Raw genomic sequence first — 55,457 nt, forward strand, 5'->3', positions numbered from 1 at the left:
GCCTTGGTGAGCCGTTACCTCACCAACTAGCTAATGCGCCGCGGGTCCATCTGTAAGTGGTAGCCGAAGCCACCTTTTATGTCTGAACCATGCGGTTCAAACAACCATCCGGTATTAGCCCCGGTTTCCCGGAGTTATCCCAGTCTCACAGGCAGGTTACCCACGTGTTACTCACCCGTCCGCCGCTAACATCAGGGAGCAAGCTCCCATCTGCCCGCTCGACTTGCATGTATTAGGCACGCCGCCAGCGTTCGTCCTGAGCCAGGATCAAACTCTCCGATAAAGTGTTTGACTGACTACGCACATCGCTGTACGATTTATTTAAAACTTTGAATTAACAGGTACGTTTTGTCTTGTTTAGTTTTCAAAGATCATTTTGTCTTTCGTTCAAGCGACTTTATTATTATATCTTATCAACCTCTTGAAGTCAACAACTTTTTTTGAATTTCCTTTTTCGTCAGCGCCTTGTTTAGCGGCAACGAATAATAATATACCACCTCACAAATAATAGTGCAATAGTTTTTTAAAAGAAAATCAAAAAAGTTTTACGAGCGGCTTGTTTCTAAAAAAGCGCCGTACTGCGATAAGCAGAAACGGCGCCTTCCCTTTTATTAGCGTTGTCTCATTTGAGGGAATAATAAAACGTCTCTGATAGACGGAGCATTTGTTAACAGCATGACAAGGCGGTCGATACCGATACCCAATCCCCCGGTCGGCGGCATGCCGTATTCAAGAGCTTCAACGAAGTCTTCATCCATCATATGCGCTTCATCGTTTCCTTCTTCTCTTTCTTTTAATTGCGCTTCAAAGCGTTCCCTCTGGTCAATAGGGTCATTCAGCTCCGTAAACGCATTAGCGTGCTCACGGCCGACGATAAACAGCTCAAAACGGTCTGTAAAGCGAGGATCCTCCGGATTTTTCTTAGCAAGAGGAGAAATCTCTACAGGGTGGCCGTAAATAAATGTAGGCTGAATGAGTGTTTCTTCAATTTTTTGTTCGAAGAATTCATTGATGATATGACCCACCGTCATTGAGTTTGTGATCTCGATACCATGCTCTTTTGCATGACCGCGCGCTTCTTCAACAGTCATCTCATTCCAGAAATCTACGCCTGTCGCTTCTTTGACCGCATCTACCATGTGGAGTCGTTTCCACTCAGGTTTCAGATCAATCTGCTCTTCGCCGTACTGGATTGTGGTGCTTCCAAGCACTTCCTGCGCAATATGTGCTACGAGGTTTTCCGTAAGACTCATAATATCTTTATAATCGGCGTACGCTTCATACAGCTCGATCATCGTGAATTCAGGGTTATGGCGTGTAGAAACACCTTCGTTACGGAACACGCGGCCGATTTCGTAGACTTTTTCCAATCCGCCGACAATCAGGCGTTTCAGATGCAGTTCAATCGCAATACGCATATAAAGAGGCATGTCTAGCGCGTTATGGTGCGTGATGAACGGGCGTGCAGACGCTCCTCCCGGTATGCTGTGCATCGTAGGTGTTTCAACTTCTAAGTATCCATGGTCATCTAAGTATCTTCTCATCGCTTGGATGATTTTGCTGCGTGTGATAAACGTTTGTTTGCTGTCAGGGTTTACGATGAGATCGAGATAGCGCTGGCGGTAACGCTGTTCAACATCTTTTAACCCATGATATTTATCAGGAAGAGGACGCAGTGCTTTTGTCAGCAGTTCAAAAGATGTCGCTTTGACAGAAAGCTCGCCTACGTTTGTTTTGAAAACTTTCCCGGTGATGCCGATAACGTCTCCGAGGTCTGAAGATTTAAAGATTTCATATTGTTCTTCGCCGACACTGTCTTTTCTTACGTAAATTTGAATTTGACCTTCTAAGTCCTGCAGATGCGCAAAGCCGGCTTTCCCTTTTCCGCGCTTTGTCATCATACGGCCTGCAATGGTCACTTCGATCGCTTTTTCTTCCAGTTCTTCTTTAGAAAGCTCCTGGTAGGCTTCAATGATTTGTTGAGATTGATGCGTTCTCTCGAAACGTTCGCCGAAAGGGTCAATGCCGTTTTCTCTCAGCTGGTTCATTTTATCTCGTCTGACTTGCAGCTGGTCGTTCAATTCCTCATGATTTTGCTCTTCTTGACTCATTGGTATCACTCCGTTACATTTTGATTTCACGAAAAAGCAGAAAAACTGCCAGCGGTAAGCTGGCAGTGAGCAGCAATAGAGGGTGTATATTAACCTACTTTTGCATCTTGAAGCTCTTTTGCCTCTGCTTCGGCGGTAAATGCATCTAAAAGCTGCACAAATTCTTCACGCGTCTCACATTGGTTAATTTCATTGCGTACATTCGCATTGCCTCTGACACCTTTCAGATACCAGGCAGCGTGTTTTCTCATTTCTCTGACTGCCACATTTTCGCCTTTTAACTTAATCAGGCGGTCTAAGTGCAGTTTGCATACCGACATTTTTTCACGGACTTTCGGCTCGTCTTTTAACTCACCGGTTTCAAGGTACTGCACCGTACGGTAAATCATCCACGGGTTGCCGAGTGCGGCCCGGCCGATCATGACGCCGTCAACTCCTGTTTCCTCAAGCATGCGTTTCGCGTCCTGAGGCGTTTTGACATCACCGTTTCCGATGACGGGAATGGAGACGGATTGCTTCACTTCTTTAATGATATCCCAGTTCGCAGTGCCTTCATACATTTGCACTCTTGTGCGGCCGTGAAGGGCAACGGCTTTTCCGCCGGCACGTTCAACGGCTTGGGCGTTTTTCACCGCATAAATGTGATCTTCATCCCAACCCATTCTCATCTTCACTGTAACCGGCTTATCAACAGCATCTACTACTGCGGATACCATTTCATAAATCTTATCAGGATCGAGAAGCCATTTGGCGCCCGCATCACATTTTGTAATCTTTGGTACGGGACATCCCATGTTAATATCAATAATATCAGCAGTCGTGTTTTGATCTACAAACTTCGCCGCTTCCACAAGGGTTTCCTTTTTTCCTCCAAAAATCTGAAGGCTGAGCGGTTTTTCACGTTCATCAATGTAAAGCATCCCCATTGTTCTTGCGTTGTTGTAAAGGATCGCTTTGTCACTGACCATTTCAGCGCATACCAATCCGGCTCCGAATTCCTTTACAGTCAATCTGAACGCTGAGTTGCAGACACCGGCCATAGGGGCAAGCACAACCCGGTTTTTCAATTGAATATCACCGATTTTAAACATTTTTCCCCTCCTTTCATTTGTCTATTTTTCAGGCGGGGCCAATTCGTCCGCACTTATATTTAAAACATCTGCCGCATCTTGAATGATGGCATCTGACGGCAATCGGTTTCCCCGTTCAATTTCACCGACAATAGAAACTGATATACCTAATGCTTTTGCAAATCCTTCTTGAGTATAACCTTTCAGCTTTCTGAATGCACGAATTCGCCTACCCCAGATTTCTGCTTCCATACTCTTACACCTTCTTGGTTTGTTTCAGCGCTTATCGTGATATGATCCGCCTGCGGACATATTTCTTTTAACGGCGCAAGGACAAATAAGCGCTCATACATTCTCGGATGCGGAACAATCAGCCGCTCTGTTTCAATATTTTCACGATTATACAGCAAAATGTCAAGGTCTGCCGTCCGCGGTCCCCAGCGAATCTCTCTCGTTCTGCCTAATTCAGCTTCAATGCTCTGCGTTACATCTAGAAGTTCAAAAGGAGATAACGACGTTTTCACTTCAACCGCCATATTGAGAAACTGATCCTGATCCTCATAACCGACGGGATCTGTTTCATATATAGAGGATACCTTTGACACCGTCACGCCATCATGCCGGGTGAGCATGGCCACTGCCTGACGCAAATAATGTTCACGGTCGCCCATATTGGAGCCGAGGCCGATATATGCCGTATTGTTCATGATTTCTTTCTCGTCATTTCTATGGCTACTGATTTATAATGGCCGGGAATCGGCGGGTCAGGCTTAACAACCTTTACCGTACATTGCTGCACCGGCTCAAATTTCTCAAGGACGGTGTCTGCGATCCGTTCCGCAAGGGTCTCGACCAAATTAACGGGCTCGCCCTCAACGATGCCGCGGCAGACACTGTACAATTCCGCATAGTTAATGGTATAAGAAAGGTCATCCGTTTTTCCCGCTTTGCTCAAATCCAGTTCGGCAGTCAGGTCTACTTTGAAGCGCTGGCCGAGTTTGTTTTCTTCCTCGAACACGCCGTGATATCCGTAAAACTCCATACCTTCCACATATACTTTATCCATAATGCGCGCCTCCTTTGTTCAGCATAGCATCCATCATCTTAGTCATTCTTGCGATCTCTTTGACATCGTGCACCCTCACAATGTCGCAGCCTTTTTGGACGCCAAGGCATACTGTTGCTCCCGTTCCCTCGGCACGTTCTTCAGGGGGAAGGTCAAGCACACGGCCGATGAACCTTTTTCTCGATGTCGCCAGGAGCAGCGGATACCCTAACCCGCTGAACACCTCCAGCTTGTTCATGACAGCCAGATTGTCCTCATAGTTTTTCGCAAAGCCGATCCCCGGATCCAGAATCATGTTTTCATCTGTGACGCCGGCTTCTGCGGCAATTTTTACGCTTTCCATCAAGTCTGCAAGCATATCAGGAATAAGATCGTTATAGTTTCTTTCCATACGATTATGCATTAAGATAATCGGAACTCCGTGTGCGGCGGCTACTGACGCCATGTCAGGGTCACCTTTCGCCCCCCAGATGTCATTAAGGATAGAGGCTCCTGCTTTGACCGCTTCGTCTGCCACGGACGCTTTGTACGTATCGATTGAAAGAGGAATGTCCAGCTCGCTTGTAATCCGTTCTATGACGGGGATGACTCGTGACATTTCCTCATCAGCCGAAACGAGTGATGCGCCGGGCCTTGTCGATTCGCCGCCGATATCTATGATATGCGCCCCTTCTTCAGCCATCTTCGCCGCATGCAGAAGCGCCCTTTCCGTACTGTCGTATTTGCCGCCGTCAGAGAAGGAGTCTGGCGTTACATTTAATATCCCCATAACGAGCGTCTTCTCTTTATAGGACAGAGCGCCTTTTTTTGTATGAATCAGTTTAGGCTGTTCAATTGTTTGCTGCGCCATTTTGTTCCTCCTCCTGTACATTCATTTTGTTTATTTCCTGCTGATACTGCTTACGGAGCAATTGCACCGTTTTTCCGCTCATTCCGGGCAGCGGCACTTCCTCTATTTTAGAAAACGGGATGATTTCAAGCACGGAGTTTGTCAACCATGCTTCATCCGCTTCAAGCATTGATTGAAAACGGAATCGGCCTTCGGTGACTTTTGTCCCCTGCCGTTTCAATTCATCAATGACAAACTGTCTTGTTACACCGTCGAGAATTCCCGTATCCAAAGATGGCGTAAAGACCTTGTCTCCTTTTCGCCAAAACACGTTGGAGACAATGCCTTCCGCGACATCTCCTTCTCCGGTCAGGAAAATCCCTTCAAGATTGGGATCATTCCCGATCTCCCGTTTAGCGTACATGTTGTTTAAATAGTGATGGGATTTTAACCGGAAAGATCCTTCAGGCGTATTTCTCCGGACAGAGAGAAGCCTGCCTTCTTTTTGAATAGGCAGAGTTTCCGGATTGAGCCGGTTGACGAAACAAAGAACGGTCGGCTTTTCATAAGTCTGCGCGGCAAATCCCTTATCGCTGACGCCTGCCGAGATGTTAAGCCGGACACGCGCGCTGCCGTCCTTTATGTCACTGAGAAGCAACAGTCTCCGAAGCATATCAAGCAGCTCCTGTTTGTTCACCTCATATGCAATCTGCAGATCCCGAAGCGCCCTGTTGAGTCTGGCGACATGCGCATCCGGCAGAAACGGCCGGCCGCTGTAAAGCCTGAACGTTTCGAACGCGCCGATCCCGTACAGATAACCATGGTCAAAAGGAGAAAGCGCCGCTTCTTTCTCCTCTATATATTGACCATTCAAATATATAATCACACCGACACTTCCTTTTTGCGGTGTGTCTCTATAAAGTTTCTGAGCATCTCTTTGCCGAAGGAGGTCATGATGGATTCCGGATGGAACTGAACACCTTCAACAGGCAGCTCATTATGGCGGATTGCCATAATTTCTCCTTCTTTGGTTTGAGCGGATACCGTAAAACAATCCGGCAGCGTGTCCGCTTTGACAATAAGTGAATGGTACCGGGTGGCGACCAGCGGATTTTGCAGGCCGTTAAAAATCGTCTGTCCGTCATGCATAACTTCTGACGTTTTGCCGTGCATGAGCCGCTCTGCTCTGACGACATCGCCGCCGAATACTTGCGCAATCGACTGATGCCCGAGACATACGCCGAAAATAGGAATACTGCCGGCAAAATGTTTGATGGCTTCGAGGCTGATCCCCGCTTCATCAGGACTGCACGGCCCGGGAGAAATCATTAAGAAGTCCGGACCCAGCTCTTCAATCTGCTCAATCGTAATCTCGTCATTCCGTCTGACGATCAGTTCCTCCCCGAGCTCACCCAAATATTGAACCAAGTTGTACGTAAATGAATCATAATTGTCAATCATTAAAATCATCTCTGCTCACCTCGTCTGATTTTTTGTCTCTTCTTCGCTCAGCTCTAACGCCTTTTTCATCGCAAAAGCTTTTTTGAACGATTCCTTGTATTCATGCTTCGGAACCGAATCAATAACCACTCCTGCTCCGGACTGCATAAAAGCATGTCCGCCGGCTGCATAGATCGTCCGGATCACAATGTTAAACTGCAAATCTCCGTTGAATCCGAACCAGCCTATAGATCCAGTATAAAGCCCCCGTCTTGTCGGCTCAAGCTCTTCTATAATTTCCATCGTTCTCACTTTGGGCGCTCCCGTGATGGTGCCCCCCGGGAACACCGCATGAATAATGTCTGTCGCGTCATATCCGTCCTGCAGCTCTCCCTGTACGTTTGACACGATATGCATGACGTGGGAATATTTTTCGATCGCCATAAACTCGTTAACCCGCACGGAGCCGTAGCGCGATACGCGCCCGAGGTCATTACGCTCAAGATCAACAAGCATGACGTGTTCCGCACGTTCTTTTTCGTTGTGAATTAATTCATCAGCCAAAGCCTTGTCTTCAGCATCGTCTTTTCCTCTTGAACGCGTACCCGCGATCGGTCTCGTTTCAAGCTTCTTCCCCTTCTTTGTCACCAATAGCTCCGGCGACCCGCATATCACTTGAAACCCCGGTGTCTCGAGATAGGCCATGTAAGGAGACGGATTGACGTTTCTCAAGTGTTTATACACCTCATACGGATGAACGGATAAAGACTGAGACTGCCTGATGGACAAATTAACCTGGAACACATCGCCGCTCGCGATATATTGTTTAATTTGTTCTACAGCCTGTGAAAATCCTTCCTCAGTGAACGGAGCGGCGTACGATCCGTCCCCATTCCGATTCAGCGGTGAAAAAGGCTCGTCCGCCGTTTGGAGGGAACACCACATGTCCTCTAAGCCGGACAGCTTTTCTTTTGCAAGATCCGCTTCTTCCGCTTCAGTATGGGTAATGAGCCATAACGCCTCTTCCTCATGGTCATAAACGGCCACATCATCAAAAACAAGAAAGTAAATATCGGGTGTTTCCAGATCATCTAACGACAGCATCTTAAAATTCTCAATATATCGGGCATAGTCGTAACTGATAAAACCAATCGCACCGCCCTGAAAGTCCGGAAACTCAACGTTTGTTTCCGTTCCGAGCGTTCCAAACCATTCATGAAAGGCCCGCAGCGGGTCACCTTCTTTAAACAGTGTTTCTCCCTCATGCTTGATCGTTGTAATTCCGTCTTTCCCTCTGACGGACGCAATCGGATCTAGACCGGCTATACTGAATCTTCCCCCTCTCGCGCTTTCGAGCAGAACATGCCGTTTTCTCGATTTCGAAAGGTTTTCATATCGCTGTAAAAATGCTTGTTTCGTAAAAGGTATTTTTCTTCCTGCCGGTCTGCGTTGTGCCATCATATCAATCCTCTGCTTCGTTTTACTGTAGTTTTATTTTAAAGCAATCACACTGGTGAAAAAAGTGAATTTCACTTCCAACCATAAAATTCGAAACGTTTTTTGGATTTTCGATACTTCAGGCACAAAAAAACTCCCGGATATAGCCGGGAGCCGTGTGTATGTCTCTATTCAAACTGATAAAGCGGTGTGCTTAAGTAACGTTCTCCGTTACTAGGGATGATCGCAAGCACTTTCTTGCCTTTCCCGAGTTTTTTCGCGATTTCCAGTGCCGCGTAAATGGCCGCTCCGGAAGAAATACCGCCGAGAATCCCTTCTTCTTTTGCCGTTTTACGGGCATATTCAAATGCATCCTCGTTTTTGACGGGAATGATTTGATCATAGATGTCCGTATTCAATGTTTCAGGGACAAATCCCGCTCCGATACCCTGAATTTTATGCGGACCCGGTTTTCCGCCGGAAAGAACTGGAGAATCCGCCGGCTCTACCGCATAGATTTTGATGGATGGATATGCTTCTTTCAGCACTTCGCCCGCTCCCGTGATGGTTCCGCCGGTACCGATTCCGGCCACGAACGCATCAAGCTGGTCGTCACCAAACTGTTCTACGATTTCTTTCCCCGTCGTTTGGCGGTGAATTTCCGGGTTTGCCGCATTGTTGAATTGCTGAGGCACAAAGTATCCGTGTTCCTCCGCAAGTTCTTCCGCCTTTTTAATGGCGCCCTTCATTCCTTCTGCGCCGGGAGTCAGCACAAGCTCCGCTCCGTATGCGCGCAGCAGATTGCGTCGTTCCATACTCATTGTATCAGGCATAACAAGAATGGCTCTGAGACCTTTAGCCGCTGCCACCATCGCAAGACCGATCCCTGTATTTCCGCTTGTCGGTTCAATGATTGTGTCGCCGGCTTTTAATTTTCCTTCTTTTTCAGCCGCTTCAATCATCGCCGCTCCGATACGGTCTTTTACGCTGCTGCCCGGATTCATGTATTCAAGCTTCAGATATACATCTGCACTGTTTTCATCCGTCAGGCGATTCAATTTCACAATAGGAGTATTTCCGATTAGTTCAGTAATAGAATTTGCAATACGCACCATGTTGGCCACCTCAATTTCCGACTAAATTTATTGGTATTATAAATATAAGTTATCAATTTCAAAATTTTTTGTCAATCATTTAGTTCTTTTTTCCCCGTAGAACCAAGAGACCCCCGCCTCTTTCCACAGCGTTTTGACTGTCGCCTTGTCACCTAATTGATCCATCGCGATCTGGCGTCTGATTTGACTCTTCACTTCATTGTATGAGAAAGTTCTCGCTTTAAGCTTTTCTTTCAGCTGAATGACGGCATATCCTGAAGAAACTTTAATCGGTTCAGCGGACCATTCATCTTCTTTGAGATTTTTAGCTTCTGTGATATATGCCTGCGGGATATTTTCCTGGTTTTCTGTCACAAAGCCGAGGTCTCCGCCGTACTGAGACGTGTATCTGTCCGTGGAACGCTCAGCGGCGACGGCTTCAAAGCTGGAACCGCCTTTCAAATCAGCAAGCACCCTGTCCGCCTCTTCCTTGTTTTTGACGACAATGTGCCTGATTCTGTAGGAATCATCGAAATGGTACAGTTCTTTATTTTTATTATAAAATGATTGCATTTCCTTATCCGATATATCGATGTCCTTCGTCAGCAGTTCTTCAAGAAGAATGTTGTAGCGGATCTGGTCTCTCCATTCTTTTTCGGTAATATGGCTGTCTTCATAAAATGAATTATTCACCGCTTTGATTAAAAGAAATTCCCGCTCCAATTCGCTGTTTGAAACTGTGAGTTTATTCTTTTTCGCAAGTTCTTCCACTACTTGTGCATTAATCATGTCTTCCAGAGTTGATTTTCCGTACTCGTCCTCCATCTTTTTCATCCAGTCCTGCCGTGTGATATGTTTATCACCGATTGTCGCGATGGATTCTTCAGATGACCCTGTGGCTTGGGATTTTGTTAACTTATACGCCACTGTCACACTGCATACCAACAGCGCCGCTACAATAATCGTCAAAAGTGTTCTCGATTTCAAAATCTACCCCATCCCTTTTATAAAATAGAACAACCCGCTAAAGAGCTAGCGGGTTGTTTCGTCACGAAGCTCTTCCAGTTCTTCTTTTGTAAATAAATATTTCTCATTACAAAAATGGCAAACCGCTTCGGCTTTTCCGTCTTCTTCTATCATATCTTGTATTTCTTTTTTGCCTAGTCCTAAAATGGCCGTTTCGAATCGATCTTTTGAACAAGAACAGTGAAATTTGACCGGCATTGTTTCGAGAACGTCCGGTTTTTGACCCAGAACTTCTTCTAAGATTTCTTCCGGTGTCAGGCCTTTTTGAATCAATTTTGAAATCGGTTCGATTTGAGATAATTGCTTTTCAATTGTTGAAATGGTTTCTTCATCAGTCCCCGGAAGAAGCTGAATGATGAATCCGCCCGCAGCGAGAATCGTGTTATCAGGATTCACTAGAACACCTACGCCGACAGATGAAGGAACTTGTTCAGAAGAAACAAGGTAATACGTGAAGTCATCACCGAGTTCACCCGAGACAATCTCTACTTGTCCCGTAAAATAATCACGCAAGCCCAAATCTTTTACGACACTGAGTGTTCCGTCAGTTCCGACCGCCCGTCTGACATCCAGTTTCCCTTGTTCATTGAGGTCAAAATGAACATGCGGGTTTGATACGTATGCTCTTACCTCACCCTTTGCGTTCGCATCTGCGACAATGGCTCCGATCGGGCCGCCGCCTTCTATTTTGACTGTCAGCTTATCTTCACCCTTAAGCATCGCTCCGAGCATCAGAGACGCTGTCATCGTCCGGCCGATTGCGGCTGATGCCGTCGGCCACGTGTCATGCCTTCTTTGCGCTTCATTTACCATATCTGTCGTTCTGGCTGCATAAGCCCGCACTTTACCATCATATGCAATTGCTTTAATTAAATAATCCATCGTTTACCTCCTATACGTGACCCACACGATTTCGCTCATAAATGATTTCCAGCCCTTTTAAAGTAAGAAACGGGTCAACAATATCAATACAGTCTGATTCATTTGCGATTAATGACGCAAGCCCGCCTGTCGCAATGACTTTCGGTTCTTGTTTGGCCTGCCATTTCATCCGCTTTACAATGCCTTCAACTTGTCCGACATAGCCGAAAAGGATGCCGGACTGCATGGCGCTTACCGTGTTTTTGCCGATGATATTGTCCGGTCGGGCGATTTCAATTCTCGGAAGCTTGGCCGCGCGTGAGTACAGCGCTTCCGTTGAAATTGTAATGCCGGGAGCAATTGCGCCGCCCATATATTGTTTGTTTTCATCAATGTAGCAATACGTCGTCGCCGTTCCGAAATCAACAACAATTAAGGGGCCGCCATACTGATGAATCGCCGCAACGGCATTGACGATTCTGTCAGCTCCCACTTCTTTCGGATTGTCATATTTTATATTTAAACCTGTTTTCATTCCCGGGCCGACAACCTGCGGCTCGATGTGAAAGTATTTTGTGCACATTCTTTCTAAAGAGAACATAATCGGCGGCACTACGGATGAGATGATAATCCCTTCAATCTGTTCAAACATCAGTCCGGAATGTTCAAATAAGGAGCGGAGCAGCATGCCGAATTCGTCTTCTGTTTTGTGCCTGCTCGTTTCTATGCGCCAATGATATTCTAGTTCCCCATCATGATATACACCAATCACGGTGTTGGTGTTCCCCACATCTATAACCAGTAACAACCTCTATCACCACTTTTGAATAGTTTCTAATCATAACATTTTCAACATTCTACAATACCATACACGATCTGCGGCTCTTTTGTAAACAAAACGAAACCAGTAAAAAAACCGCCGGTATACGCCGGCGGTTTTCATATCAGAAAGCGAACTATTCTTTCGGCTCGTCTTTCTTTTCGTCTTCTGTTTTAGACAGGATGTTTACTTTCACATCGTCTTTTTGAAGATGGTCATCTGAGAAATTGCGCTCAGGGAGTTTTCCGTGATCCACGAGATGCTTGATTTGTTCCGCATCTAATGTTTCCACATCAAGCAATGTCTGAGCAATCAATTCAAGCTTATCACGATTTTCAGTCAGGATGGTTTTCGCACGCTCATAACATTCTTTAATGATGCGCTGAATTTCCTGATCGATTTCGTAAGCGATCTGATCACTGTAGTTTTGCTCGTTGTTGAAATCCCGGCCCAGGAATACTTGACCGCCTTGAGATTGACCGAACTGAAGCGGTCCGAGTTTTTCTGACATACCGAACTCTGTCACCATTCTTCTGGCAATGTTCGTTGCCCGCTGGAAGTCATTGTGAGCCCCCGTGCTGACTTCGCCGAAGATAATTTCCTCGGCAACACGTCCGCCCAGAAGACCGACAATTTTATCGAGAAGTTCAGGTTTTGTCTGGAAGTAACGGTCTTCTCTCGGAAGCATGACCGCGTATCCGCCCGCCTGCCCCCTCGGAACGATCGTTACTTTATGAACCATATCGGCTTCATCCAGCACAAGTCCGATAACGGTGTGACCGCCCTCGTGGTACGCCACGATATTGCGTTCTTTTTTCGAGATGACGCGGCTCTTCTTCGCAGGACCCGCAATGACACGGTCCGTTGCTTCATCAATGTCGCGCATATCAATTTTCTTCTTGTTTTGACGGGCAGCAACGAGTGCCGCTTCGTTAAGAAGGTTTTCTAAATCTGCGCCTGAGAAACCGGGTGTTCTTGAAGCGATTGCTTTTAAGTTCACCGTCTCATCAAGCGGTTTGTTTCTCGCATGCACCTGCAATACGGCTTCACGGCCGATGACATCCGGACGGTCTACCGTAATCTGACGGTCAAAACGTCCCGGACGGAGCAATGCAGGGTCAAGAATGTCCGCACGGTTTGTCGCAGCGATAATAATGATTCCTTCATTTGCACTGAAACCGTCCATCTCAACAAGCAGCTGGTTCAGCGTCTGTTCGCGTTCATCATGCCCGCCGCCAAGACCGGCGCCGCGCTGACGTCCTACCGCGTCGATCTCATCAATAAAGATCAGGCAAGGCGCATTCTTTTTCGCATTTTCGAATAAATCACGCACACGGGAAGCACCGACACCGACAAACATTTCAACGAAGTCAGATCCGCTGATGCTGAAGAAAGGAACGCCCGCTTCACCGGCTGAGGCTCTCGCAAGCAATGTCTTACCGGTTCCCGGAGGTCCGACCAGCAGCACGCCTTTAGGAATTCTGGCGCCAAGCTCGGCGAATTTGCGGGGATCTTTCAGAAACTCAACAACCTCAACGAGCTCCTGCTTCTCCTCATCCGCGCCGGCTACATCTTTAAACTTCACGCGTTTCTTTTCTTCCGTATACAGCTTCGCTTTGCTCTTCCCGAAGTTCATGACACGGCTTCCGCCGCCCTGAGCCTGATTGAGCAGGAAGAAAAACAGAATAAAGATGATGACAAACGGAATGATCGTCGTTAAGAACGTCACCCACCCGCTTGTTTCCTGTGCGGGATCAACTTTTACGTCCGTCTTTTTAATTGCGTCAAATATCTGGTCTGCTCCTTTTCCTTCAGGAACATGTGTTAAAAAGTACTGGTCTTTGTCGTATTTTTTCAGCTGTCCTTTTACCTCATAAACACCTCTGACAGGCTGAACCGATACGCTATCAACTTTCCCTTCATCGAGGTTCTTGATAAACGTACTGTACGACATATTTTCTGTTTTCGGGTTTGAGGTCTGGAAGTAACTCACAACCCCGATTACTACTAATAAAATAAGTAAATAAAAAATGGTATTACGGAAGACCCGATTCATTCCTTACCTCCTCCCACAGTAAGCACAACTATGTTCAATAGTACCATAGAAAATCATTCCAATACAACCGATAACCATCTCGGAAGCAGGCAGCCGATCAGCTTTCATAAATCGCCGGTTTTAATACTCCGATGTAAGGCAGATTGCGATAGCGCTCGGCATAATCAAGTCCGTAACCCACAACAAACGCGTCAGGAACTTCAAAGCCTACGAAGTCTGCTTTAATGTCCGCTTTTCTTCCGCTTGGTTTATCCAACAGGGTAACAATCTTAATTGATTTCGCTTTACGATATCGGAAGAGTTCTACGAGATAGCTCAAGGTTAACCCACTGTCGATAATATCTTCAATGATTAAGATGTCCCGGCCTTCTACAGATGTATCCAAATCTTTGATGATTTTGACTTCTCCGGAAGAAACCGTGGAATTTCCGTAGCTTGATACATCCATGAAGTCCATTTCCAAATATGTATCAATATGCTTTATAAGATCAGCCATAAAAGGGAGCGCTCCCTTTAACACACCGATTGCCAACGGAAACGTGTCGCTGTACTCGCTTGTTAATTGTTCTCCAAGCTGTTTTACTTTCTGCTGGATCTCATCTTCTGAGATCAGCACTTTTTCGATATCCTGTTTCATGTTAATGCTTGCCCCCTACACTTTTCATGCTGTCTATATTGTAATACAATGCGGTCACTGTTTGAAATCACAAGATCGTCAAAGATGGATTTTTTCAAGCCAGGCAGCCAGATAATTTCACCGCTCGCATCCGTTACAATCGGCCATTCGTCCCGATCCCGCAGAGGCAGTTTATGATCAATAAATATATCTTTTACCTTTTTCGAGCCATTCATCCCTTTAAGTTTAATCCGGTCGCCGATTTTTCTCGTCCGGATTGTTAAAGGAAATTGCACCTTATTTCTGCTTGTCATAAAAACAGCATTCCCATTTTTGATATGAGGGTCAGCCTGATCGGCCACCTCTATCATAAAGCCGTTGGGGAGAACAGCAGTCTCGCCTTCCGCTCCTTGCAGCTGCAGCTCAAAGGGAACCTTTTCACATTGCCATTGTTCAAATGTAAACAAACATGTCTGATATGATTTGACCACCTTCAGCCCTTTCGGAAAATCAAGCACTCCCGAGGCGCTTCCATTTTCCGCCCATTCAAGAAACTGCTGTATGTGTCGGGCGGAAAACGACGATGGAACGTTTTCATAAAGATAGTTTAATATTAGTTGAACTCCTCTTCTTTGTAAAGATATCGGAAGGGCAAGCAATTGAGAGGAATCGACTTCAACCGATGTGTCAGACTTGCTTGTAATAACCTTATTCATTCGTTCTTTCGTTAATGACTGCAAGTATTGTTCGTCTTCTGTCAGTGCTTCACTCACCTTTTGAAACATTTTATGAACGTCAGGTGATTCTTGTTTTAAAAAAGGAAGCACGGTCTTTCTGAATCTGTTTCTTGTATAATCGTCTTTTGCATTGCTCTCATCCGTTCTGTAGCTGAGCCCTTCTTGACGGCAGTATTCTAGGATTTCATCCTTTGCCGCATAGAGGAAAGGCCTGATCAGCCAGCCGGATGCAAATTCGCGGACGGGCTGCATTCCCGCGAGCCCTGCCCCGAGCGTACCTTTCGCAAGCCTCATGAGCATTGTCTCAACCTGGTCATCGCCGTGATGAGCCAGCGCCAAAAACTTCGCTTGGTGTTTTGCCATCAGATCTTCGAAAAACTGATATCTGCAATCACGCGCGGCAGCCTGCTTGTTCAGCTTATTCTTCTTTGCGTATGCAGAAACATCAATCTGTACCGTTTCGCAGAGGATGTGTTCCGCTTCGCAATATGACTGCACAAACTTCATATCTTCTTCAGATTCAGGACCCCTGAACTGATGGTCGACATGCGCCGCTATGATAACGGAAGAATGCCCGAAGTGCTTATTCAGCATACTGAGAAGCGCCATTGAATCAGGGCCTCCGGAGACCCCGGCAATAATCGTTTCTCCCTCCGCCTGAAGATGATATGTTTTGAAAAAATCTTCCACGCTTTTCACAATGTCCCCCTCACAATGAGCAGGTTTTTTAAAGATATACATATCCTATCACTTTCATTCCCTCCAAGCAAAGAAGAAGCATGAGCGCAGGCGTCCGGCCGGCATTAGATGAGAAAAAAGACGATGTAAGCGAAATAAAGGGCGAGAACGCTGATTAAAATAAGTGTTGTTTCAAACAAACCATTGTGCTTTGCGGGTTTTTGTTTAGGTTTATACCGCGTTTGAGATACAGTGCCCTGCCGCGGTTTTGATTGCGGCGGCTTAGGCTTGGCGGCGGCTTTCCTTTTACTCCCGGCGCTCTGCCCCGCCGTCAGGATGTCATGCTTCATGGCTTCCGCAGACGGATATTGGCCGTTTAAAGCAGAAAACAGAACCTTCTTATACTTATTCAGAAACGGGTGGCCTTCAATGATAGAACGAAGCTGTTCTTTCGGCTGTCCTGACTTTTTGCACTCTTTCTTCTGGACACAGTGGATCATGATCATTGCGACAGCAAACAGGTCGTAGGATGGTTCTGCTTTTCTTGTTCCATACCCCCAATAGCCCCTGTCGTAAAACTCCGTATACTCTTTAATCGCCCGGCCTTGTTTTGTCGTTCCCCCTACATCAATGCAGCGAATGGCAGCCGGAGGTCCGGTTACAATGAGATTGTCCGGTTTGAGGTCGCCAAAAACCCACCCTTGCTGATGAAGGACTGACAGGCTGGAAAGAAGCTGCACCATCAGCACCGGAATCCACTCCGCTCCCTTACTGCTGATATATTGCGGAAGAAGCGGCCCTTCTATGTACTCCATCACGTAAAAAGAGACATTTTTATTCAGCTGCGGAATAAACGCATCGTCCGCATCAAAAAAAGAAGGCCCCATCGTTTGCGACCGGGCCTTTGAAAAGGATTTTAAGACATTCACTTCAGAGGTAACAGACATGCTGTCGCTGCTTATTTTCAAAGCAACCTGTCCGCCTGATGCTTCTGCCAGATATACAATACCGTTAGCCCCTTTTCCAAGCTGTTTGAGCAATCTGTAGGATTTGCCGTTCCATTTGCCCTGAATTGCCGTCCCCGGTGCCAAACTACATGCCAAACTCGTTAAAGCGTCGTTCATCATCTGCCAACATGCTCCTTCTTGAGCGGATTCTCTCAAACTGCTGCGTCGCTTCCCTGATAGCGGGGCCCGTAGGGGTGATACCGCCGGTCGACAGCTTCGCAAAGAGCGCGGAAAGGGATTCAAGCTTCGGCGTCCAATTCAGCACAAGCTCAACTTCCTGGCTTTTCCCGGGAAATATACACATGGCAAATTCATTTTGTCCGGCCCGGGAATTTAAACTGATGGAAAGATCAATCAGCGCTTCTTTCACCGTCGGCAGTTTCGGCGCCATACTCGCACTCGTATCAACCAGCACAAGCACCTGCAGATGAACTGTTTCTCCGAGTTCATCAACCACTTCCATCACTTCGCCGCGTTTTTCCGGAGAAAGCTCTTCCATTTCAACGTTTTCCCCTAAGATTTGTTTAAGCTCATGATTGACGACACCTTGCAGCGTCTGGGTCATTGCTTTTTTCGTCACCATTTGAACCGTCTGAGACAATTGTGACGCATATACAACTTGATGGACGCCGCCACCGGCCATGGCGATGCCTTCAACTTCCTTCATTGCCTCTTGGTCAATCGCGTTTTCTTCCATAATCCCTATAACATTCACCGTAATCCCCTGCTCCTTGGCGAAAGCCGCCATTGCAATCGGGTCTTCACCATGATTGGAGCAGCCATCTGTAATCAGCAGAACTTGATTTAAATGTCCCTTATTCACATACATTCCTCCCGGTGATACGATTAGTCCCATCTTCGCCAGAAGGAAAGTGATTTATACGAAAGGATTAAGAAATCTCCTTTTTATTTTGGAATACCGCCGGCACCGGTATGGAAGCCCATTTCGGCGTGTTGTGATCAATCCGGACAACAACCACCGTCATATCGTCTTCGATTTGGCCGGAACGCGTTCTGATGACCTCTTCCATTAATATATCAGCGATTTCCTGCGGATCTTCGGTTTTCAGCCCTTTCATTTTCCGTTTCATCCACAGGTCGTGGTTTTCAACGTGCTTCGGTCCTTCAAAAATACCGTCACTCATCATGACGAGCAGATCTCCCGCTTTTAACTGTTCACTTACAACCTCCACATCAAATTCATTGATGATACCGATCGGCAGATTGCTGGCCTGCACTTTCATGACTTGATCTCCCCGCTTGATAAAACTCGGCGTTGAACCGACCTTCAAGAATTTGCAGCTTGCATCCTGAAGATCAATGATAGAAAGATCGAGAGTTGAGTAGATTTCGTCTGTCGTCCGTAAAGACAGAATACTGTTGATCGTTTTGATCGCTATTTTTTCATCAATACCTGATTCGAGAATTTTTTCGAGCAGCTTAATCGTTTCGTTGCTCTCATAATGGGCCCTCGCCCCATTGCCCATGCCGTCACTGATCGCGGCCGCATACTTTCTCGCCCCCAGTTCCATCATGCTGTAGCTGTCGCCGGAGACAAGGCCGCCGCCTTTTGCCGCATGAGCCGCGCCTGTCGATACCCGGTACGATTTGGTCGAACCGAACGCAACATGGCTGTAGCCATTCGGATGAGCCGAGTGCTGTTCGCTTTTGACAAGTATCTGCTCCTCAAGAATGTCAGACAGCATCGGGGCGATAATTTTCTCACTCTCGCCGTGTCCTCCGCTGAACGGGATTGTCATTTCGATATCAATATTGCCCTGCTCCAAGCTGTATATCTCGACATGCTGAATCTCGATTCCGAAATGCTGAAGCGCCTCTATCATTTGTTCTTCCTGAATAAAATGCTGCTCCCTCTCCCGTTTTATTTCCCGAGAAAAGTCCGCCATGACCTCAGAAACCCCCAACAGCTGCTCGGCAACAAGCCTCCTGCTGTCCTGAACTTTTCTCTTCAGTGTCAGATGGGCGTGATGGTGGGCAAGTTCGTCCTCAATCAGCTCTTCCACCTGTCTGGATTTGGAACAGTGCTGTTGAAACTCTTTTTTCAATCTGCGGTTTGAGGCATACTGCTTTTCTTCTGTTTCATGCATAACTTGTTTCATTAAGTCATATGTTTTATCAAAGTTTTGAACCCAGCATTTGCTTTTTTTATAGCAGGATTGGCAGGAATGCTCGGTGATTTTGCTTAAAAAGAGATCCACTTCCCCTTCTTCCGCCTGCTCATCGGAAGACGTCTGATGAAAGGTGGCGAAGCTCTCCGACAAGGCATGAAACACATTGGAGAACTGGTCTACTTTCTGGGCGGTGACATCTCTGATTTTCCTCGCGTACTGCTGCTGCTCCTGACTGTGCTCAGCAGTGCCCGGTATGTATCGCGCCACCTTTTTCGTAATCGATTGGGGCGTAATCAAAAACAAAACAACGGCAATCAAAGATTCATAAAGAGTGGTCATTAATCCGGCAGACCCTTCTCCATATAATGAAATCAGCAGTGAGCCGATCACCAATCCGACTGCGGCGCCGGCTTTCTTTCCTTCTTTCAGCAGCCCGCCAAGAAGCCCGGAAAACGCAAGCAGACTCATTTGATAGAGATTCCCGATATTCGCAAGCCCGAGGATCAGTCCGGTCACAACACCGACCGTACAGCCGATGCTTGCCCCGCCGACAAAGGAAAAACTCAGCACGACATAGCGGGCCAGGATATGCTCAGCCTGCATTCCCTGAAATGAAACACCGGCAAGCCCGGTTAAAACAGATGCGATCAAGATCATAAAACAGATGATTTCTTCTATTTTTAACGATTGCTTCACTTTTTTGATCGTGAAAATCGGCAGGCTTTGCAAAAAGATCAGCGTCAAAATAAAGGCCAGGCCCGCCTCGACAACAGCCATCACATAATCATAGGTGGTAAAAGCGCCGCTTTCAAAATAAACAAATCCGATTCTCGCGGCAGCCATAGAGAAAAACACCACGATCGGCAGCATCTTCACCCGGTCCTGCACGATATATGTACCGATTTTTGAAAATAGAGTGAAGACGGCCAAAGCTGTGAGAATCAATAAAGAGTGTTTCGGCGAAATGGTTAAAGCGCCCGCAAGCAAAGACAGACAAGCATAGAAGGCTTTATCTCTTCTGATCAAAAGCATCGCTCCGAAAAACGGCAGTGCAAACGGAAGAACCTCAGATAATATGAAAGCCCGTCCAAGTAAAAAACCGATCACGACATAAATGAAACCCTTATAGAAAAAAAGTGAATGCGCTTGATGGACTGTAAGCTTTGCCGCCTTTTCAAAAAACGATTGCAGTTTTTCCAGAGCTTGTCCCGCCATCGGCCCGTTCACTCTTCTTTCCGCTTTTTCCATTGCTCTCATCCCCCACCTGTTTTATTCGTTGCTTGTCATTATAAATGAAAGCCCAGATAGGATTTTGTCAAAAGAAGGTAACAATTCCAAAGAACTCTTCGACGCTTTCTCCCTTGTTCCCCTTTCCTTTCGTATTTCCTCCGACATTTCTCAAAAAGTTGTCTAAATATGAAAAAATCGGCTTCTGCAACAGAAGCCGATTCGCTTGATGACCCGTACGGGATTCGAACCCGTGTTACCGCCGTGAAAGGGCGGTGTCTTAACCGCTTGACCAACGGGCCAGATATATATGGTAGCGGCGGAGGGGATCGAACCCCCGACCTCACGGGTATGAACCGTACGCTCTAGCCAGCTGAGCTACACCGCCATATAGGTGCTTATAAGCACAAGTTATATAATACAAAGGTTTCTTCATTCCGTCAACAGAAACTTCAAAGTTTTAATTTTCTGACTATAAAGGCGCATACAAAAAAAGCACCCGCTGGGATAGACGGATGCTCCATGTATTTATAGAAAGCAGCAAGTTATCCTCTTCTTGCTCCGCGCCCTCCACGTTTTGATTCCGTGTTTCGTTTTAAAGATGATAAGCGGTCTTCGCTATCTTTAAGAAACTTGTTCATTTTCTGTTCAAAAGATTCTTTCGGACGGAAATCATTTCTAGGTCTGGCTTGCGGACGGTCTTTAGCTTTTTTAATTGATAAACCAATTTTCCCGTCTTTTTCAACGTTGATGACTTTCACTTCAACTTGATCGCCGACTTTTAAATGCTCGTTAATGTCTTTTACATAATTATCGGCTACCTCACTGATATGAACGAGACCGGTTGAGCCTCCAGGCAATTCAACAAATGCTCCGAAATTTGTAATACCTGTTATTTTCCCTTGCAACTTGCTGCCAACTTCAATCGACATAAAAAAAGTGCTCCTCCTTAGGCTTATAAAAAGATCGTTTGTTTAATTATACCTAAATAAAAATTTAAGTGTCAACAAGGCTACTTGCTCTTCTTTTCTACATTAAAGAGAATCTCACCATTTCCTGACATAAACAAGTCTCTTCTGGCAAGCTCTGTGACGTAATCCTCATCCTTTAATTTGGAAATTTCATCTTTTAAATCAGCCTGTTTCGCATTCAATTCTTTTACTTGTTTTTCCAGCTGAGCCTTTTTTTCTTCGTTTGCGCTAAGGGAAGAGGTCTGTGACCACAGAGAACCCGCTAAGACAATAGCCGTCAACAACACAAGGGCGCCGAATACGATCAACCGTCTGAAAAGCCCTTTCCGCCTTCTTTTCATAAGCTGGGATTGCCGTTCAACCTGCTCTTTATAGTCGTTTTGAATTTCAGTTATTGTACGTTCCCTAGATAGATTCAAACCAGACGGTCCTCCTTTCACCTTTTCAAAATACGTATCATGGTCGATCTGATTGTTATGATTAGTTTCTTGCTCTTTTGTAAAAATCCTGCACTTTTTTGAAAATATCGTTTGAAAGTAAGACGCCACTTTTCAGGAAGAAGTTTCAATAATTGTTTCAACAGGAAAAACAGCGGATACAGCAAAAACGCTACGATCTTAAAAAGACACTTCGCAAAAAAGGCACTCACCCGATAGGAGTATAAAGAAATAACCGTGATCAGCCCGATGAGCAGCTTAAAGAGCAGAAGCACCGGACGGAACAGCACGTGCTGAATGAGCTTTTTTGCGAATTGGTAAAGAGACACCGCAAGATGAATGGCAAATTTCAGTATTTTTATATACATTCGTTTAAACAGGCTTTGGTACGTCGCAATACCCAGTAAGACAGCCAAGAAAATGTATACCCTGAGTTCTCCTTCATTCACGTTGAGCAGCACATAGAAAAACAGCAGACCTTGTACAATCCAAAAGAGAATGTCATGAATGAATAACAGCCATCTGGCCGTTTTGGCGCGGCTGACAAACAGCCTGTATGTATCAAGCGACGCTCCGAGCCAGGCGCCCATACCGGTCATTGCCAGCATCGTATAAAATTGGGTCGTCAGCGTCATTTAAACAACTTGCTAAAAAACCCTTTAGCTTTATCCCCTTGCTGCTCGTCTAAATATACAAGGTCAAACACCCTGCCTTTTATAGATACAATCCCTTTTTCCACATCAAGGTTTTTCATCTGCAGGTTCTCGCCTCTGACGGAAAGCATTCCCATAACCGTTTCCAGCAAAAACTCTTCGTTATCAAAACTTTCCACATGCTTGACGCCCGAAATGTCTAAATGCTTTCTCCCTTTCATCGTTACATCATGCTGTTCCGGAACAGAAGAAGAACCTTTTTGCTCATAATATGAATTCATCTATTCAGCCCCCATATCCTCGATACTTTTAGCATTATTACTGCATTGTATGAGGCGGGAGCCTTGTTTAGAACAAGCCTATTCGCCGAGTTTTTCTTCTTTGACGATTGTATACATGCCCGCGGCTTCTTCTTTTTTCGTTGTTTCTTTCAATTCATTTACCTTCACGGTGACAAGCTTCTGCCCGAAGCGGACCTTCAGTTCATCACCGGCTTTTACGTCTGAGCTGGCTTTCGCCTGATTCCCGTTAACGGTGATTCTCCCTTGATCGGCGACCTCTTTCGCCAATGTGCGGCGTTTAATTAATCTGGATACTTTTAAAAACTTATCAAGTCTCATATCAGAATCTCCTCTCCATTTCTTTTGCTTCATCCCACAATTTGTCCATTTCCTCAAGTGACATTGCGGTCAATTCAAGCCCCTTTGCTGCCGCTTCTTTCTCAATATAAGCAAAGCGTCTGCGGAATTTGTCATTTGTCATGGCGAGCGCTTCCTCAGGCTCAATTTTATAGTATCGGCCGATATTGACCAATGCAAATAAAACATCGCCGAATTCAGCTTTTAAGCTGATTTCATCTGCTGATTCGGCGGAAGCCTCTGCAGAAAATTCCTTCAGCTCTTCATTTACTTTATCCCATATATCCTGAACGTCATCCCAGTCAAAGCCGGTTTTTGCGGCTTTTTTCTGAAGCTTGGCGGCTTTCGCAAGAGAAGGCAGGGTTTTCGGCACGGCATCCAGCAATGAAGAAGATGTTGTTTGCTTTTCCGCCTTTTTGATTTCTTCCCAGTTGGCGACGACATCATGTTCATCCTGAACCTTAACATCCTTAAACACATGCGGGTGCCGTCTGACCATCTTCGCACTGATGTCTCTGATGACATCATCAATTGAGAAATACCCCTCGTCTTCTCCGATCTGGGCGTGCAGCATAACCTGAAGCATGACGTCCCCGAGTTCTTCTATCATGTGATCCGTGTCCTCTTCGTCAATGGCCTCAAGCAGTTCGTAGCATTCCTCAATCATATATTTCTTTAATGACTGGTGTGTCTGCTTTTGATCCCACGGACAGCCGTTCGGCCCGCGAAGCTCGCGAATAATACTTCGGAATGCAGAAAATTCCTGGTAAAGGAGTTCTTCTTTTTTAATCGGCGGAACATACACGCTTGTTAAGTTATTTATTTCTACATTGCGGTCAAGTTCAAACAAAGGCACCTTGGTCATCTTTTCTCCCTGGCTCCCGGCTGCCGTAACGATGACCACTTCATAGTCGTCAGGCAATTTCTCCATGAGCGTCAGCTTCACCTCAGAGGCCGTCATTTGGTCATAAACCTGGCAGATGATCAGGTGATGCCGGAGTTCGAGCTCATCCGGCGTCATTGTTTGCGCATCCGTAAATTGAAACCCTTCAATCGGATCAATTCGCAATGCATTAAAAGTGGCATCCAGAAAGCTTTGCCCTCCGGCAGTATGAACAGCTATCTGTTGTTCTTCCCGGCGTTCAAATAACAGCTGAACGGTTTTCTCAGCGACAAACGGATGCCCGGGTACAGCGTAGACGACATCTTCTTGCTTCGCTTTTTCAAACAGAATGTCCGTGATCTCTTCATAGACCGCTTCAAACTGATCATGTTTTTCATAAATATCATCAAAATACCGGATGTCCGCTTCCGTCTCTTGCTCTAATTCCGAAATCAAAGGGTGGTCTTTCGTTCTTATATATAAATGCTTCGCCTGAGTCAGCAGCTTATGTACGCCCACTGTCAACTGATCCATGTCTCCGGCGCCGAGGCCGACGACCGTAATATTACCTGCCATGTTTTTCTCTCCTCTTTTTCAATTTGCTTAAAGCACTGCCGAAAGGAAGGCCGCTCAGCTCTTCGTCCGTGAAAATCTTCATTCTTATCATACAATAAATAAACAATAGCCCTCCGATGACTGACGCAGACAGACTCTCACATACAGCTCCGCCCCTGCTGACGGGAACAAATAACTGCCAAAGCTTCATATATACGAGCAGAAAGAAGACCATCAGCAGACTGCACCAGCACAGACGGGCAATCACGCCTCCGATATTCGTCAGCCAGCCCTTCGACCAAATTCTCCGGAGATTCAAGCACGCAACTGCGGCGAATGCCAAGACGGTCGCCAGTGCCGCTCCTGTAATACCCCAGCCGGGGACCAGCCAAACATTCAGCACCCATTTCAGCGCCCCTCCCGCCAAAACGGATACAGCGGGGAAAACGGTATGTCCCGCTCCTTGCAGAATCGCGGCTGCCGTAAGCGCAATTGAGGCAAAAAAGATAGATAAGCTGAATATTTGTAAGGTCTGCGTCCCCTCACTGTTTTGGAAAAGCATGATATTCACCGGTTCTAAAATGCAAAAAAGCCCGGCCGATGCGCCGATCCCTACCGCAAGGCAGAGCTTGACGGCTGATGTCGCTTTCTCTTTTATGATAAACGGCTTGTTCCCATGCACCGCTTTTGAAATGGAAGGAACAAGAGATGCGGCGATACTGACGGCAAACACGGTTCCCAGCTGAAGGAGCGGCTGTCCGCGGTCATATATGCCTTTCAGCTGTTTCGCAGCATGGCTCTCCGTCCCGTCTGAAAGCAGTGAATATAAGTTTAAGGCGTCTACAAGCTGAATCAAAAGCATGAGTACACTGCTGATACAGATGGTGACTGAATAAAGCAGCAGCTTTTTTACAATGACGGCCGTTTTGATATGTCCGCCGTCTTTCTTTGTTTCTTCGCGCTTATACCAGAAAACAGCCAATACACAAAGGGCCGCAAAGCTCCCGGCTATTGATCCCGAGGCCGCCCCCGCACCCGCCGCGTATAACGAGCGGCCGCTTTTTAAAAGCCAGAAGGATAAACCGAGAAGCACCGCCACCCGAAGAAGCTGTTCCGTAATCTGGGATAAGGCTGACGGCATCATATCATGCACGCCTTGGAAATACCCCCGGAAAACCGCCGTAAACGGAAACAGTATGAAAGCGAACGCCGCGACCCTTATCAGCATCACAAGGCGGGCGTCACCCATAAAACCGGCCAACGGCGCCGCGCCGGCATACATGAGCGCAAACAGAACAAGTCCGGCCGCCGTGACATAAAGGGCAGAAATTTTCATTATTTTTTGTTTATGATCGCTATAATCGTTCATTAATTTTGAGATGATCACCGGAAAACCGGATGTTGACAGCATGACCGCGATCCCTAAAAACGGATACACCTGCTGATAAATGTAAAATCCGACGTCACCGACAATATTCTGAAAAGGAACCCTGTACACGGCGCTTAATATCTTCGTCACGATGCCCGCAACGACGAGCACAATAGCACCTTTCCATGCCGATTGCCGTTTGGCGCCAACTGAATCGTTCATCCAAAAGCTCCTTCCAGCCGCTAGAAAATTACGTCTATAAAACGAGCTTATTATATCACAATCCTAACGGCCGAACCGATAGAGAGCACATATGAATATGAAAAAGAACAGCACTTGTATAAGAGCTGCTCTTTCTCCGTTTTCTTATTTCAATAATGGTAATAAGACCTACTGCTCCATTTGTCTCGCCAAAAAACTGGCTGCCGTTTCTACCGCTTTATGCTCTACTTCTCCAAGCGCCTGTTCCTTGGAAAAGATGACCACGGCACCGATAGGATCGCCATTCGCCACGATCGGAGCGATTGTATAGGAGCTCATATCTTCATCAATGTCATTCACAAGCTGCGCGGACTTCACGTCGTTTTCTACCACTGAGCTGCGCTGATCCATCGTTTTTTCGAGCAAATCGCTGATGGCTTTATTCAGAAATTCTTTTTTCGAACTGCCCGAAACGGCAATATACGCGTCACGGTCGCAAATCAAGACGGAATGGCCGAGACTGTCATACAATGCATCTGCATATTCTTTCGCAAAATCGCCAAGCTCACTGATAGGAGAATATTTTTTCAGTATAACTTCTCCGTCGCGGTCAACGAATATTTCAAGCGGGTCTCCTTCCCTGATCCGCAGTGTTCTCCGAATTTCTTTAGGAATGACGACCCGTCCTAGATCATCAATACGACGTACGATACCTGTAGCTTTCATCTCTCTGGTGCCTCTCTTTCATGTGATGATATTTAAGGGAAAGTACTAAAGCTCTTTACTTTATGTAGCTTCCGCCACTCGCTTGAAATTAGTATCCGTCACATCAAATGTAATATACACCAGAGAGTAACAATTTTTATGAAGACGCGATTGTTTCTTTCTTCACATTCTGAAGGCCTTTCAGCATGCCGAGCACGGTCTCCAGCCACTCTTCCGTTTTGCGGCCTTTCGTCTGTACTGAGATTTTCAGCTTTTTCCCTTCCATTCCCAGTCCGATCTGCCGGCCGTATTTATTGCCGAGTTCAAATAATTTCTGGCCGTCAATCTGTGCGCTGGCCTCTTCAGAAATGGTAAATCTGATCGCGTCTTTATCCTGCTTGATGAGTTCGACGCGTTCATATTTTCCGTATACCTTCATCTCAGCAACCGTAAACAGCCATTCAACTTCTTTAGGATAGCTGCCGAACCTGTCAATGATTTCATCTTGGAGCTCATTTTTCTCCTCAATTGTGGCGATTGACCTGAAGCGTTTATACATGTCGATTTTTTGCTTGCCGTCTTGTATATAGTTTTCGGGAATATACGCGTCAAGCTCGATATCGATTTCTGTCTCAAACTGTTCGCTTTTCGGAATATCGCCTTTCCGCTCTTCAATCGCTTCCTTGAGCATTTGCGAGTACAGGTCAAAACCGACTGAGTCGATAAAGCCGTGCTGCTGGGCGCCGAGAAGGTTCCCCGCTCCCCTGATCGTCAAGTCACGCATGGCAATTTTAAAGCCTGATCCCAGCTCGGTAAATTCTTTAATCGCCTGCAGCCGTTTTTCCGCCACCTCAGTAAGCACTTTGTCTCTGCGGTACGTAAAATACGCGTAAGCGACGCGGTTGGAACGGCCGACCCGTCCTCTCAGCTGATACAGCTGAGACAGACCCATTTTGTCTCCGTCGAACACAATCAAGGTATTGACATTTGGTATATCTACGCCTGTCTCAATAATAGTCGTGCTGACAAGGACGTCTGATTCCCCTTCCAGAAAATTGAGCATGACGCTTTCCAATTCATTTTCGGTCATTTTTCCGTGGGCATATGCCACTTTCGCATCGGGAACAAGCATGGAAATTTCATCAGCCTTCCGCTCGATGTCATCCACGCGGTTGTACAGGAAATATACCTGTCCTCCGCGCGCCAGTTCTCTTTCGATAGCTTCTCGTACAAGCGCGCCGTTGTATTCCACGACATATGTCTGAACAGGGAAACGGTTTTCCGGCGGCGTTTCAATAACGGATAAGTCCCGCACACCGAGCATGGACATATGAAGCGTACGCGGAATCGGCGTCGCTGTAAGAGTCAGCACATCGACATTGGCTTTGATCTGTTTGATTTTTTCTTTATGCGTTACGCCGAAGCGCTGCTCTTCATCAATGATGAGCAAGCCGAGATCTTTATAGACGACGTCTTTAGACAAGAGCCTGTGGGTTCCGATTACGATGTCTACCGTTCCGTTTTTCAGGCCTTTAATCGTTTCATTGGACTCTTTTCTCGTTCTGAATCGGCTGAGAAGACCGATGTTAATCGGATAGTCCTGAAAACGCTCCATAATGGTTTCATAATGCTGCTGCGCGAGTATTGTCGTCGGCACAAGAAGCGCGACCTGCTTTCCGTCTGCGATCGCTTTAAAGGCCGCTCGGATGGCTACCTCCGTCTTCCCGTATCCCACATCACCGCAAAGCAAACGGTCCATCGGGCGCTCTCTTTCCATATCCTTTTTAATCTCCTGAATGGAACGGAGCTGATCCTCTGTTTCCTGATAAGGGAAAGCAGATTCGAACTGCCGCTGCATTTCATGATCGGGCGAGAACGCATAGCCTTTGCTTGCTTCCCGTTCCGCATAAAGCTTAATCAGATCATCGGCAATATCCTGAACGGAGTTTTCAACTTTTTTCTTCACCCGTTTCCATTCACTGCCGCCCAGTTTATAAAGCTTCGGTTCTTTTCCTTCAGAGCCGACGTACTTCTGCACCTGATCGATTTGTTCTACAGGGACGTACAGCTTATCGCTGCCCTGATAATGAATGTTGAGGTAATCTTTATGAATGCCTTTGATTTCTAGTGTTTCGATCCCCAAATACTTACCGATCCCGTGGTTGACGTGGACGACATAGTCACCGACCTGAAGCTCGGAATAGCTTTTGATCCGTTCGGCATTTGTCAGCTTCTGCTTTCTCGGCTTTTTCTTGATTCGGTTTTTGAACAGCTCTTCCTCCGTAATGACGGCCAGCTTCATCAGCGGCAGTTCAAAACCGGATTGCAGCTCGCCTTCCATGACATAGACCTGTCCTTGCACAAGCGCTTTGGAGCTGTCCGTTTTTGCGGCTTCAATTTCGTAATCAGCCAGCACGGATGCCAATCTGTCGGTTCTGTCCTTATTTGCGCCTAAAAAGACGACGGTGAAGTTTGATTTCTTGAAGCGCTCCATTTCACCTGCGAGCACATTCATCTGCCCGTGAAAACTCTGCATCTGCCGGCTTGTCACATTCACGATATTCTGAGGGCTTGTATGCTGGACATGACGCAAAAATAATGAATAATAAATAGCCGGGCGCCGCTTTTCGCTCATAAGCTCCTGAAAGCTGAAGGATAAATGAATGTCATGCAGAATTTTCCCTTCCTCGAGCAGACTTGTCGTAAATTCGGCCTCTTCTTTTTGCAGCTGATCCTCCATTTCATGAATGCGGCTGACCTCGTCTAACAGTAACAACGTGTCTTCCGGTGTATAATCTAGCAAACTAGCAGGTTTTTCGTAAAAGTACGAGAGATACTTCACAAGTTCCTGATCAGTCTGTCCCGTTGATAACCGTTCTTTATCATGTGAGATATTGATATGAAGCATTTCCTTTTGTTTGTCCTGCTTCAGCTTTTTCAGACTGTCGGCAAGCCCTTTATCGAGCCTTTCCATTGCCCGGGCTTTTTCTTCCGCCCTGATGATCAATTCCTTCGCCGGTCCGATCGCCACATGTTTAAGCGTCTCGATTGATCTCTGGTCATCAGAATTGAAGCTTCTGATGGAATCGACCTCCGTATCAAACAGTTCAATTCGCACCGGATGCTCCGACGTCAGCGGATAAATGTCGATAATTCCGCCGCGAATACTGAATTCACCGGGTGCAGAAACCATATCGGAACGCTCATACCCCACCTCTACAAGGCGCGCGGACAGCTGGTCCGGTTCTATATCGTCTCCGAGTGAAATGACGAGCTGGCTGCTTTTCCACAGCTCCTTCGGCGGAAGCATTCTTCTCACTGCCGCAACGGGCGCCACAACGACCGGCGCTTCTCCGTTTGTTAATCTATTAATGACATCAAGCCGCTGAGCGCGCAGTTCAGGACTCGCTACCGCAATTTCTGAAGAAATCAATTCATTCACGGGGTATAAAAAAACAGATTGATCCCCGAGAAGCGCCGTCAGATCTTCCGTCACTTTTTGGGCCTGATATAAATTATGGGTGATAAAGAAAATCGGCCTTTTCGTTTCTTGTGCAAGGGCGGAGGTAAAAACAGAACGCGCGGAACCTGACAGACCCGCAAGCAGCTGTTCCTTCAGCCCCTCATGTAAACCGTTGACAATGGATTTAAAATCATCGCTTTCTTTAATAAAGGTTTGAATGTTGTCCATATGGGCCCTCCTCTCTATTTTCTGCAAGAACAGAAAAACGCTTTGGTCTAGAATCTACACCAAAGCTTCTTATTGAATAAATGTGTTGTGTTCATGGTAGTGCGGATTGCGTTCCAGCGCCTCTTGGCAGTCTTCACAAATTGTAAGAACATGGACATCTCCATTGTCTTTATATGAAATCATATCGTTTCTTTCCTCATTTGTTAAGTGCTGAAATCCAAGTGACTGTGTCGGCACCGTCGAATATTCCAGGCTCCCTACCTTAAAGCCGCAGTGGCGGCAGAAATAATGCAAAGCCATACGTTGGACCTCCTGATGTGAAAAAATCATTTTTCCCTAGTATGGTCTCCCATTATTTATCTTATACATTTGCATTAAATTCGTTCATGACTTCTAAAAATGGTTTCGTTAAGGAAGCTTCGCAGGCTTTTACGGTTTTTGAGACGGCATCATTGATATGCGGCGCTTCTTCCTTCGTAAAAGCTCCCAGTACATAGTCAACGACTTTCATTCCGTTAACGGGGCGGCCGATTCCGATTCTGACCCGGTCAAATTCAGGGGTTCCGAGGTGCTGTATAAGCGATTTAATTCCGTTATGTCCCCCTGCGCTCCCCTTCGTCCGAAGCCTGATTTTTCCCGTCGGAAGATCAAGGTCATCGTATATGACTTTCAGATCTTCATGATCGGCATCATAATAATCCAGCAGCGGCCGCAAACATTCTCCTGATAAATTCATATATGTAAGCGGTTTAACAAGTAGAACTTTTTTTCCGGAAACAAACCCCATTCCGTAAAGTCCGTTGAATTTCGTTTTATTCAGTTCAATATTCCATTCTTTAGAAAGCTCGTCAATGGCCATAAAGCCGACATTATGTCTCGTGTTCTCATAGGTTTTTCCCGGGTTACCGAGACCGGCAATCACAAGCATCGTAAATCCTCCCTCAACATCGCTGTAATTCTTCTCATTCTAGCACAAAAGACGTAACCTCGGGCGGGTTACGTCTTAAAGCGCTTATTGATTTTCTCCTTCGGGCTCTTCCTCAGGAGACGGTTCTGCATCTTCTTCGAATGCTTCCTGCTTAGGAGGAAGGATGGAAGCCACGACTTCTTCCGGGTCGTTTGTAAATGTATAATTGCCGTCAGCAGTCAGATCTGCGATGGTCAGCACATCATTCATTTCAAGCCCGGAAATATCAACATTGATTGTCTGAGGGATGTCCTTCGGCTTAGCCTTGATCGAAAGCTCATGCAGCGGCTGCTGGATAACGCCTCCGTCTTTGACTCCTTGCGCCTCTCCCGTCAGCTGAATCGGCACCTCGGCCTCGAGCTCCTCACTCATATTCACGACTTGAAAATCGGCGTGCGTCAATTCGTTTTTGAGCGGGTCTGTCTGAAGATCAGTCACCATAACCGATTGCTGATTTCCGTTGACATCAATTGTGATAATCGTGTTTTTTCCTTCGTCCCGCAATGTTTTAAGCAATTCGACACTGTCTAAAGAGACAGGCGTATTCGTTATTTCTTTACCGTATATAATCCCTGGAACATGTCCTGAATGACGGATTTTCCGAAGCGTCGAACGTTTAAAATCTGTTCTTTCATTTGCTTTTAAAGTTGCCATATTCAGCACCATCCTAATTATCGTTTTATCGTCCTATTAGAACAATACCCACAATAACTGGGATTTAAACCTTAAAGTTTCGGTTTAGCTGAATAAATAGCTGACAGATTGTTTCTCGTGAACGCGGATAATCGCTTCAGCCAGAAGCGGTCCGACAGAAAGCTGCTTAAAGCGGTCGATTTTTTTCTCATCAGGAAGCTTAATGCTGTTCGTTACGACAAGCTCCTTGATTTTAGAGTTATTGATCCGCTCAACGGCAGGGCCTGACAGTACAGGGTGCGTACAGCATGCATACACTTCTGCAGCTCCGTTTTCAACCAGCGCGTTAGCGGCAAGTGTGATTGTGCCGGCCGTATCAATAATATCATCGATCAGAATCGCTGTTTTTCCTTCCACGTTACCGACGATGTTCATCACTTCCACCTCATTCGGTCTAGGACGGCGTTTGTCGATAATCGCGATCGGCGCTTTCAGACGGTCCGCAAGTTTGCGGGCGCGCGTCACACCGCCGTGGTCAGGAGAAACAATAACGATATCTTTCAAGTCTTTACCTTCAAAGTAATGGCCTAAAATCGGAACACCCATTAAGTGGTCAATCGGAATATCAAAGAAACCTTGAATTTGCGGCGCGTGTAAATCAAGCGCAATCACGCGTGTGGCACCCGCTGTTTCAAGCAGGTTTGCAAAAAGTTTTGCCGTAATCGGTTCACGTGATCTTGCTTTTCTGTCCTGGCGCGCATAACCGTAGTACGGAATCACAATGTTGATTGTTTTCGCGGAAGCGCGCTTTAGAGCGTCAACCATAATCAGCAATTCCATAATGTGCTCATTAACCGGCGCACTTGTAGACTGAATGATATAGCAATCACAGCCGCGAATACTTTCTTCTATGTTGATCTGGACCTCTCCGTCACTGAATCTTGTAACAGAGCACTTTCCTAATTGAACCCCTACATTATCCGCGATTTCTTTTGCAAGTTCTGGATTTGAATTCAAAGAAAAAATCTTTAAATTCTTATCTCCGTATTCGTTAGACATGGTAAACCTCCGATTTTAGGATTATTTTTTATGAATATTTTTCACATAATCTTCTTTATTTACTTGTCTTGCTCTGGCAATGGCAAGCGCTTCGCCCGGCACATCTTCAGTTACGGTTGAACCCGCAGCGACGTACGCGCCTTCTCCCACTGTGACAGGTGCGACCAGATTGGAGTTGCAGCCTATAAAAGCGCCGTCTTCAATCTTGGTTAAATATTTTTTCTTCCCATCATAATTGACCGTGATGGAGCCGCAGCCCAGATTCACATCCGTGCCCACTTCGGCATCACCGATATAGCTTAAATGAGATGCTTTGCTTCGGTCGCCGAATTTTGTTTTCTTAATTTCAACAAAGTTTCCGATCTTCACTTCATTGCCGATTGCGGAATCGGGTCTGATGTGAGCAAAAGGACCGATATTTACATCATTCCCAACTTTGCTGCGGTTGACAACGGATTGTTTAATCACGGTGCGGCTGCCGATTGAACTGTCCTCTATCTCAGTGTGAGGGCCGATGACACATTCATCGCCGATTTCAGCTTGTCCCTTTAACACAGTTCCGGGATAAATAACTGTATCTTGTCCGATGCGCGCATCAGGTGAGATGTACGTATTCATCGGATCGATTAAAGTGACTCCGTTCTGCATATGCCGTTTGTTAATTCGCTCTTTCATATACATTTCAGCCTGAGAAAGAGCGACTCTATCATTCACTCCGAGCGTCTCTTGGAAGTTACCAGTCTGGTAAGCGGCAACAGTTTCGCCTTCGTCTTTGAGGATTTCGATCACATCCGGCAGATAATACTCGCCTTGGGCATTTTCATTCGAAACCTGTTCGATGACACGAAAAAGAGCCTCGTTATCAAAACAGTACGTTCCCGTGTTGATTTCTTTCACAAGACGTTCTTGCTCCGAAGCATCCTTGTGCTCCACGATTTTTTGAACGGCGCCGTCTTCACTGCGGATGATTCTTCCGTATCCGGCGGGATCGTCGGCAACGGCCGTTAACACCGTGGCTTTTGCACCTTTGTCTGTATGTTCATTCAGCATGGCTTCCATCGTCTCCGCCGTCAGAAGCGGTGTATCGCCGCAAATAACGATCGTGACACCCTTTTCTCCGTGAAGAAATGGTTTTGCCTGCTTGACCGCATGAGCCGTACCGAGCTGTTCTGCTTGGAGAGCGTAATCGCTTTTCTGTCCGAGCTGCTTCTTCACATCTTCGGCGCCGTGTCCTACGATGGTGACAAGCTTCGCTAAAGATAATTTCAGAGCTTCGTCTGCGACGTGCTCTACCATAGGCTTTCCGCATACCGGATGAAGGACCTTATAAAGCTTCGATTTCATTCTCGTTCCTTTTCCGGCAGCTAAAATCACTGCAAACCGCTTATCCATTTAATGGCCTCCAATATCCCTTTTATCCATAGAAAAATATATCCTAAATAGCTGTTGATTTCAAGAAGACATCAAAAAGTGCAAGAATTTTCTATGTAATCGCTTTATTACTGAAAAATCAGATTTAAAAAAGGACTGCCGGAAAAGGCCTTGTGTCAGCCTTTATCAGCAGTCCTTACATTTTGTTATGTTTAAGAAGCCCCGGCTTCTTCATATTCTAATGCTTCAGAATCACCCAAACGATGATACTCATTTAAAACAGCATCCTGGATCTTGCCCCGCGTGCTGGAATTAATAGGATGAGCAATATCGCGGAATTCTCCATCAGGGGTGCGTTTACTCGGCATCGCAACGAAAAGACCATTGTTTCCATCAATCACACGAATATCATGTACGACAAATTCGTGATCCAGCGTGATGGATGCAATCGCTCTCATGCGACCATCGGTATTCACGCGGCGTAATCTTACGTCAGTAACTTCCACAGTAGTTCACCACCTTTTCCCTATATAAAAGCATTAGTCTAACAATTCCACGATTCTTTTTAAATTCCTGCACGTTTCAAAAAGTTTTTTTGAAAATATAGGATATACATACACAATTAGGTGATAAACCATATTTGGGGATCATATACTGCATAAAAAAAGTGATCCCGGAGACCGGAACCACTTTTCTGAGATTTAAGATTTCACCAGCGCAATGACTTCAATTTCCACGAGAGCGTCTTTCGGCAGTCTCGCCACTTCCACACAAGACCTTGCCGGCTTATGTACATCAAAGTATTGTCCGTACACTTCATTCACTTCCGCAAACTGCTCCATATCAGCAATAAATACCGTGGCTTTGACAACCGTCTCGAGAGAAGCGCCCGCTTCTTTCAGCACAGCTTTTAAATTGCTGAACACCTGATGCGTTTGTTCTGTGATATCACCGTTTACCATTTCTCCTTCAGCAGTAAGAGGAATCTGGCCTGAGCTGTAAAACATGTTGTTTACGATGATTCCCTGTGAATATGGCCCGATCGCTGCCGGCGCGTGTTTCGTATGGATTGCTTTTGTCATTTTTCTGTCTCCCCATTCTTTAAATGCTGTTCTTTAAAAAATCGCAGAAAATTGCCGTTTTGAATCTCAATCGTTTTGTCTTTCATATTGATGGTTGAAAGCGTGAGCAGTGACATGTATTCATCGACAAGCCGTTCATTCACTCCCTCGGCTTCAACCAAGACGCCTATTCCCGCGACGTTTGCATTAAACTCATCAAGCAGGCTGATCATGCCGTTAATGGTGCCGCCGGCTTTCATAAAGTCGTCAATAATCAAAACGTTCGAACCCGTAGCCAAACTTCTTTTCGCAAGCGACATTGTTTGAATGCGGTTAGACGACCCTGATACATAATTGATGCTCACCGTGGAGCCTTCAGTCACTTTATTGTCCTTTCGCACGATGACAACCGGAACGTTCAGATAACTGGCCGCTGCGTAAGCAAGAGGGATTCCTTTTGTCGCAACGGTCATCACCACATCAATCTCCCGCTCCGCAAAAACGGAAGCAAAAAGCCTGCCTACATGAGAGAGGACAGATGGTTTTCCTAAGATATCCGTTAAATATACATAACCGCCCGGAAGGATACGCTCAGGATTTACTAAAGACTGTCCCAGCTCCTGTATAAACGCTTCTGCTTCAGCCTGTTTCACTTTCGGAATGTATTTGACGCCTCCGGCAGCTCCCGGCACTGTAAGCAGCGTCCCAATGCCTTGCTGTTCAAAGGTCTGTTTAATAATCGTTAAATCTTCACTGATTGATGACTTTGCTGATTGATACCGTTCTGAGAAAAACGTTAACGGTATTAATTCATGCGGATGGGTTAACAAATAATTTGTTAAGTCCACCAATCTGCCGCTGCGACGAAACTTCATGAACTTACCCCCAAAATCCGAATAATTTAAAAATAATATAACTTAACATACGGATTTAATCAAGAGCATTCTGTTCGCCGATCATCCGCACCGCGTACACTTGATCACAGAAACCTCTTAACCCGTTATAAATCCGCTGCACCTTTGATTCGTATTGAACCAAACCGAATACAGTCGGTCCGCTTCCGCTCATTAACACCGCATCAGCGCCGAAGCGTTTCATTTGATTTTTAATCATCGCCACCTCGGGATGGAGGCTGAGCGTAACCGACTCCAATACGTTCCCTAATTGTCCGCATACCTTTTGGAAGCTTTTTTCTTCAATCGCGTCAATCATCGCCTGCACATCAGGATGCCGAACCTGCTGTAAGTTCAGCCGGCGGTACACTTCGGCAGTCGATACCCCGATCGTCGGTTTGGCGAGCATGACCCAGCAATGAGGCGGAGCACTGATGTGCCTGATCTTCTCACCGCGTCCGGTTGCCAGGGCAGTGCCTCCGTATACACAGAAGGACACGTCTGAACCGATTTCAGCTCCAAGCTCTGCAAGCTCTTCGACAGAAAGCTTTAAATCCCAAAGTCTGTTCAGCCCTCTGAGCGTGGCTGCCGCATCGCTGCTTCCGCCGGCAAGCCCTGCCGCTACAGGGATCACCTTTGTAATCATAATCGAAACGCCTTTTTTGACTTGAAACCGTTCTTTAAGCAGTTTGGCTGCCTGATAAGCCAGATTCCTTTGATCATCCGGAACAAAGCGATTATGCGACGCCACTCTGATAACGTTTTCGGGCAGTTCTGTCAGTTCAATCCGATCTGCCAAATCAATTGTCGTCATGATCATCTCCACTTCGTGATAACCATCCGGGCGTTTACTCGTCACATCGAGGGACAGATTGATTTTGGCCGGCGCTTTTTCTAAAATACGCATAGCTTTCACCTACTTCTCCATCTAAACATAAGTATGAACATTGTATCACATTTGGAGACCCGGAGGTACTTATCCGAAATTGACGCCGGTTTCGACAGCCGATAGAAAAAACCGGGGAACGGATTGTCCCCCGGGCCACTGCATTATCGGTTATTTTGGTTCTGAGCCGCCATCTGCTGTTCGGCAATCTCGATCGCGCGCTTTACCATATTCCCGGCGTCACGCGCCCGAATGCCTCCCCAGCCCTCGTTTTTCACCGTATCGTAAAAACCAAGGTCCTTCGCCAGCTCATATTTGAACTCATCTGACATAACTCCACGACGTCTGCCCAAACGAAACAACCCCTTTTATAGAATTGATCACCATTCGTGCACGCCACGATAAAACATGTGACACCTATAGCTTCCGTTTAATCGGCTGAAACTTTCGAGGGAATAATTAGAAGAGCTTTAGAAGGCAAAACAAAAAGCAGTAAACAAAAGGTTCACTGCCCATTAAAATGCTACTGAGCTTGCCGCATCGTCATTGAATGTCAATTCAACAGTCTCAGTCAGAATATCAGCATAACTGTATGAAACTCTTTCAAACGAATTCTCGTCTTGATCTAGTTGTATCACAAAAACAGAAGGGTACGTCTCAGCTAAAATGCCCGAACGCTCAATCGTTTTTCGGCGGCCGCCGTTTGCTTTTAACGTAAGCCGTTTACCTAAATTCCCATCAAGCGATCTTTTTATATCGGACAACGTCTTCGCCATTGCATCCACCTCACTACATTTATTGTACAACAAGAGCCCAATTTTGTCAAATAAAATTTAAATTATATCAACGTTAATAAGTCATTGTCAACAAAATTATTTTGACAAAATTCTATTGATTTCTGCGTTATTTTTCACAAGTTCCGGAAATTTATGTATCAATATGTAAAATAATTAACCCGCATAGCGAAATATATGCGGGTTTTATCACTCATCCATTTGATTTATACGGCATACCGACACGCAGCACACCCTTCGTTTCAATTCCTCCCAGCCCTTTCTCTCTCGTCAGCGTATTTCTCAGGACATCCCATACATTGATCCGCTCCATAAACGGAGTGAAGCTGATTTTCGCGACAATATATACCGGGTCAAGCGCATGAATATTGACGCGTGACGGCGAACTTGCGAAATTCGCGCCCGCTCTGATTAAAGACTCAAAATGAGATTGGCACGCCCCCGCGAATATGACCAGCTGATCCAAATGAGGGACTTTACGCCTCGCTCTCTGAACGGTTTCGACAAAGTGTTTGGAATGCCTGTAGGCGCTTAAATCGTTCACGCCTCCCTTATGCTTGGAATATGCATCATGGCCGGTGATGACTAAAATATCCGGCCTGTATTTATCAAGCAGCTCGTCAATTGATGCCGGCATTTTTTTCTCATGGCAATGAATTCCGTATACCGGCACACCGATTTTTTCATAAAAGTTCAGGCACTTTTTCAAATAGGCCTCATCGCCGTCCAGATGCAATACCTTTCCGGGCATATGAAAGTAGTGCTCCTGATGCTGATATTGATTTGTCGCGTAATACTCCTGTTTTTCCCGAAGCAGCTTATAATCCTGGCGGAGCAGCTCGAGAGATTCATTCATCCTGCTTTCATCTCTTTTCTTTCTCATGGCCTGTTCGTCTTTTCTGACAGGCTCCAAATCAGAAAAATCAGCATCCGCAATCAATCTGACTTCGTCACCATGCAGGATGGCAATTGAATTTCCGTTGCTTGTTTGCTCTATACCGATAATGCGAAATAAAACATCCATTTGATAGGATTTCCTGGCTACCATATCTCCTATTTGAAATTGCACGTTACCCACTCCACAAATAGACTAAGCCTCATCATGAAAGAAGTCTTGGCAAATGCACCTCTTTCCGCTGCGGCGCTTGATGTTTCAAGCTTTTCTTGCAGTTGAATGAATAAGGTTCTCCTCTAGCCTATGTAGCGGCAGTCCAAGTGGTGACGCAAAACAAAAAGCCCTCTTAGAAAAGGGCTTTATGCAATCCGTTGGACAAGAGCGCGAATTCTTCTATGGACAGGGATTCACCGCGCCGCTTTCCGTCAATATTCGTTTCTTGAAGAACTTCTTCAATTTGAGCTTTTTTCTCTTTTCCGCCCGGAAGATTGTTCACAAGGTTGTTCAGCAAGGTTTTCCGGCGCTGTGCGAAGCTTGCTTTAATCAGCTGGAAGAAAAACGGTTCATTATCGACGTCAACCGCCGGGCCGTCACGAAGCAAGAGACGGATGACGGCGGAATCGACATTAGGCTGAGGCACAAACACCGTTTTCGGTACGGTCATGACGGTTTTGGCCTCCGTATAGAACTGAACCGCAATGGAAAGCGATCCGTACTCCTTAGAGGAAGGATCAGCGGCCATCCGCTCAGCGACCTCTTTTTGCAGCATCACGACAATTCCTTTTAACGGAAGATGTTCTTCCAAAAGCTTCATGATGATCGGCGTCGTCACATAATATGGGAGATTCGCCGTCACCATAATTTCATCACAATCCTGAAACTGCTCTTCAATGACGGATTTGACGTCTGCTTTCAGCACATCTTGATGGATGATCGTTACATTGTCATATGGAGACAGCGTATCATTGAGAATGGGCAGCAGGCGCTGATCAATTTCAAACGCGACGACCTTTTTCGCCCGTTTGGCAAGCTGCTCTGTCAGCGCGCCGATTCCGGGCCCGATTTCAATGACTCCGGTCCGATCCGTAATTTCCGCATGGTCCACAATTCTGTCCAATATATTTGTATCAATTAAGAAATTCTGTCCCAGACTCTTTTTAAAAGAGAAACCGTACTTTTTCAGAATTTCCTTCGTTCTGATAGGTGTCGCGATATCTTTATTGTTCATCCTGTTCCTCCTGCCTCATAGCATCGAGCGCATCAATAAAATCACTTCTTTTGATTTGAAACATTTGCAGCCGTTTTTGAAGCTGCTTGCCGTTTGTATAGCCGATCTTCAGCAGGTCGCCCAATCGTTCGCGGCGTCTTTTGGCAGCCGGTCCGCCGATCAGACCGGCCTGTATGACATCTTCAGCTGAAATCTCACTCGGCTTTGCCTCCATCTCTTCATGCACATTTTCCAGACATGCTCTGATGCTTTCAATGGATGCGTGCTCAACGCCAATGCCGCGCTTGTTTTTCGGTTTGGCAAGATGTTTGGGCAGAAATGCGTGTTTACAGCCGGGTACTGCTTCAGAAATGGTTTTCCGGATCTTTTCCCCCGGAAAATCCGGGTCTGTCAGCACGATGACCCCTCTCGTTTCCTGCGCCAGCCGAATCTGCCTGATGACTTCGTCTCCGATTGCGGAACCGTTTGTCTCGATCGTATCCGCATCAACGGCAAGTTTTATGCGCGCAGTGTCATCGCGTCCCTCGACTACAATAATTTCTTTAATTTTCATTACTTCCTCCAAAAAAACTTTTTATATCCAAAACGAAACCTTTGCTTACATGTCACGTCTAATATACTGAAAATACACTTTACCTATTATAACGAAAAAAACAGAGGGCGCAAAACCCTCTGAGTGAATCGGAATTAATTTAAGATTTTTATTTTGACTTGTTTCTTTCCCCAGCGGTAAGCTGAAGATTTTTCAGGGAAAAAGACATCAATCCGTCTTCCTTTAATGGCTGAGCCTGTATCAGCGGCCACGGCATCCCCGTATCCGTCTACGTGGACTCTTGTGCCGAGTGGGATGACGCTTGGGTCTACCGCAATGACTTTGGCATTCGGATTGCTTGTCAGGTTAACGCCTGTAGCCGTTTGGCCGGAACAGCCGCTGCAGCTTGCGGTATAAGCCGTGGAAGACACGGTAATCACTTTACCGGAAGATCCGTTTTCGCCCGAAGATGCTTTCACAGGTGCACTGAGCTGCTCAATCTTGGGACTGTGCCGCTTTGTGCCGACCGCAATGATCTGATCTTTGCTTTTTTCAGATGTTTCTTCTTTGACAAGCTTTCTTGATACTTCTTTTCCGTTTTCTTTGACAACGTGAAAATGCTTTTTAAGTTTGCCTTCTTTTCCTTTTTGAACGATCTTTTCTTTCCCGCTGTCGAGAGACGCATCTTCTTTTTCTTTCACTTGATACGCCATTTTTTCCTCAACTACATCGGTGACTTTTTCGATACGAGTGATTTGTATGCCGGCCTGATTTTTTGTGAGCTTTTCGTGTAATGCCGGTTTTACTTTATCTTCGTCTTTCATGTCCATCTTATGCTGCGTTAAAAAGTCAGCGACCGTAGTCGAAGTCGTCCATATTTTCTTTTTCTTTCCCGCATCATTTACAGTGACCTGAAAAGCCGGGTCGACCGTGACTTTCATGCCGTTTGTCACTTTCGTATCTGCTGCTGGATCTATTTTATCGTGCTGATTCACAGGTGTATGCTGTTCGTTCAGAAATGCGCCGACTGTTTTTGCCGTTGACCATAAAGTCTTTTCTTCTCCGCCTCTTGTCACACGGATCTGCTTTGCAGCATCATACACGACATTCATGTTGTCTGCCAATGCTGTCTGCTTAGACGGGGTAATCCGGTCTTCATTTCTCGTCTCTATATGTAAATCTTCCAGAAGTTCCCCAACCGTTTTTGCATGAGTGCGTATTTGCTTTTTCTTGCCGTTGATGGAAACAGAAACTGATTGTTTTGAGAGCTCATGTGCCCCGTATGCAGTCCCGGTTCCGCCCAGCAGAATAATAGCTGCAATCAGAATAACCTTGCTTTTACCAAGCTTTACGGAAAACAGTTTTTTCATTTTTTGTGTGATGAAAAACGCCTCCTTCTCCTCGGAGAGATTATATAGAGTATCTAAAATGCTGTCAACCCTCCCATCTCGAAGATGAAAAACCTTCAGCGTATCCCTCATTATGCAAAAACAAAGCAAAAAAAGGAAGAGAGACATATCGACAACCTATCTTATGAGGAGAAGGAAGCTTGTAGAACCGTTATACATATCCACTGAATCGGACAAGCTTTTACACGTTATGACAGCGCATTCTGTCAGTTCATGCGGAAAAGTCTTTTTGCGTTTTCGGTTGTAATTGAGGCAATTTCTTCATATGTCAGCCCTTTTAATTCAGCGAGCTGTTCAGCAACATATTTTACGTAGCTTGGCTCATTTCGTTTGCCGCGGAAAGGATGCGGTGTCAGGAAAGGACAGTCCGTTTCAATCAGCAAACGGTCATTCGGAATTTCCTTTGCTACTTCTTTTGGTTTCTTCGCGTTTTTGAAGGTAACCGGTCCGCCGAATGAAATATAGAAATTCATATCCATACACTGCCGCGCAACCTCCGCGCTCCCCGTAAAGCAGTGCATAATGCCGCCGACTTCTTCCGCTCCCTCTTCTTTCAAAATTGTGACAACATCTTCCGTTGCATCACGATTATGAATGATAATTGGAAGGTTCACTTCTTTGGCGAGAGCGATTTGTTTCCGAAATACTTCTTTCTGAGTGTCTTTTGGTGATTTATCCCAGTGGTAATCAAGGCCCATCTCTCCGATTGCCACGACTTTTTCGTGAGAGGACAGTTCCTTAATCCATGATAAATCTTCCTCTGTCATGTCAATTGCGTCTACCGGATGCCAGCCGATCGCAGCGTATATAAAGTCATATTCCTCAATCAGCTCCATCGCACGCGTGATAGTGGGTTTGTCGAACCCGACAACGACGATTCGTTCAACTTTTTCAGCCTTTGCACGCGCAATGACTTCCTCTAAGTCTGTGTCAAATTGCTCGGCATTTAAGTGCGCATGTGTATCAAAAAGCATCATAAAAACTCCTTTCTTGTTGAAAAACAAAAGGTGTTCGACGGAATGTTACACGTGAAACACCTTTTGCCCCTATTATTTAATTCGAGTGCCTTTCGGTAATGACTGGTCGACAGCTACAACTTTGAGAACGCCGTCCGATTCTCCTGCCAGTATCATTCCTTGAGAAAGCTCGCCTCTCAGTTTTACCGGTTTTAAATTCGTTACACAAATGATCTTCATTCCCACAAGCTGATCCGGTGTGTAATGCTTCGCGATACCTGATACAACTTGGCGCTGTTCAAAGCCCAGATCAATTTGCAATTTCAGCAGCCGATCTGCTTTTTTCACCGGCTCTGCGGACAAGACCTCTGCGACGCGAAGTTCTGTATCCATAAATTGATCAAACGTAATTTCAGGAAGACGCTCTGCTTCTTGCGGCTCTTCCGCCTTTTCTTCTTTAGCAGGAGCAGTTCCTTGCATTTTTTGCTTGATATAAGCTACTTCTTCTTCAGCTTCAAGACGAGGGAAAAGCGGTTCCCCTTTTTTCACTTTCGCGTTCTTCAATTGGCCGAATGTCTCAATGCTGTCCCAAGCTTTAAGAGACTGATCCTCAACTCCGAGCTGGGCAAACATTTTTTCAGGCGTCTGCGTCAAGAAAGGCTGGAGCAATACGGCCGTCATACGCAATGATTCAGCTAAATGATACATGACAGAACGTAATTCTTTTTCTTTTTCCTGATCTTTAGCAAGCACCCACGGAGCAGTTTCATCAATATATTTGTTCGTACGGCTGATTAATTGCCATAGCGTTGATAAAGCGACTGAAAACTCCATGTTTTCCATTGCCTTTTCATAAGCTTTAACCGTTTCACCGGCTACAGAAGAAAGCTCTGAATCAAAATCGGTCACATTTCCTTCATATGAACCAATCTCGCCGTCAAAATATTTTTGGATCATTGCGACTGTACGATTCAGAAGGTTTCCTAAGTCGTTCGCCAAGTCATAATTAATCCGTTCTACGAAACCTTCCGGCGTAAAGACACCGTCTGAACCGAACGGTACTTCGCGAAGCAGGTAATAACGAAGTTCATCCAAGCCGTAGCGTTCAATTAACGTTACCGGATCAACGACATTTCCTTTTGATTTCGACATTTTTCCGTCTTTCATCAATAACCAGCCATGCGCGAATACTTGCTTAGGCAGCGGGAGATCAAGCGCCATCAGCATAATCGGCCAGTAAATGGTATGAAAACGGACAATTTCTTTACCGACAAGGTGGACGTCAGCCGGCCAGTACTTTTTGTAAAGCTCATCATTTTCCGTATCGTAACCGAGCGCTGTAATATAGTTGAACAGTGCGTCAATCCATACATATACGACATGCTTCGGATTTCCCGGCACTTTTACGCCCCAGTCGAACGTCGTTCTGGAAACGGCCAAATCTTCAAGCCCCGGTTTAATGAAGTTGTTAATCATTTCATTTTTGCGTGATTCAGGCTGGATGAAAGAAGGATTGTCCTCATAAAACTTCAGCAGGCGGTCTGCATATTTGCTCATGCGGAAGAAGTATGACTCCTCTTTGATTAATTCGACCGGGTGGCCGCTGTCAGGGCTTTTTCCGCCGACAACCTCACCCTTCTCATTTCGTTCCACATCCACCAGCTGTGTTTCCGTATAGAATGTTTCATCAGGGATGCTGTACCAGCCCTCATACTCATCCAGGTAAATGTCACCATTATCAAGAAGTTTTTGAAACACTTTCTCGATAATTTCTTTGTGCCGGCTTTCCGTCGTCCGGATGAAATCATCGTGAGAAATGTCGAGCTGCTTCCATAGCTTTTGGATTTCAGCAACTGCGCGATCCACATAAGCTTGAGGCGTGATATTCTCTTCCTCCGCTTTCTGCTGGATTTTCTGTCCGTGCTCATCCGTTCCGGTTAAGTAGCGTACGTCAAATCCCTTTAATCTTTTGTAACGCGCCATCGCATCGCCGGCCACGGTAGTATAAGCATGGCCGATATGTAATTTTCCGCTCGGATAATATATCGGGGTCGTAATATAAAAAGTATTATTGTCTTGCGGCATGTTGCAACCTCCCATTCAGAATGTCGAAAAGCTCACGCCCAAAGGACGAGAGCGGTTTTATTTGATATACAATATTGATATTTGTCCTCTATCTATGATACCATCTTAGCCTTTAAGATCAAGGATATATACGTACTGCGCGTAAAAGAGTAAATAAAATTAAAAATTTTTATTGAAATTAAAAAAAGTCTTAACATGTCGAAATTTGTCGTATATAATCTACTAATATAAAACATCTTGGTTCGAAAGTCTTGATTTAAAAGGATTTTCAGTAGGATAATAGGTTCGAAAAAGCAGTCAAAAAGCCTGTTATTTCAGGATTTCCAAGGCTTTACTTACTATAAGAACTAATTCTTACAAACAATAGCAAACAAAAAGATTGACGATTATTGGAAACCTTGTTATGCTAGGAATGTAAGGAATTTTGTCGAATAATGACGAAGAAAAATATAAACTACAAATAATTATCTCTCGGGAGGAGACTGTTAATGAAATCTACTGGTATCGTACGTAAAGTTGATGAACTTGGACGCGTCGTTATCCCTATCGAACTTCGCCGTACACTGGGCATCGCAGAAAAAGACGCTCTTGAAATTTATGTTGATGATGAAAAAATCATCCTTAAAAAATATAAACCAAACATGACTTGCCAAGTAACTGGTGAAGTTTCTGATGATAACCTTAAACTTGCCGGCGGTAAATTGGTACTCAGCAAAGAAGGCGCTGAGCAAATCATCTCTGAAATTCAAAACCAGCTTCAAAACCAAAAATAAGCTATTTCATACAAAAACCGTTCTTGTTACGACACAAGAACGGTTTTTTTTATGATTGAATGTGATAAGCGTCATAAATCTCGCGTTTCGGTACGTCCCGATCTACCGCTGTTTGTTTTATGGCCTGTTTGGAAGAGGATCCTTCATTTATGTAATGCTCCACATGTTCTTTCTCAGAAAGCTCCGTCCACCAAGGCTTTTCCTCTTCATCCGGTTCATCGCCTTGATTGCCTTCGACAACGAGACAGAACTCACCGCGGATTTGATCTTCATTTGCCCATTCAAGCACCTCGGCGATGGTTCCTCTGATGAATTCCTCGTACTTTTTCGTTAATTCCCTCGTGACGGCGATGGTTCGATTACCCAAAACGTCATGCATTGCTGTTAATGTTTCTTTTAATCTGTGCGGCGCTTCGTAAAATATCATCGTTTCCTGCCGTTTTTTCAGGAGTTCGAGTTCTTTCTTCTTTTCTTTTTTCTGTCTGTTTAAGAATCCGTAGAAGAAAAACGGCTGCGGGGTGATCCCTGATGCGGTCAGCGCGGTTAATGCCGCATTTGCACCCGGAAGCGGAACGACATATCCGCCGATTTGGGTGAAATCTCTCACAATCTCAGCCCCCGGGTCGGAAATTGTCGGCATACCGGCATCACTGACCAATGCCACATTCTTTCCGCTTTTCAGCCATTCAATGATTTTATGGCCGCTGCTTTCTTTATTATGTTCATGATAGCTGATGAGAGATGTTTCTATGTCATAAACATGGCACAGCTTTTTCGTCTGTCTCGTATCTTCGGCAGCTATGACATCGGCCGATTTCAGCGTCTCTACTGCACGAAAGGTCATGTCCTCCAAATTGCCGATCGGTGTAGGAACAAGGTACAGAGTTCCCATTTCAGATTTTCCGTTAAAACTCATCTGGCGTCTTAACATATACAGCCTCCTTGCTGCGTCGTTTTTCTTCTATATATTGCTCTTTTTTCTTTCGGGTCAGCTGTTTAAAACGGTATTCCGCCTGCATCGCTTCCCGTTTTGTTTCAAATGATTCCGCATGGCATAACGAAACCGGCCTTCTCGCCCTTGTATATTTCGCGCCCTTTCCCTCATTGTGGGTTTTCAGCCGTTTTTGCAGATCATTTGTATAACCGGCATACAGACTGTTGTCATTGCACAGCAGCACATAAAAGAAATGGCTATTTGTCTCCATATAAAATCGTGCGGATCTCTTTCGTATATTCATTTTGTTCATTGTATACAAAGAGCGGGGGAAGAATTTTGAGATCAGGGCGGCCGCCTTTAATTCCTTCAACCAAAATGGTATTCGCTTCTTTACCTTGTTTCGGATAAATAAACTGAACCCGTTTCGGTTCTATTCGGTATGCTTTCATTAATTCAAAGATTTCCAGAAGCCTCCCCGGCCGATGAACGAGAGCCGCTTTTCCGCCTTGCTTCAGCAGTTTGCTGCTGACGGAAATCACATCTTCAAGCGTGCAAAGGATTTCGTGCCTTGCGATTCTGAGATGCTCGTTCAGGTTCTGCTCCGCCTCTTTCGGTGTTTTAAAATAAGGCGGATTGCAGGTGACAACATCATATTTATTATGTCCGAGTCTTTCCGGCATATTTTTCAGATCATCATGAATGAGACTGATCTGACCGCCCAGCCCGTTGTATTCCACGCTTCGGAGCGCCATATCATACAAGCGTTCCTGAATTTCAACCCCGGTGATATCGGCTTTTGACCTTGTGCTGAGCAAAAGCGGCACAATGCCGTTCCCCGTGCATAAATCAACGATGTTCCCCTTTTGAATCGGAACGTATGCAAACTTAGACAGCAGCACGGCATCTAATGAAAAAGCGAAAACCGTCGGACTCTGTACTATTTTCATATCCTCTGCTAATAAGTAATCCAATCTTTCATCATCACGTAATGAAACCATAATCTTATTCCTTTCGGCACTCTTTGAAAAAGGCTTCCGACATCAGCGGAAGCCTTTTCCTTATTTTTTATTTAAGAAGGACAGACAAAAAAGGCAATCTCCCTTGCGGACGCTCCCATAATGGACGTTGCAAATATGAAAGCCTTCTTGATACAGCCGGGCCAGATTGTCGTACCCTTCTCCTATATCACTCTGCTCTGCCTTCTGTGTTTTTGTTTCTTTCTGATCGGCTTTGAATTTCTCAATTTGCTCCGTCGTGTCATCAAGCCGCTTACGCAAATGCTTATTTTCAAGCTGAAGATGGTGATTCTCTTCAATCATTTCGCCGATATGCTGCTTTAAGTCACCCAGCTGACGGTACAGCGAACCGATTTGTTCCTCCAGGTTTATGACAGTATCAAATAACTCTTTTTTATCCAAGGTTCCACACCTCGTTAATCTGTGGTTTGTGCGGATACGACGCCCTCTTCCAAGAGCTCTTCCCAAGTATATTCTATCACTTTTTCACGATTCTTCAGTTCCACCTGAAGCACCCGTTCCAGAATATTAAGACCGACAACCTTTGCGGGGCCGTTTGCCGTCGTAATCATTTCGCCTAAATCCGGCAGCTGTTCTTTTGCCGTCTCATACTCATCATTTTCGTACTTCAAACAGCACATCAAACGGCCGCACAGACCGGAAATCTTCGTTGGGTTCAACGATAAATTTTGATCCTTCGCCATTTTGATGGACACCGGTTCAAAATCACCGAGGAACGTGGAGCAGCAAAGCATTCTCCCGCATGGTCCGATACCGCCGAGCATTTTCGCCTCGTCCCTTACCCCGATTTGGCGCAATTCGATTCTCGTTTTAAAGATAGAAGCCAAGTCTTTGACCAATTCCCTGAAATCAACCCGTCCGTCTGCCGTAAAGTAAAAAATGACTTTATTGCGGTCAAACGTAAATTCAACATCAACCAGCTTCATATCTAAGCCGTGGTCAGCCACTTTTTTCTGACAGACTTCAAAAGCGGACAGGGCCTCCTGTTTGTTTTCTTCTACAATGAGAAGATCGCGTTCATCAGCAACGCGAATGACCTTTCGAAGCGGAAGCACAACATCATGCTCGTCCACTTGTTTATTTGCGATGACAACCTGCCCGTATTCGACACCTCTTACGGTTTCAACAATGACGCAGCTGTCTTGTTCTATATCAAATCCGTTCGGATCAAAATAATAAATTTTCCCCGCTTTTTTAAAGCGGACGCCTATTACGTTGTACAAGCTTATCCCTCCTGCAACGTTAACACCAAGTGCTCCATTAATCCCTGCACATTCACATTGGAATGAAGCCGTTTTTTTGCTTCTAAAACAGCGAGAATTTGGTTCGTAACGCTTTGTTGTGTAAATTGCAGCGCATGCTGTTTTATTGATTGGAATAAGTCTTGATAAATCAGTTTATCTTCATTTCCAATTTGGATGGATAATACATCACGGTATATCAATAAGAGCATATCAAGACCCATTTCTTGATGGGTTTTTTCTTTGAAAAAGGGCACCCACTGATCCTGAATGAAGAAAAAGGCATGTCCTTTCCGCTGATGTAAGACTTCATACAATTTTATCACTTTCGCTCTGGACTCTGCAAACTCATCATTTCGACTTAATTCGACTGCTTCTGCAATATTATTTGTCATATTTGCTAAGAGCCGGGCCATGTGAGGGCTCACTTCCTGTTCAATCAGTCTTTCTTCTATGGCTTTCGGCTGAAGCGGCTGGAACGGAAGAACCTGACATCTCGAAACGATGGTATCCAGTATTCGGTGGAGCTGCTCAGTAAGCAGAATTGCGATGGTGTCTTGACTCGGCTCCTCTAAAAACTTCAGCAGACTGTTTGCCGCATTTGTCGTCATTTGATCCGCATGGGATATAATGTACAGCTTTTTATGCGATTCCAGCCCCGTTTTGGAAAACTCTTCCTGAATCGATTGGATCTGAGCCTTTTTAATGGATAATCCGTCGGGCTGAACCACATGCAGGTCGGGATGGTTTCCGGATTCGATACGCTTACAGTTCCGGCACTCTCCGCAAGGCTCAGTCCCGTCTTCAAGGCAAAAAAAGCTTTTTGCGAGAAGCAGTGCGGCATCCAATTTGCCCGTACCTTTTTTGCCTTCAAACAGATATGCGTGAGAAAGCCTTTTCTTTTCAATGCTGTTATGCAAAAGCCGCATCACTCTGGGCTGCTGCCCGGTCATTTCCTTCCATGATATTGCCATTGTATCACTCTCTATGTGTAAAGGTTAATCAATAAACCCTTTATTTCTCCGATTCGATCCAGCAAATCAATTGCCGGTTTTTCCTGATCTAACATTTCTTCCGTCAGCTGGAGCAGTTTTTCATCTATTTCTTTTACAAGCCCCAGGGTCCGGCTGCTGCCGTACAGGTCAAAGCTTTTCTCCGTCTCATGCGATAATCCGCTGTCTACGGCCTCTTTTACAAAACGTTTTACCAATCCTTTGAATTTCGCTAAGTCTTTGAAGTTTCTCGACTTCGTCAGCCTTTTCCCGAACGTTTCTATATCCGTTAAGAACCTGCTCAGCTGATCAAATTTCAGCTTGCTGCTTTGGCTGTCCATTGAACTTTTAAACGTTCCGGAAAGCTCTGCCGCTTTATAAGCAGGCTGCTGCTTTTTCTCAATAAATGTACGTAAGTCAGAATTTATTTTCACGTCGTCAAATCCTTAAAATTGATGAAATTCATCGACCGGGAGGACAAAGACCGTCGCTCCGCCGACTTCCACTTCGACGGGATATGGAACGTAGGAATCCGCATTCCCGCCCATCGGGGATACCGGGGCAATCATCTGATCACGTTTACAGCCATTCTCTTTAATGAGGCTGAGCGCTTTATCGACACGGATATCTTCCACCCCGATCATAAACGTCGTATTGCCTGATTTAAGGAATCCGCCTGTTGTCGCAAGCTTCGTCACCCTGAAGTTGTGGTCGGTTAATACTTTCAAAAGCCTGTTGCTGTCCTGATCCTGCACCACTGCCACTATTAATTTCATTCTCTAGGCCCCCTTTAGGTTGGAAAGAACATTGTCGTTACATTCATTATAGCAACTTATGAGAAACAGGTCACAACTGAATTTTTTTCAATGCTTCATTTATCACTTGAAGTACGTCCTGAATGACGAGTTCCTTCTTTTTCGATGCGTCGATTGTATGGAATCTTTCCGGAAAACGCTGCATAACCTTTTGGTATCCTTCCCGTACTTTCGTGTGAAAGTGCAGGGCCTCAAGATCGAGACGATTCTTTTCTCTTGAATCATTCGACGTAATCCGTTTCAACCCTTCTTCAGGCTCAATAGAAAAATAGATGGTGACATCAGGCATCGTATCGCCGATTGCAAACTGGTTGATAGAAAGAACTTCATCAATGCCGAGCCCTCTCGCATAGCCTTGATAAGCCAGCGAACTGTCGATGAAACGATCACACAGCACAATGCGCCCTTCTTTCAATGCAGGCTGCACCTTTTCGGTTAAATGCTGTCTTCTCGCCGCGGCGTAAAGCAGCGCCTCCGTTTTTGCATCCATCAGTGTATTGTTTTTATTTAAGATCACTTCTCTGATCTGTTCCGCAATGTCGATGCCGCCCGGTTCTCTTGTCGCTGTCACCGGGAGCCCCTCTGCCGACAGAATCTCTTTCAGTTCCTGAAGCACAGTCGTTTTCCCTGCACCTTCAGGACCTTCAAATGTTATAAATAAACCGCTCATGATTTCTCCTCTTCTATATAGACAAGTAATTGTTTCCCGTTTAACAAGCCTTGAATATGCGCGTCCATGCCGATTAAACGGGAAAGCTTCTGTACGATCTCTTCTGTTATCCGTTCTCCGTCCATGATCAGCGGAATTCCCGGCGGATAAGGAATAATGTTCCCCGCATGCAAGCGCCCGGCCGCCTTATTTATATCTGCAGGCTCTTTTGTAAACTTCCGCATCTCATTTTGCGGATATTCAAGTGTCGAAATGGACGGAAATGTCCAATTCACGGCATCCGGCAATTTATCGGGCGGTGTATTCTCCAGTTTCTGCTGTATGTTTCTTACGGCTGCCTGTTCTATCATCCGCCGGCCGCCTATCGGCAGTACGAGCAATACTTGGTACTCGTCAGCCAGCTCGGCAACAATGCCTTCACTCTCCAAAATGCGTTGTAATGAATAGCCGGAATGTCCGAGCTTTGACCGAAGTATTAATTTTAACGGGTCCGCCCGCAGCCCATATCCGGAAGGCTCAATTATTTCAATAGAAGAAATTGATGCGAACCTTCGTTTGATTTTCTCAATGTGCTCCATATGGACGGGAAGTGTCCCTTTTTCAGCAATATCCTGCACATAAGCACGCGCCGTATCTAAAGATGCCATAATCGGGTATGACGGGCTGCTGCTTTGCAAACTGCTTACATAATAAGTTAATCGATCTCTGTCAATTCGGGTGCTGTTTAAATGAAAGTAAGATCCCATCGTCATAGCCGGAAGCGTTTTGTGAGCCGATTGAACAACGGCGTCCGCCCCCATAGCCAATGATGAAGGCGGGAAAGGCTGCCCTAACACAAAGTGAGCCCCATGAGCCTCATCCACCAGTACAGGAACACCGTATGAATGGGCTTTTTTAACTGCCGCAGTCAAATCGGCGGCGTGTCCGTAGTAAGTCGGATTGGTCAAAACAAGTCCTTTCGCGTTCGGATATGACGCCAGCGCTTTTTCGATGACTGAAAGGGATACATGTGCCGGCACATGCATGTTTTCATCGATTTCCGGCGCCAAATAAACCGGCTTGGCTCCGGCCAATGCCACCGCATGGAAAACAGACTTGTGACAATTACGCTGGATCAGAATGGGTTCACCCGGTTCACAAACAGCTAAAATCATCGCCAGATTGCCGGCGGTCGTTCCGTTGACGAGAAAGAAGCTTTCCTGAGAGCCGTACAATCTGCTCACCAAATCCTGCGCTTCCTTAATGACCCCCGTCGGGTGATGCAAGTCATCCAGACCCGTGATCTCAGTCATATCAATAGATAAAAGAGATTGATATACAGATTTGGCTTCATCAAAAAAGACATCTCCATTGTGATGTCCCGGAACATGAAAAGAATACGTATTTCGGTGCGCATGCTTCATCAGCGCTGTATATAAAGGTGTGTCCATTTTTAAACAAATCCTTTGCCTGTCTTTCTTATTATATCGTGCCTGCGAGCCAACTTAAAGCTAAGACTTTTTGCCATCTAGCCGTTATCCCGGCCGGACCTCATATCAAGCAGCTTCTTTTTTAAATCGCCTTCCATGATAACAAGCTCCTCCTCGGCACGCCTGCGTTTCATCCTGCCTTCTTCTTGAATAGACATGATTTCTTCAAGTGTGCTGACTAAGCTTTCCTGCACTTTTTTGAGGGTGTCTGCCTCAACAAGCCCGCGCTCATTGGCTTTGGCCGTCTCGACTGTGCTTGTTTTCAGAAGTTCGGCGTTTTTCAGGAGCAATTGATTTGTCGTATCCGACGCCTTCTGCTGCACATCTGCCGCACTCCGCTGCCTCATAAGCGTCAGCGCGATGGCGACTTGATTCTTCCATAAAGGAATAGCCGTAACAATGGAGGACTGAATTTTCTCTGCCAGTGCCTGATTCGTGTTTTGAATCAGACGGATTTGCGGCGCACTCTGAAGCGTAATCTGCCTCCTCAGCAGCAGATCATGCACCCTCTTATCCAGACGGTCGGCAAACTGGCGAAGATCATTCACTTCCTGCGCGGCCATTTGATTGTGTTCTCGTAATTCGGCTTTTCTTGCCGCTTCGGGTATAAGCTTTGTTTTCAGCTCATCTAATTTTAATTCACCCGCTGCTATATACACAGTTAAATCAGAAAAGTATTGTTTATTTTGGGCGTACAGCTGATCTAACCATTTATTGTCACTCAACAGCATATTTTTAGAATGTTCCAGCCTTCTGCTGATACGGTCAATCTGCACACTTGTCTTTTGATATTTCGAAAGCACTTCCTGCACAGATCCGGATACCCTTTTAAACAGCCGGGCGAAAAATCCTTTGTTCTTTACCTGCAGATCATCGGGGTTTACCTGGTCAAGCTTCAGCATCAGATCGGCCAATATCTGTCCCATCTCTCCTGCATCTTTTCTTTGCACGTGCTCTATCATCGTGTGGGAAAATTCCAGAAGATTCGCCTGCGCCTGTGAACCAAACAGAACAATGCTTTGCATGTTTCCAGGGTCCAGTTTTTCAGCGAGCTGAAGTGCCGCTTCTCTTTTTTCTTCCGGCAGCGTATCTGCAAGCTTTAGATGAGTCTGGTCATTTTGGGCGCCCATACTGTCATCGGAACGGTCTTTGGCCATTTCCTTCTTCCTTTCTTATTTTCTCAGTGAATGCTTTGCCATATCTAATTCAAAGTGCAGGTCGTCGATGTCCTCCTTCATCAGTTCATGAAGATCCTCTTCCAGCCTTCTGGAAAGCTCCGCCAGAGTCATCCTCGTCTCACTCAAGGACATTGATAAATCTTTATTTTTTCGCGGCTGTGATGAGAGCAAAGCATACTTTTCCGTCAGTTCCACAACAGAATCAAGCGTTTGATAATAGAAACGCTCTGCCTGATAAAAACGCTTCGGCTCCTGCTTGGTGAGCAGATATATTCGTCGGGTTATCCGCAGTATCTCTGCATTCTGCTTCAGCATTTGTATACTTTTAGAGCGAAAAAGCGCCCTGCGTAATCGGATGATTTTACCCTTTGCTTCCTCAAGATTTTCCTTGATATAAGCATATTCTTTTCTTGTCAGCCGGTGTTTTTTTAAAAAGAGACGCTTCGCATTCCACAAGCCGGACGCACTGACTGCGGCTCCGCCGGCTGCCCCGTATAAAAGCGAATACAGAAAAGGCTGATGCCCTATCGTAAAGAAGGTTATCCCCGCTAATACAAAAACTGTGCTGCCGCAAAACGTCCATTTCATATATTGAATAAACGGTTTCATACTTGATCGACTCCTATTTATTCACTTTTATCAGTATTATCTATTACATTCCATGTCTAAACAAGTTCCTCTTCTTATCGTATCAGTTCTTTTATAAAAAGTGAAAAAACTCCTCTGATTTCAGGCAAAAAAAAGACCCTTTTCAGGGTTAAGAATATAACGTCGGTGTATGAAGGTTTTTCAGTTTACGAACGAAAAATTCATAATTCGGATCAGAGGTCGGAGTGGAAACTACTTTCTTCTCACACTCTAAACATATAAATTTCGTATAAATATGGATTCCCCTGCTTTTCTTGGTTTCACACACAATACATGTTTCTTCATGGCCGGACGTTTCATTCATTTTGCCCACCTCCGTATGAATAGCCTTCCCTTAAGCTGTTGATTGTATACACAATTTGGATCTTTTTGAAGTTTGCAATTAGTATATGGGCGTTCCCGTATTTCGGTGTTTGTTTTGTTTTTATTCAAAAACAAAAAAGGCAGCTCATGATGAGCTGCCTTTACCGTAATGATAGCTTGGCGGCGTCCTACTCTCACAGGGGGAACCCCCCGACTACCATCGGCGCTGAAGAGCTTAACTTCCGTGTTCGGCATGGGAACGGGTGTGACCTCTTCGCTATCGCCACCAAACCATTGAGAGTGTTCTCTCAAAAC

59 protein-coding genes, 2 tRNA genes and 2 rRNA genes are annotated in these 55,457 nt (G+C 45.6%); 1 reads left to right on the top strand and 62 read right to left on the bottom strand.

What is annotated here, in order from left to right; all coding sequences use genetic code 11:
* The 48 genes from ACWJJX_RS18425 to metG form a co-directional block, all read right to left on the bottom strand.
* Nucleotides 1-283 (bottom strand): 16S ribosomal RNA (locus tag ACWJJX_RS18425); the annotation flags it as partial.
* A gap of 328 nt (nt 284-611) precedes the next feature.
* Entirely contained in the window at nt 612-2,111 is a 1,500-nt protein-coding gene (gene lysS, locus ACWJJX_RS18430) for a lysine--tRNA ligase (RefSeq protein ID WP_014304211.1), read from the bottom strand.
* Nucleotides 2,112-2,200: 89 nt separating this feature from the next.
* The gene (gene dusB, locus ACWJJX_RS18435; protein WP_014304210.1) at nt 2,201-3,202 is read right to left on the bottom strand and encodes a tRNA dihydrouridine synthase DusB; all 1,002 of its coding nucleotides are present in this window, start codon (nt 3,200-3,202) and stop codon (nt 2,201-2,203) included.
* 21 nt (nt 3,203-3,223) lie between these two features.
* Nucleotides 3,224-3,433 (bottom strand): helix-turn-helix domain-containing protein, encoded by a 210-nt coding sequence (locus ACWJJX_RS18440; RefSeq protein WP_003150668.1) that lies wholly within the window; start codon nt 3,431-3,433, stop codon nt 3,224-3,226.
* The gene (gene folK, locus ACWJJX_RS18445; RefSeq protein WP_317461817.1) at nt 3,385-3,888 is read right to left on the bottom strand and encodes a 2-amino-4-hydroxy-6-hydroxymethyldihydropteridine diphosphokinase; all 504 of its coding nucleotides are present in this window, start codon (nt 3,886-3,888) and stop codon (nt 3,385-3,387) included. The genes ACWJJX_RS18440 and folK overlap by 49 nt, the downstream gene beginning before the upstream one ends.
* A complete protein-coding gene (gene folB / locus ACWJJX_RS18450) occupies nt 3,885-4,247 on the bottom strand; it encodes a dihydroneopterin aldolase (protein WP_003150671.1) in 363 nt (120 codons plus the stop codon). Before folB ends, folK begins: the two co-directional genes overlap by 4 nt.
* The gene (gene folP, locus ACWJJX_RS18455) at nt 4,240-5,097 is read right to left on the bottom strand and encodes a dihydropteroate synthase (protein WP_003150672.1); all 858 of its coding nucleotides are present in this window, start codon (nt 5,095-5,097) and stop codon (nt 4,240-4,242) included. The genes folB and folP overlap by 8 nt, the downstream gene beginning before the upstream one ends.
* The gene (gene pabC / locus ACWJJX_RS18460) at nt 5,078-5,962 is read right to left on the bottom strand and encodes an aminodeoxychorismate lyase (protein WP_454023183.1); all 885 of its coding nucleotides are present in this window, start codon (nt 5,960-5,962) and stop codon (nt 5,078-5,080) included. Before pabC ends, folP begins: the two co-directional genes overlap by 20 nt.
* Complete coding sequence (gene pabA / locus ACWJJX_RS18465) at nt 5,959-6,546, bottom strand: aminodeoxychorismate/anthranilate synthase component II (protein WP_003150674.1); 588 nt, start codon at nt 6,544-6,546, stop codon at nt 5,959-5,961. Before pabA ends, pabC begins: the two co-directional genes overlap by 4 nt.
* A 6-nt stretch (nt 6,547-6,552) precedes the next feature.
* On the bottom strand, nt 6,553-7,974 hold the full coding sequence (gene pabB, locus ACWJJX_RS18470; protein ID WP_032872212.1) for an aminodeoxychorismate synthase, component I: 1,422 nt from the start codon (nt 7,972-7,974) through the stop codon (nt 6,553-6,555).
* A gap of 167 nt (nt 7,975-8,141) precedes the next feature.
* Complete coding sequence (cysK, locus tag ACWJJX_RS18475) at nt 8,142-9,068, bottom strand: cysteine synthase A (RefSeq protein ID WP_004264603.1); 927 nt, start codon at nt 9,066-9,068, stop codon at nt 8,142-8,144.
* 75 nt (nt 9,069-9,143) lie between these two features.
* On the bottom strand, nt 9,144-10,034 hold the full coding sequence (locus ACWJJX_RS18480; protein WP_454023184.1) for a peptidyl-prolyl cis-trans isomerase: 891 nt from the start codon (nt 10,032-10,034) through the stop codon (nt 9,144-9,146).
* Between the two features lie 45 nt (nt 10,035-10,079).
* On the bottom strand, nt 10,080-10,955 hold the full coding sequence (gene hslO, locus ACWJJX_RS18485) for an Hsp33 family molecular chaperone HslO (protein WP_004264606.1): 876 nt from the start codon (nt 10,953-10,955) through the stop codon (nt 10,080-10,082).
* A 10-nt stretch (nt 10,956-10,965) separates the two neighbouring features.
* A complete protein-coding gene (locus ACWJJX_RS18490; RefSeq protein WP_025650393.1) occupies nt 10,966-11,742 on the bottom strand; it encodes a type III pantothenate kinase in 777 nt (258 codons plus the stop codon).
* A 148-nt stretch (nt 11,743-11,890) separates the two neighbouring features.
* Nucleotides 11,891-13,810: an ATP-dependent zinc metalloprotease FtsH gene (ftsH, locus tag ACWJJX_RS18495; protein ID WP_004264608.1), complete on the bottom strand. Its 1,920-nt coding sequence runs from the start codon at nt 13,808-13,810 to the stop codon at nt 11,891-11,893.
* A gap of 97 nt (nt 13,811-13,907) precedes the next feature.
* Nucleotides 13,908-14,447, bottom strand: a complete 540-nt coding sequence (hpt, locus tag ACWJJX_RS18500; RefSeq protein WP_004264611.1) for a hypoxanthine phosphoribosyltransferase — start codon at nt 14,445-14,447, stop codon at nt 13,908-13,910.
* On the bottom strand, nt 14,444-15,862 hold the full coding sequence (tilS, locus tag ACWJJX_RS18505) for a tRNA lysidine(34) synthetase TilS (RefSeq protein WP_454023185.1): 1,419 nt from the start codon (nt 15,860-15,862) through the stop codon (nt 14,444-14,446). Before tilS ends, hpt begins: the two co-directional genes overlap by 4 nt.
* A 104-nt stretch (nt 15,863-15,966) precedes the next feature.
* On the bottom strand, nt 15,967-16,968 hold the full coding sequence (locus tag ACWJJX_RS18510; RefSeq protein ID WP_007615197.1) for a protein kinase domain-containing protein: 1,002 nt from the start codon (nt 16,966-16,968) through the stop codon (nt 15,967-15,969).
* A complete protein-coding gene (locus ACWJJX_RS18515) occupies nt 16,934-17,671 on the bottom strand; it encodes a hypothetical protein (RefSeq protein ID WP_454023186.1) in 738 nt (245 codons plus the stop codon). Before ACWJJX_RS18515 ends, ACWJJX_RS18510 begins: the two co-directional genes overlap by 35 nt.
* Before the next feature lie 67 nt (nt 17,672-17,738).
* Nucleotides 17,739-20,228: a stage II sporulation protein E gene (spoIIE, locus tag ACWJJX_RS18520; RefSeq protein WP_004264625.1), complete on the bottom strand. Its 2,490-nt coding sequence runs from the start codon at nt 20,226-20,228 to the stop codon at nt 17,739-17,741.
* A 209-nt stretch (nt 20,229-20,437) separates the two neighbouring features.
* Nucleotides 20,438-20,509, bottom strand: a tRNA-Glu gene (locus tag ACWJJX_RS18525).
* A 9-nt stretch (nt 20,510-20,518) separates the two neighbouring features.
* Nucleotides 20,519-20,595: transfer RNA gene (locus ACWJJX_RS18530), tRNA-Met, on the bottom strand.
* A 157-nt stretch (nt 20,596-20,752) separates the two neighbouring features.
* Nucleotides 20,753-21,139, bottom strand: a complete 387-nt coding sequence (locus ACWJJX_RS18535; protein ID WP_004264630.1) for a S1 domain-containing RNA-binding protein — start codon at nt 21,137-21,139, stop codon at nt 20,753-20,755.
* A gap of 80 nt (nt 21,140-21,219) precedes the next feature.
* Entirely contained in the window at nt 21,220-21,597 is a 378-nt protein-coding gene (divIC, locus tag ACWJJX_RS18540; RefSeq protein ID WP_004264632.1) for a cell division protein DivIC, read from the bottom strand.
* Between the two features lie 17 nt (nt 21,598-21,614).
* Nucleotides 21,615-22,250, bottom strand: a complete 636-nt coding sequence (gene yabQ / locus ACWJJX_RS18545) for a spore cortex biosynthesis protein YabQ (RefSeq protein ID WP_004264635.1) — start codon at nt 22,248-22,250, stop codon at nt 21,615-21,617.
* Complete coding sequence (gene yabP / locus ACWJJX_RS18550) at nt 22,247-22,549, bottom strand: sporulation protein YabP (RefSeq protein WP_004264638.1); 303 nt, start codon at nt 22,547-22,549, stop codon at nt 22,247-22,249. Before yabP ends, yabQ begins: the two co-directional genes overlap by 4 nt.
* Nucleotides 22,550-22,627: 78 nt before the next feature.
* On the bottom strand, nt 22,628-22,888 hold the full coding sequence (locus tag ACWJJX_RS18555; protein WP_004264639.1) for an RNA-binding S4 domain-containing protein: 261 nt from the start codon (nt 22,886-22,888) through the stop codon (nt 22,628-22,630).
* Nucleotide 22,889: 1 nt separating this feature from the next.
* Nucleotides 22,890-24,365: a bifunctional methyltransferase/pyrophosphohydrolase YabN gene (locus ACWJJX_RS18560; RefSeq protein WP_102422417.1), complete on the bottom strand. Its 1,476-nt coding sequence runs from the start codon at nt 24,363-24,365 to the stop codon at nt 22,890-22,892.
* Complete coding sequence (locus ACWJJX_RS18565) at nt 24,355-25,935, bottom strand: putative polysaccharide biosynthesis protein (RefSeq protein WP_146283878.1); 1,581 nt, start codon at nt 25,933-25,935, stop codon at nt 24,355-24,357. The genes ACWJJX_RS18560 and ACWJJX_RS18565 overlap by 11 nt, the downstream gene beginning before the upstream one ends.
* A gap of 168 nt (nt 25,936-26,103) precedes the next feature.
* The gene (spoVT, locus tag ACWJJX_RS18570; RefSeq protein ID WP_004264646.1) at nt 26,104-26,640 is read right to left on the bottom strand and encodes a stage V sporulation protein T; all 537 of its coding nucleotides are present in this window, start codon (nt 26,638-26,640) and stop codon (nt 26,104-26,106) included.
* A 136-nt stretch (nt 26,641-26,776) separates the two neighbouring features.
* Nucleotides 26,777-30,310: a transcription-repair coupling factor gene (gene mfd / locus ACWJJX_RS18575; protein WP_187954880.1), complete on the bottom strand. Its 3,534-nt coding sequence runs from the start codon at nt 30,308-30,310 to the stop codon at nt 26,777-26,779.
* Nucleotides 30,311-30,379: 69 nt separating this feature from the next.
* Nucleotides 30,380-30,610 (bottom strand): anti-sigma-F factor Fin family protein, encoded by a 231-nt coding sequence (locus tag ACWJJX_RS18580; protein WP_004264650.1) that lies wholly within the window; start codon nt 30,608-30,610, stop codon nt 30,380-30,382.
* Between the two features lie 61 nt (nt 30,611-30,671).
* The gene (pth, locus tag ACWJJX_RS18585) at nt 30,672-31,238 is read right to left on the bottom strand and encodes an aminoacyl-tRNA hydrolase (protein WP_004264652.1); all 567 of its coding nucleotides are present in this window, start codon (nt 31,236-31,238) and stop codon (nt 30,672-30,674) included.
* 84 nt (nt 31,239-31,322) lie between these two features.
* Nucleotides 31,323-31,931: a 50S ribosomal protein L25/general stress protein Ctc gene (locus ACWJJX_RS18590; protein WP_165409952.1), complete on the bottom strand. Its 609-nt coding sequence runs from the start codon at nt 31,929-31,931 to the stop codon at nt 31,323-31,325.
* Between the two features lie 84 nt (nt 31,932-32,015).
* Entirely contained in the window at nt 32,016-32,969 is a 954-nt protein-coding gene (locus tag ACWJJX_RS18595) for a ribose-phosphate diphosphokinase (protein WP_004264656.1), read from the bottom strand.
* Nucleotides 32,970-32,990: 21 nt separating this feature from the next.
* Nucleotides 32,991-34,361, bottom strand: a complete 1,371-nt coding sequence (gene glmU / locus ACWJJX_RS18600; RefSeq protein ID WP_070081261.1) for a bifunctional UDP-N-acetylglucosamine diphosphorylase/glucosamine-1-phosphate N-acetyltransferase GlmU — start codon at nt 34,359-34,361, stop codon at nt 32,991-32,993.
* Nucleotides 34,362-34,552: 191 nt separating this feature from the next.
* The gene (spoVG, locus tag ACWJJX_RS18605; RefSeq protein ID WP_004264660.1) at nt 34,553-34,846 is read right to left on the bottom strand and encodes a septation regulator SpoVG; all 294 of its coding nucleotides are present in this window, start codon (nt 34,844-34,846) and stop codon (nt 34,553-34,555) included.
* Between the two features lie 195 nt (nt 34,847-35,041).
* Nucleotides 35,042-35,422 carry a 2-iminobutanoate/2-iminopropanoate deaminase gene (ridA, locus tag ACWJJX_RS18610; RefSeq protein ID WP_004264663.1) on the bottom strand — a complete coding sequence of 127 codons (381 nt, stop codon included), beginning with the start codon at nt 35,420-35,422 and terminating at the stop codon, nt 35,042-35,044.
* Nucleotides 35,419-36,276 (bottom strand): pur operon repressor, encoded by an 858-nt coding sequence (gene purR, locus ACWJJX_RS18615; RefSeq protein WP_004264666.1) that lies wholly within the window; start codon nt 36,274-36,276, stop codon nt 35,419-35,421. Before purR ends, ridA begins: the two co-directional genes overlap by 4 nt.
* A 55-nt stretch (nt 36,277-36,331) precedes the next feature.
* Nucleotides 36,332-37,201, bottom strand: a complete 870-nt coding sequence (ispE, locus tag ACWJJX_RS18620; RefSeq protein ID WP_004264668.1) for a 4-(cytidine 5'-diphospho)-2-C-methyl-D-erythritol kinase — start codon at nt 37,199-37,201, stop codon at nt 36,332-36,334.
* Between the two features lie 143 nt (nt 37,202-37,344).
* Nucleotides 37,345-37,533 (bottom strand): small, acid-soluble spore protein, alpha/beta type, encoded by a 189-nt coding sequence (locus tag ACWJJX_RS18625; RefSeq protein WP_011996172.1) that lies wholly within the window; start codon nt 37,531-37,533, stop codon nt 37,345-37,347.
* A gap of 162 nt (nt 37,534-37,695) precedes the next feature.
* Entirely contained in the window at nt 37,696-37,956 is a 261-nt protein-coding gene (veg, locus tag ACWJJX_RS18630) for a biofilm formation stimulator Veg (RefSeq protein WP_003218330.1), read from the bottom strand.
* A gap of 211 nt (nt 37,957-38,167) precedes the next feature.
* Entirely contained in the window at nt 38,168-39,043 is an 876-nt protein-coding gene (yabG, locus tag ACWJJX_RS18635; RefSeq protein WP_004264691.1) for a sporulation peptidase YabG, read from the bottom strand.
* A 172-nt stretch (nt 39,044-39,215) separates the two neighbouring features.
* Nucleotides 39,216-40,097: a 16S rRNA (adenine(1518)-N(6)/adenine(1519)-N(6))-dimethyltransferase RsmA gene (rsmA, locus tag ACWJJX_RS18640; protein ID WP_004264694.1), complete on the bottom strand. Its 882-nt coding sequence runs from the start codon at nt 40,095-40,097 to the stop codon at nt 39,216-39,218.
* On the bottom strand, nt 40,087-40,650 hold the full coding sequence (gene rnmV / locus ACWJJX_RS18645; protein ID WP_004264696.1) for a ribonuclease M5: 564 nt from the start codon (nt 40,648-40,650) through the stop codon (nt 40,087-40,089). The genes rsmA and rnmV overlap by 11 nt, the downstream gene beginning before the upstream one ends.
* A 134-nt stretch (nt 40,651-40,784) precedes the next feature.
* A complete protein-coding gene (locus tag ACWJJX_RS18650; protein ID WP_095324173.1) occupies nt 40,785-42,110 on the bottom strand; it encodes a G5 and 3D domain-containing protein in 1,326 nt (441 codons plus the stop codon).
* 134 nt (nt 42,111-42,244) lie between these two features.
* A complete protein-coding gene (locus ACWJJX_RS18655) occupies nt 42,245-43,012 on the bottom strand; it encodes a TatD family hydrolase (protein ID WP_025854081.1) in 768 nt (255 codons plus the stop codon).
* A 75-nt stretch (nt 43,013-43,087) separates the two neighbouring features.
* Nucleotides 43,088-45,079 carry a methionine--tRNA ligase gene (gene metG, locus ACWJJX_RS18660; RefSeq protein WP_454023187.1) on the bottom strand — a complete coding sequence of 664 codons (1,992 nt, stop codon included), beginning with the start codon at nt 45,077-45,079 and terminating at the stop codon, nt 43,088-43,090.
* Nucleotides 45,080-45,561: 482 nt separating this feature from the next.
* Here metG and abrB point away from each other — a divergent pair, with 482 nt between their 5' ends.
* The gene (abrB, locus tag ACWJJX_RS18665) at nt 45,562-45,852 is read left to right on the top strand and encodes a transition state genes transcriptional regulator AbrB (protein WP_169510469.1); all 291 of its coding nucleotides are present in this window, start codon (nt 45,562-45,564) and stop codon (nt 45,850-45,852) included.
* A gap of 49 nt (nt 45,853-45,901) precedes the next feature.
* On the opposite strand, the gene rsmI is transcribed toward abrB, so the two are convergent.
* From rsmI to rrf, 14 genes are all read right to left on the bottom strand, one after another.
* Nucleotides 45,902-46,783, bottom strand: a complete 882-nt coding sequence (gene rsmI / locus ACWJJX_RS18670) for a 16S rRNA (cytidine(1402)-2'-O)-methyltransferase (RefSeq protein WP_070081259.1) — start codon at nt 46,781-46,783, stop codon at nt 45,902-45,904.
* Complete coding sequence (locus tag ACWJJX_RS18675; protein WP_007409921.1) at nt 46,758-47,057, bottom strand: GIY-YIG nuclease family protein; 300 nt, start codon at nt 47,055-47,057, stop codon at nt 46,758-46,760. Before ACWJJX_RS18675 ends, rsmI begins: the two co-directional genes overlap by 26 nt.
* Nucleotides 47,044-47,787 (bottom strand): tRNA1(Val) (adenine(37)-N6)-methyltransferase, encoded by a 744-nt coding sequence (locus tag ACWJJX_RS18680; RefSeq protein WP_004264717.1) that lies wholly within the window; start codon nt 47,785-47,787, stop codon nt 47,044-47,046. The genes ACWJJX_RS18675 and ACWJJX_RS18680 overlap by 14 nt, the downstream gene beginning before the upstream one ends.
* A 60-nt stretch (nt 47,788-47,847) precedes the next feature.
* The gene (gene yabA, locus ACWJJX_RS18685; RefSeq protein ID WP_004264720.1) at nt 47,848-48,207 is read right to left on the bottom strand and encodes a replication initiation-control protein YabA; all 360 of its coding nucleotides are present in this window, start codon (nt 48,205-48,207) and stop codon (nt 47,848-47,850) included.
* Between the two features lie 14 nt (nt 48,208-48,221).
* Nucleotides 48,222-49,049 carry a competence/sporulation regulator complex protein RicT gene (gene ricT, locus ACWJJX_RS18690; RefSeq protein ID WP_004264723.1) on the bottom strand — a complete coding sequence of 276 codons (828 nt, stop codon included), beginning with the start codon at nt 49,047-49,049 and terminating at the stop codon, nt 48,222-48,224.
* A gap of 2 nt (nt 49,050-49,051) precedes the next feature.
* Nucleotides 49,052-50,041: a DNA polymerase III subunit delta' gene (gene holB / locus ACWJJX_RS18695; protein ID WP_454023188.1), complete on the bottom strand. Its 990-nt coding sequence runs from the start codon at nt 50,039-50,041 to the stop codon at nt 49,052-49,054.
* Between the two features lie 11 nt (nt 50,042-50,052).
* Nucleotides 50,053-50,493 (bottom strand): YaaR family protein, encoded by a 441-nt coding sequence (locus ACWJJX_RS18700; protein WP_004264730.1) that lies wholly within the window; start codon nt 50,491-50,493, stop codon nt 50,053-50,055.
* 12 nt (nt 50,494-50,505) lie between these two features.
* The gene (gene darA, locus ACWJJX_RS18705; RefSeq protein ID WP_004264734.1) at nt 50,506-50,835 is read right to left on the bottom strand and encodes a cyclic di-AMP receptor DarA; all 330 of its coding nucleotides are present in this window, start codon (nt 50,833-50,835) and stop codon (nt 50,506-50,508) included.
* 70 nt (nt 50,836-50,905) lie between these two features.
* Nucleotides 50,906-51,544, bottom strand: a complete 639-nt coding sequence (gene tmk, locus ACWJJX_RS18710) for a dTMP kinase (RefSeq protein ID WP_102422420.1) — start codon at nt 51,542-51,544, stop codon at nt 50,906-50,908.
* Nucleotides 51,541-52,974 (bottom strand): aminotransferase class I/II-fold pyridoxal phosphate-dependent enzyme, encoded by a 1,434-nt coding sequence (locus tag ACWJJX_RS18715; RefSeq protein WP_454023189.1) that lies wholly within the window; start codon nt 52,972-52,974, stop codon nt 51,541-51,543. Before ACWJJX_RS18715 ends, tmk begins: the two co-directional genes overlap by 4 nt.
* Before the next feature lie 77 nt (nt 52,975-53,051).
* Nucleotides 53,052-54,170, bottom strand: a complete 1,119-nt coding sequence (locus ACWJJX_RS18720; RefSeq protein ID WP_454023190.1) for a toxic anion resistance protein — start codon at nt 54,168-54,170, stop codon at nt 53,052-53,054.
* 15 nt (nt 54,171-54,185) lie between these two features.
* Complete coding sequence (locus ACWJJX_RS18725) at nt 54,186-54,800, bottom strand: 5-bromo-4-chloroindolyl phosphate hydrolysis family protein (protein WP_014304187.1); 615 nt, start codon at nt 54,798-54,800, stop codon at nt 54,186-54,188.
* Between the two features lie 148 nt (nt 54,801-54,948).
* Nucleotides 54,949-55,143 carry a sigma factor G inhibitor Gin gene (locus tag ACWJJX_RS18730; protein WP_454023191.1) on the bottom strand — a complete coding sequence of 65 codons (195 nt, stop codon included), beginning with the start codon at nt 55,141-55,143 and terminating at the stop codon, nt 54,949-54,951.
* Nucleotides 55,144-55,317: 174 nt separating this feature from the next.
* A 5S ribosomal RNA gene (rrf, locus tag ACWJJX_RS18735) occupies nt 55,318-55,433 on the bottom strand.
* Nucleotides 55,434-55,457 lie beyond the last annotated feature (24 nt).

The organism is Bacillus sp. YH3-2-B2 (genome assembly GCF_053663335.1).

Coding starts and splice junctions, on each gene's coding strand:
- ACWJJX_RS18535 (WP_004264630.1), bottom strand. CDS start 21,139: ATGTCGATTGAAGTTGGCAGCAAGTTGCAAGGGAAAATAACAGGTATT.
- folB (WP_003150671.1), bottom strand. CDS start 4,247: ATGGATAAAGTATATGTGGAAGGTATGGAGTTTTACGGATATCACGGC.
- pth (WP_004264652.1), bottom strand. CDS start 31,238: ATGCTTGTGATTGCCGGTCTCGGTAACCCGGGAAAAACCTATGAGAAC.
- yabQ (WP_004264635.1), bottom strand. CDS start 22,250: ATGACGCTGACGACCCAATTTTATACGATGCTGGCAATGACCGGTATG.
- ACWJJX_RS18440 (WP_003150668.1), bottom strand. CDS start 3,433: ATGGAAGCAGAAATCTGGGGTAGGCGAATTCGTGCATTCAGAAAGCTG.
- rsmA (WP_004264694.1), bottom strand. CDS start 40,097: ATGAACAATAAAGATATCGCGACACCTATCAGAACGAAGGAAATTCTG.
- rsmI (WP_070081259.1), bottom strand. CDS start 46,783: ATGTTAAGACGCCAGATGAGTTTTAACGGAAAATCTGAAATGGGAACT.
- hpt (WP_004264611.1), bottom strand. CDS start 14,447: ATGAAACAGGATATCGAAAAAGTGCTGATCTCAGAAGATGAGATCCAG.
- ACWJJX_RS18730 (WP_454023191.1), bottom strand. CDS start 55,143: ATGAATGAAACGTCCGGCCATGAAGAAACATGTATTGTGTGTGAAACC.
- holB (WP_454023188.1), bottom strand. CDS start 50,041: ATGGCAATATCATGGAAGGAAATGACCGGGCAGCAGCCCAGAGTGATG.
- ACWJJX_RS18680 (WP_004264717.1), bottom strand. CDS start 47,787: ATGGTTTCATTACGTGATGATGAAAGATTGGATTACTTATTAGCAGAG.
- ACWJJX_RS18580 (WP_004264650.1), bottom strand. CDS start 30,610: ATGGCTTTGCATTATTTCTGCCGCCACTGCGGCTTTAAGGTAGGGAGC.
- ACWJJX_RS18510 (WP_007615197.1), bottom strand. CDS start 16,968: ATGATGAACGACGCTTTAACGAGTTTGGCATGTAGTTTGGCACCGGGG.
- mfd (WP_187954880.1), bottom strand. CDS start 30,310: ATGGACAACATTCAAACCTTTATTAAAGAAAGCGATGATTTTAAATCC.
- ACWJJX_RS18720 (WP_454023190.1), bottom strand. CDS start 54,170: ATGGCCAAAGACCGTTCCGATGACAGTATGGGCGCCCAAAATGACCAG.
- hslO (WP_004264606.1), bottom strand. CDS start 10,955: ATGGATTATTTAATTAAAGCAATTGCATATGATGGTAAAGTGCGGGCT.
- ACWJJX_RS18595 (WP_004264656.1), bottom strand. CDS start 32,969: ATGTCTAACGAATACGGAGATAAGAATTTAAAGATTTTTTCTTTGAAT.
- cysK (WP_004264603.1), bottom strand. CDS start 9,068: ATGGTGCGTATTGCAAATTCTATTACTGAACTAATCGGAAATACTCCT.
- spoIIE (WP_004264625.1), bottom strand. CDS start 20,228: ATGGAAAAAGCGGAAAGAAGAGTGAACGGGCCGATGGCGGGACAAGCT.
- pabB (WP_032872212.1), bottom strand. CDS start 7,974: ATGGCACAACGCAGACCGGCAGGAAGAAAAATACCTTTTACGAAACAA.
- ACWJJX_RS18725 (WP_014304187.1), bottom strand. CDS start 54,800: ATGAAACCGTTTATTCAATATATGAAATGGACGTTTTGCGGCAGCACA.
- rnmV (WP_004264696.1), bottom strand. CDS start 40,650: ATGAAAATTAAAGAAATTATTGTAGTCGAGGGACGCGATGACACTGCG.
- ACWJJX_RS18675 (WP_007409921.1), bottom strand. CDS start 47,057: ATGGAGACAAATAGCCATTTCTTTTATGTGCTGCTGTGCAATGACAAC.
- metG (WP_454023187.1), bottom strand. CDS start 45,079: ATGCCGCAAGACAATAATACTTTTTATATTACGACCCCGATATATTAT.
- purR (WP_004264666.1), bottom strand. CDS start 36,276: ATGAAGTTTCGTCGCAGCGGCAGATTGGTGGACTTAACAAATTATTTG.
- tmk (WP_102422420.1), bottom strand. CDS start 51,544: ATGAGCGGTTTATTTATAACATTTGAAGGTCCTGAAGGTGCAGGGAAA.
- ridA (WP_004264663.1), bottom strand. CDS start 35,422: ATGACAAAAGCAATCCATACGAAACACGCGCCGGCAGCGATCGGGCCA.
- folP (WP_003150672.1), bottom strand. CDS start 5,097: ATGGCGCAGCAAACAATTGAACAGCCTAAACTGATTCATACAAAAAAA.
- ACWJJX_RS18560 (WP_102422417.1), bottom strand. CDS start 24,365: ATGGCAGGTAATATTACGGTCGTCGGCCTCGGCGCCGGAGACATGGAT.
- spoVT (WP_004264646.1), bottom strand. CDS start 26,640: ATGAAAGCTACAGGTATCGTACGTCGTATTGATGATCTAGGACGGGTC.
- ACWJJX_RS18565 (WP_146283878.1), bottom strand. CDS start 25,935: ATGAACGATTCAGTTGGCGCCAAACGGCAATCGGCATGGAAAGGTGCT.
- folK (WP_317461817.1), bottom strand. CDS start 3,888: ATGAACAATACGGCATATATCGGCCTCGGCTCCAATATGGGCGACCGT.
- ispE (WP_004264668.1), bottom strand. CDS start 37,201: ATGCGTATTTTAGAAAAAGCGCCGGCCAAAATCAATCTGTCCCTCGAT.
- ftsH (WP_004264608.1), bottom strand. CDS start 13,810: ATGAATCGGGTCTTCCGTAATACCATTTTTTATTTACTTATTTTATTA.
- ACWJJX_RS18590 (WP_165409952.1), bottom strand. CDS start 31,931: ATGGCAACTTTAAAAGCAAATGAAAGAACAGATTTTAAACGTTCGACG.
- ACWJJX_RS18555 (WP_004264639.1), bottom strand. CDS start 22,888: ATGAGACTTGATAAGTTTTTAAAAGTATCCAGATTAATTAAACGCCGC.
- ACWJJX_RS18655 (WP_025854081.1), bottom strand. CDS start 43,012: ATGCTTTTTGATACACATGCGCACTTAAATGCCGAGCAATTTGACACA.
- dusB (WP_014304210.1), bottom strand. CDS start 3,202: ATGTTTAAAATCGGTGATATTCAATTGAAAAACCGGGTTGTGCTTGCC.
- lysS (WP_014304211.1), bottom strand. CDS start 2,111: ATGAGTCAAGAAGAGCAAAATCATGAGGAATTGAACGACCAGCTGCAA.
- ACWJJX_RS18715 (WP_454023189.1), bottom strand. CDS start 52,974: ATGGACACACCTTTATATACAGCGCTGATGAAGCATGCGCACCGAAAT.
- veg (WP_003218330.1), bottom strand. CDS start 37,956: ATGGCGAAGACGTTGTCCGATATAAAAAGATCGCTTGATGGGAATTTA.
- yabP (WP_004264638.1), bottom strand. CDS start 22,549: ATGAATTCATATTATGAGCAAAAAGGTTCTTCTTCTGTTCCGGAACAG.
- ACWJJX_RS18650 (WP_095324173.1), bottom strand. CDS start 42,110: ATGAGGGATACGCTGAAGGTTTTTCATCTTCGAGATGGGAGGGTTGAC.
- pabA (WP_003150674.1), bottom strand. CDS start 6,546: ATGATTTTAATGATTGACAATTATGATTCATTTACGTACAACTTGGTT.
- glmU (WP_070081261.1), bottom strand. CDS start 34,361: ATGGATAAGCGGTTTGCAGTGATTTTAGCTGCCGGAAAAGGAACGAGA.
- darA (WP_004264734.1), bottom strand. CDS start 50,835: ATGAAATTAATAGTGGCAGTGGTGCAGGATCAGGACAGCAACAGGCTT.